This window comes from Paludibaculum fermentans (assembly GCF_015277775.1).
Classification (GTDB): domain Bacteria; phylum Acidobacteriota; class Terriglobia; order Bryobacterales; family Bryobacteraceae; genus Paludibaculum; species Paludibaculum fermentans.
Window position 1 is genome coordinate 4,610,004 of sequence record NZ_CP063849.1, and the last position, 57,671, is coordinate 4,667,674.

Sequence of the window (57,671 nt, forward strand, 5' to 3'; positions counted from 1 at the left end):
CACCGACAGGTCGAACTCGCTGGTCGGGTAGCGCCGCAGGGGCTTATACCGCCGGGGCGCAGGCCCCAGCTTGAACAGCACCGCCAGGTTCACGTCCAGGATCGCCGCCCGGCCCGCATCCATCAGCGACGGATGCAGCTCATACAGCGTGCCGACGGCCTCGCCGCGCCACTCAATCGAAGAACAGCGCGCCGGATGCTGGTTCGGCCCAGCCTCCGCCGGAGTCACGGTACAGCCCGGCATCACGCACTCCGCCAGCCGCTTCAGCTCGAACAACCCTGCCTTGCCGTCTCCCTTGCTGTACAGCGCCGCCATCAGGTGCGGCACCTCGTTCGGCAGCTCGCCCGGACCCCGCTTGTGAATCTCATTGCCGATCTCGAACAGCCGGAACTCCTCATACCGCTTCGCGTTCTCGACGATGTTCCGATGGATGCCCGGCAGCAGGCTCAGCCGCATCAGGCTCTGCTCGCTGCTGATCGGGTTGATCACCCGCAGGTGCGCGCCCGGCTCGAAATGGAACTGCCGCGCCGCATCCTCGCTCAGGAACGAGTAGTTGTACGATTCCGTAAATCCCTGCGCCGCCACCAGCTCCCGCACGGAATGGTGGAACACGCGCTCCTCATTCACCCAGGGCTGCTTCACCGGCTGCAGCGGAGCCACCGGCGGCACCGTCGCATACCCGATCATCCGGCCCACCTCTTCCAGCAGGTCGTCCTTGATTGTGATGTCCTTCGTCGCGCGCCACGTCGGCACGGTCACCGAGAACACGCCCGGAGCCGTCTCATCCACCAGGAACTCCAGCGATTCCAGAATCCCGCGCACCTCATCCGCGCCGATCGGCCGGCCCAGCTTGCGCACCAGCCACGTCATCGGCAATTCGATAGGCGGGGCCACCGCGGCAGCCTGCCAGCTATCCACCAGGCCGCCCACCAGCCGGCAGCCCGGCGCCACTTCCTGCAGCAGCGCCACCGCACGCGCCAGCGCCCGCACCGTATTCAGCGGATCCTGCGCCTTCTCAAACCGCATCGAGGCATCGGTCCGGATCTTCACCGCCGACGACGTCATGCGGATATTGGCCGCCTGGAAATTCGCGCTCTCCAGCACGATCCGTGTCGTCTTGTCGTTGATGGCGGACCCGGCTCCGCCAATCACGCCCGCCAGCGCCACGGCGCCGTTGGCATCCGCGATCACCAGGTTCGACGTGTTCAGCGTGTACGACTCGTCGTTGAGTGCTTTGAAGACTTCGCCCTCACCGGCGCGGCGCACCATGATCGTGTTGCCGTGCAGCCAGTCCGCGTCGAACGCGTGCATCGGCTGCGCCAGCTCCGCCATGATGAAGTTCGTGACGTCGACAACATTGGAGATGGGATTCAAACCCACCGCCTCCAGCCGCTGCTGCAGCCACAGCGGGGACGGCCCCACCTTGACGTTTTCGAACACCAGCGCCGAGTACCGCGGGCACAGCTCGAAGTCGCGGATATCCACGTGCCAGGCCGGCTCGCCCTGAGGGATCAGCGTCAGATCCACCGGATCCTTCAGCTTCACGCCCGAGATCGCCGCCACCTCACGCGCCATTCCGTGGTGGCCCCACAGGTCCGGACGGTGCGTCAGGCTCTTGTTGTCCACCTCGATCACGGCGTCGGGCGCGCAGCCGGGAATCGGTTCGCCCGGCTCGACGCCGGACAGCTCGAGAATCCCCGCATGGTCGCGATTGAGGTCCAGTTCGTCGCCGGACGCCAGCATGCCATCGCTTTCCACGCCGCCGATGGTGGCCTTGCGGATCTCTTTCCCGCCCGCCACCGTCACGCCCGACGGCACATACGCCGTCAGCACGCCCGGCCGGCAGTTCGGAGCGCCGCACACCACCTGCTTCTGCCCGTGCACGGGGCCCGCATCCACCAGCGCCTTCACATTGTGGCTGCCTTCGATCGGCTCCACCGACATCACCCGCGCCACGCAAACCTGCGCCAGCCAAGGAGCGTGCGCTTCCACGCCCTCACACTCCGCGGTCTTCATCGTGATGAGCTTCATCAACTTCGGCGGGTCGATCCCCAGGCCGTCAGTCAGCTCATGAATCCAGTTATAGGAGAACTTCACTTCGACGTTCCTCGCTGACTAAAACTGCTGCAGAAAGCGGAGATCTCCGCTGGCCAGGTGACGGATGTCGTCGATGCCGTAACGCATCATCACGAGCCTCGTCAGGCCGAGTCCGAAGGCGAACCCGCTCCACTCGTCCGGATCGATGCCGCCCGACCGCAGCACGTTCGGATGCACCAGCCCGCACGGCAGCAGTTCCACCCAGCCGCTCTGCTTGCACACCGGACAGCCCGGGCCGCCGCAGATCAGGCATTGGATGTCGAGCTCAAAGCCCGGCTCGACGAACGGGAAGAACCCGGGCCGCAGCCGCACTTCCACGTCTTTCTTGAAAATCGCCGTCAGCAGCGACTTCATGAAATACAGCATGTGCGCCACGCTCACGTCGCGGTCGATCATCATGCCTTCCAACTGGTAGAAGGTGTGCTCGTGGCTGGCGTCCACCTCTTCGTTGCGGAACACCCGCCCCGGAGCAATAATCCGCAGCGGCGCCCCGAACTTCTCCATCGCCCGCACCTGCACCGGCGACGTGTGTGTCCGCAGCAGCAGCGTATCCTCCAGCCAGAACGTATCCTGCGCGTCGCGCGCCGGATGCGAGGGTGGAATATTCAGCGCATCAAAGTTGTGCCAGGGCGTCTCCACCTCGGGACCATCAACGACGGCGAAGCCGAGCGAGGTGAACAACTCCTCCAGCTCTTTCTGGATCAGGGTGAGCGGATGCAGCGAGCCGGGCCGCGCGCCAGGAGCGGGCATCGTCAGGTCCAGCCACTCGCCACCCAGCCGAGCATCCAGCGCCGCGCGTTCAAAGGCCGCCTTGCGCGACTCGTAGCGCGACTCCAGGTTCTGCTTCACCGCGTTCAACAGCTTACCGACACGAGCCCGGTCCTCGGGGGCCATCTTGCCCATGTCCTTGCCGATGTTCGCCAGCGAGCCTTTGCGGCCCAGAAACTCGACGCGTGCGGTCTCCAGGGCTTCGGCATCGGCGGCCGCTTCTATCAGCGACACCGCCCGCGTTTCCAATTCAGACAGCGTGGAATCCAGCATTTGGGGTGAAACAACTATTGTAACGCGCGCATGAGATAGCGCTGTAGAGCGCGCGCCGCATCGGCCGATTCGCCCAGCAGCGGAGCCGAATCCGCCGGCCGCACCTCGACGCGCAGTTTGATTTCGCCGTTCTTTCCCTCGGTGATCCAGACTGCGACGGTCTCGGCCTTGTTGTGCGCCACCACGCGGCCCTTCCCTGCCTCGATCTCCCCGCCCTTCACGCGCTCAGCCAGATAGACCTTCACGGGAGCAATCAATCGCTCAGCCGTAACCGTGCAGGTGAACGCGGTGCTCAGCCCGTTGGCCGGCGCCGCGCACTGCCCGTACAGGCTAAGCGGCAGGCAGAAGCTGAGCAGGAGTCTTGCCGTCATCGGAAGCCAGATTCATATCCCCGCCGTGAAGCAGCAGGACGTTCATGGTGGCCTGGTCGCCATTCTGCGCGGCACTGTGCAGGGCTGTGTAACCGCCGTGCTGCCTGGCATTGGCGGGAGTCCCTGCCTCCAGCAGCATCTCGACGATCGCCGCCTGCCGGGCCGCGGCCGCCGCATGGATGGGCAGGTTTTCCATCTTATTCGTGGCTCGCGCCAGCGGATCGGCGCCGCGCGAGAGCAGGAAACCCGCCACCGCCGGTTGTCCAAAGAAGGCAGCCAGATGCAGGGGCGTCCAGCCATCCGCCGTCCGTTGGGCCAGCAGCTCCGGACCGGCATCCAGGAAGCGCACAACCTCCTCGGTCATGCCCAAGGCGCAGGCCAGGGGGAGATCCACCGCGGCGCCCGCTTCAATCAGGGCATCGGCGCAGGCTCGCTGGCGGAAGTATAAAGCGAGCATCGCGGCCGGGACGCCGCTCTCGTCGCGCTCGTCGACAGCAGCCGCGTCGGCGGCCAACACGGCCTTCAACGCCTCCAGATCTCCGCTGCGGATGGCTTCGATGGCGGTCATGTCCAGATCTCTCCCGTCCGGGAACCGCGGGCTCCTACAGCTGAGGTTCGAAAACTACGTCGGAGTGCCCGGTTTCCACAGCCAAATGGTTCAGATAGAACTTCAGCACGGCCGCCGGGTACTTGCCCTTCAGCGCGTCGAAAGCACGCTGCTGCCAGCCTTCCGTCAGATAAGTACTGACATCCGCGTCCTTGGCGAAGAACCCATCCTGGTGAGGTACCCCCAGCAGGTCCAGCGCGGCGATGATCATGTCGAGGTGCGACACCAGGATCGCTTGCGACAGGTCGGCCGCCAGGTCTTCATCCTGCTCGGACAGGCGCGCCCAGAGACGCGGCGCCGCCTTGCGCAGGTTCTCACTATTCAGCTTCACCAGCCGCGTTCGCACCTTAATGTGCTCATAGATTTGGAAGGTGCGCAGGCGGCTCATCGACACGCTGCGCAGCACGTCGGTAAAGCCGGTCTCGCCCTGCGAGAGGAACACGTCACACAACTTCGTCACAAAGAGAGATTACCATGAGGCCCCCTGCCTGCTTCAATTCGGGGCTTCCCGGCCACCCTGCGATACAATAATAAGTTTGGTCCTAGAACAATGAGCAATCTGATTGTGTTGGGCGCGCAGTGGGGCGACGAGGGCAAGGGCAAGATCGTCGACCTCTTTTCCGAGAACTTTGATGTCGTCGCTCGCTACCAGGGCGGCCATAACGCCGGCCACACCGTACAAGTGGGCGACAAGAAGTTCGTCCTCAAACTCATCCCCAGCGGTGTACTTCACCCCGGAGTCCAGGTTGTCATCGGCAATGGTGTTGTCGTTGACCCCCAGGCCCTCCTGGATGAGATGGAAATGCTGGAGAAGGCGGGCGTTGATGTCCGCGGCCAGATCCACATCTCCAACCGCGCCCACATCATCTTCCCCTTCCACCGCATGGTGGAGAAGGTGAGCGAGGGCCGCGAGGACCGTACCGCCATCGGGACCACCTCCCGCGGCATCGGCCCCTGCTATGAGGACAAGATCGGCCGCCGCGGCATCCGCATGGCCGACCTGCTCAACCCCGCTGTCTTCGACAAGCTCTACGACTTCCTGGGCGAGGACAAGGCCACCACGGCCAAGGCCTTCGGCATCGCCAACGACCTGAAAATAGAAGAGATCCGCGAAAGCTACAAGGCGATGGCGGAGCGTATCCGGCCCGTCGTCTGCGACACCGCCAAGCTGCTCAACGACGCCATTGCCGCTGGCAAGCGCGTCCTGTTCGAAGGCGCCCAGGGCACGATGCTCGACATCGACTTCGGCACCTATCCCTTCGTCACCAGCTCCAGCGCGGCCGCCGGCGGCGCCTGCACCGGCACGGGCGTCCCGCCCACCAAGATCGACGGCATCCTCGGCGTCTCCAAGGCGTACATCACCCGCGTCGGCGCCGGCCCCTTCCCGTCCGAGGACTTCGGTCCCGAAGGCGAGCGCATCCGCCAGGCCGGCCGCGAATTCGGCTCCGTCACCGGACGCCCACGCCGCTGCGGCTGGTTCGACGCGCCCCTGCTCCGCTACACCGCCATGGTGAACGGCTTCGATTCGCTCATCGTCACCAAGCTCGACGTGCTCGACGGCGTCCCCTCCATCAAGGTCTGTACCGCATACAAAGTAAACGGCGAGTTGATGGACACCATGCCGCCCGAGAACGCCCTGATGGAGAAGATCGAGCCCGTCTACGAGGAACTGCCCGGCTGGTCTCAACCCACCGCCAACGTCACCTCCTACGACGAACTGCCCAAGGAAGCCAAGGACTACATCGCGTTCCTGGAAGAGAAGAGCGGCGTCGAAGTCGGCTGCGTCTCCACGGGACCCGAGCGGAACCAGACCATCGTCCGGTCCGGCTCGAAGATGGAAAAGCTGCTGGGCTAACACGCCACCAGCCAAGTTTCGTGACAAAAACGGCCAGGAGGGCGGACGCCCTCGTCCGCAGACGGCCCCCTGGCCGGCTTCCTTTCTGCCGGTGGATGGGCAGCCAGTTACTTGACCCTGATCAGCAGGATCGGCACAACCAGCAGCGCGGAGAACAGCAGCATCAGCACGATGTTCGCCTTCTCCGCCTGTGCGCGCGCCACGCGGATCATGGTCCAGATCAGGTACAGAAACAGTCCTTCAATCACCAGTTTCGTCCACAGCAGCAGGAAGCTGATGGCGTTGAACGGCAGGCCTGATCCAGCCAGGTAATCCAGGGTGTGCCCCTGCACGGTAAACATCCCGTAAATGAATAACTGCAGGCAGGCGAACCCGATGAACACCCACCGTCCACCCCATCGGTCGGGCCGGCCCATGATGTTGAAATGACTGGGGATTCGTTCGGGCAGTGTGCTCCACTGGACAAGCGGCAGCATCAAACCAGCGAGCAGGAAGAGAAGGGCAAGCGCTTCAAGAGGCCACTGTAAACCGCCAAGCGGCACCTGGTCGAGCATGCCAATATCTTATTACTTGCGCGTGACCGTGACACTCCGCCAACCCTGATTCCCGGCAGCATCCCACACTCGCACCGTGATCGTGTTGATCCCTTTGTAGAGCGCGATCGGCCCTGCCGCGAAGCTGGCCGTGCCCACGGCATCCCCGCCGGTCCCGGCACTGCTGCTCCAACTCACCTTCACGACTCCGACGTTGTCCGACGCGATCCCGCGCACACTCACGCTGCTCGCGGTCGTGACACTCACCGGCGACGACGGCGCTGTGATCGTCACCGACGGAGCCGTCCTGTCCCCCACCGGCGTGGCCGGGGCTGGCTTCGGCGCCGGATCTGGAGTCGCGGGCGACACCGGCACCTGCGGGACAACCGGTTGAGCCGGCGGCGCAACGGGCTCCGCCGTCTGCGTCGCCGCCGCATATAGCTTCCGGATCTCCGCGACATCCGCCGGGCGCAGACCATTCACCCTCCGGTAGTAGGGATACATCACCGAGTTCGGATCGTCGTTGTGCCCCAGGCCCAACACATGCCCTAACTCATGCAGCGCAATCGAGTAGATATCGATATCCGCGCCGATCTTCCACGCCTCTGCCGCGTCGAAATGCAGATCCCCCGCAATGGGCTCCGCATTCGGCGGGGGGTAGAAACTGTGAGCCAGCAGCCCGCCGGGCCCGTCGAAGCTATACCCGTCTCCGTGACTGCCCGACAACCACTCGAATTCCACCTGCCTCCGCAACTTGGCAGTAAACGACTGCGTGAAATGCAATTGCACTACGCTCGACCACTGCCCCAGCGCGTTCAGCAATTCCCTCTGAACATCGGCGGCGGGCAACCCCTCCGGCATCCGGCCGAAATAGTAGTACAAGGATGCGGCCCCCAAGCCGGGACCATCCCAACCATCCCCATACGTAGCCACCAGATTCACCGCCACCTGCAAGCCCTCAGGCCCAAGCCCCCCATGCTCGCAGGCAACCACCCGTTCGCCCCGTTGCAGTTCGCCGGACGCAGGGAAAACCCGCGCCACCTCGTCCCACTCCGCCAGCGCTCGCAGCTCCGAAGCTAGCCCTCGCACCATCAACTGGTGGGCCGCCAGATCGGGATTCTCGATGAGTTCCAGTTCAGAGCCGAAGACAATGACCCGGGCTACCCCATCCGTGACATCCGGATGAAACTCCACAACAGCAGACTCGACTCTCGTCGACCCAAGCCACTCACTCACCTTATCCGTCCCCCGCAACGCGCCAACCTGCCGCACCGGCCAATCGCGGAAATCGAACCCATCCGGGCCGCTGACCAGCAGCGCATGATCCGGGATGTAACCCAACACCCGGAACCCGCCGGCCCGCAGCGCAGCCAGCATACCTCCCGTGGGTTCTTCCATGAATTGGACAACCTGATGCCTCCGCCCAGGCTCCATGCGCCGCACCGTCCCAGCCTCGGTCTCGACACCGGAGAATGCCGCATGGGATTTGAGCCGCAGCACAGGCTCTCCACCATCCTGGGCCTTGGTGGCGAGCGGACAACCCCCGGCGAGGAGGAGGATGGCCAGGATTGTCCGCTCGCGCTTCATCTGACTCACTCATCGGGCAGTCGCCGGTCGCACGAGAGAAAATCTGCAATCATTGTTCCCGTTCCTCGCTGGAAGCGGAAGAATTGTATTCTCACAGAACATAAGCCCTGAAAGTCCGAGATGCCTCCTCTCTAAAGAACATATCGAACCGGCAGTTCCGCGCAACCCACCAGCACGCTTCGCCAATCAAACAGCCAATCCAATCTTCGCCTCTTCTTTCGCAGCCCGCTTCTCCTTGAAGTTCTTCAGCTTCCCAGCCATCTGCCGAGCCCGCATTCAATACCTCCGTATCCTATTCATTCTCAAGGGCCTCAAGTATGATAGTCTCTACCCAGAACAAAAGCTGGGGCCACGTACGTAGTCCAGCTTTCTTCCGTGCAGAGGAACCATGCAAAAGAACCTTCGAATGCTTCTAGCCGCCGCTGTCTTCGCGGCCATCCCCACATATGCTCAGGAGGTGCGAGCCAGTCTCGCCGGCGTGGTGAGCGATCCGGTGGGCGCTCCCATCCCCGGCGTCACCGTCGTCCTCACCAGCGTGGAGCGCAACGTCTCCACCACCACTGAAACCAACGAGCAGGGCAACTACCTGTTCCCGTTTGTCGTCTCCGGCAAATACACCCTCACCATCGAACGCGCCGGCTTCAAGAAGTACTCTCGCCAGAACATCATTCTCCAGGCCCAGGACAAAGCCCGCGCCGACGTCGCCCTCGAAGTGGGCGACATGACGCAAAGCGTCAGCGTGCAGGCCGATGTCTCGCAACTTCAGACCGAGACCGCCTCGCGCAGCCAGATCGTCTCCAACCAGCTCATCGCCAACCTGCCCACCCAGGGCCGCAACCCCTTCCAGATCGCCTGGGCCATGCCCGGCGTCGTGAAGACCGGCGACTGGCGCTACCTGCGCGCCTTCGACACCGGCGGCATGTCCGGCTTCTCCATCAACGGCGGCAAAAAGGGCGATAACGAAGTCCTCATCGACGGCATCAGCAACGTGCGCGGCAACCGCAACGTCATCGGCGTGCCCTCCATGGAAGCCGTCCAGGAGTTCAAGGTCCTCACCAACACCTACGACTCGCAGTACGGCCGCACCGGCGGCGGCATCGTCACCATCGTCTCGAAGTCCGGCGGCAACGCCTTCCACGGCACCGCCTATGAGTACTTTCAGGCCGAAGAGCTCAACGCCAACCAGTCGGAACTGAACTCCGCCGGTCAGAAGAAGCCCCCGATGAACATCAATACCTTTGGCTTCCAGGCCAGTGGTCCCATCTTCATCCCGAAGGTCTTCGACGGCCGCAACAAGCTCTTCTTCCTGCTCTCCTACGAGGGACTTCGGCAGCGCTCCGCCGATCCCGGCGCCGTCACCTTCCCCCTCGATGCCTGGCGCACCGGTAACTTCTCTGGGCTGCTGAATGCCCAGAACAATGGGGTCACTATTTACGACCCCCTGACCACCGACGCGGCCGGCAACCGCACCCCCTTCGCCGGCAACATCATCCCCTCCAACCGCATCAACCCCGTCGCGGCCAATGTCCTGAAGGACTATCCTTCGCCCAACGCCCCCGGCACCGGCCCCGCGCGCATCAACAACTACATCTACCCCTCGCGCTGGGTCGCCGACATGAACGCCTGGAACGGCCGTCTCGACTACCGCCTGAACGACCGCAACACGGTCTACTTCCGCTACGGCCAGGCGCCGTTCTCCGAATACCGCGCCCTCGTCTGGAACGGCTCCAACGCCGCCGAGCCCACCGGCAACGCGCCCCTCATCCGCAACGGCCGCAACTGGGTCGCCGACTGGACCACCATCCTCTCGCCGACAATGACCTTCAACCTGCGCGGCGGCCTCGCCCGCTGGGAGACTTCCAGCGGCAACAGTTTCGGCGCTAACTACAACCCGGCCCAACTCGGCTTCGCCGCGAACCTCGTGTCGCAGCTCACCCGCTTCCAGTACCCGCGTTTCGACTTCAGCGACACCTACCAGTCCATCGGCTCCGGCAACAGCGTGTTCAACGCTTCGCCCTCCGACACCTACACCCTGCAGCCGAACCTGAACGTCGTGCACGGCAACCACACCCTGAAGTTCGGTGGAGAAGCCCGCCGCTACCACGACAACTCCAACAACCCCGGCGCCTCCAGCGGCGTGTATGGCTTCAGCCGCGCATGGACCCAGGGGAAGGCGCTGCAACCCGATGCCATTAGCGGCAACGAGATCGCCAGCTTCCTGCTGGGCGCGCCCAACACCGCCTACGTCGAACGCAACATCGACCCCGCCTACCGCAACTACTACTTCGCCACCTTCGTTCAGGACGACTGGCGCGTCAACAACCGCCTCACCCTGAACTTCGGCCTGCGCTGGGACTATGAGCAGCCCCTGGTCGAGCGCTACAACCGCATGCTCGGCGCCTTCAACTTCGCCACTCCCAGCCCCCTGGCCTCCCAGGTCTCCGGGCTCTCGCTCGTCGGTGTACCCACCTTCGCAGGAGTCGCCGGCCAGCCCCGCGGGGCCTTCGGCACGGACAAGAACAACTGGCAGCCTCGCATCGGCGCCGCTTACCGCATCGCACCCACCTGGGTCATGCGCGGCGGTTACGGCATCTACTACCTCGGCCAGAACGAACGCGGCGAGGCCCAGGGCTTCAGCCAGCGCACGGATGCCATCACCTCGACCGACGGCGGCTACAAGCCCGCCGTGGATCTCACCAATGCGTTTGCAAACCAGGCCGGCGGCCTGCTGCTCAGCCCCATCGGCGCCAGCCAGGGCGCATCCAGCTTCCTCGGCCAGTCGATGACGGTGAACTACTTCAACCGCCCGCTGCCCTATACCCACCAGTTCTCGTTCGACATCCAGCACGAACTGCCCGGCAACATGCTGGCGGAAATCGGCTATGCCGGCAACATCAGCCGCAAGCTGCCCATGAACGTCAGCAACTACAACGCCGTACCCGCCGCCTATCTTGGCCGCCGCACGGCCGCCGGTGTCATCGATACCGCCTGGTACAATACGCGCGTCGACAATCCCATGGCCGGGCGCATCCCGAACAACACCAACCTCAACGGCGCCACCATCCCCCGCCAGAACCTGCTGTTCCCCTTCCCGCAGTTCTCGGGCATCAACATCAACAACCTACCCATCGGCGGCCAGAACTACAACGGCCTGCAGACGCGCCTCACCAAGCGCTTCTCCCGCGGCCTCACCTTCGTCGCCAGCTACTCCTGGAGCAAGACCCTCGAACAGCTCACCCTGCTCAACCCGCAGGATCTGAACCTGAACGACGTCTACGCCACCCGCGTCGAAAACCGCTCCGCCCAGGAAACCGACGTCCCGCACAAATTCTCCTTCGCGGGCGTCTATGAACTGCCCTTCGGCCGCGGCCGGTCCCTCGGCAACAACATGAATAAGGTCGCCGACGCCGTACTCGGCGGCTGGCAGTTGAACTGGAACCTCACCCTGCAAAGCGGCTGGGCGCTCGACTACCCCAATGCCAAACAGGTTGTCGCCGGCGACGGGAAACCCACCGATGCGCAGAAGGCGCAGGGCTATCTCTTCAACGTCGACCTCTGGAACGATCCGGCCAACCCCGGAAAGCGCGTCGCCCAGCAGGAGCCCTTTACGCTGCGCGACTTCCCCACCCGCTTCGGCAGCGCCCGTGTCCCCGGCTACAAGAACATCGACGCCTCGGTGGCCAAGAACTTCCGCCTCACGGAATCCATCAAGCTGCAGTTCCGCGGCGAAATGGTCAACGCCACCAACACGCCCTGGTTCTCACGCCTCGCCAGCAACGGCACCAACGTGACCAACGCCAACTTCGGCAAGCTCGACATCACCCAGCGCAATCTCCCGCGCTTCGTGAAGCTCGTCCTCAACCTGAGTTGGTAGTCCAGCTCAGCACAAACGTAAAAAGGGCGGGGCCTCCATCGAGGTCCCGCCCTTTTTCTGTCCCTTCCGCTGCGCTCAGAACCCGTCCGCGCGCCATACCACCTGGCCGCCGACGATCGTCAGGATGGGCCCACCCTGGAACGTCCGGCCGCTGAACGGCGTGTTGCTCGACTTCGACAGGCTGTTCTTGACGTCATAGACCCACGGATACTCCGGATGGAACACCGTGACGTCGCCGACATAGCCCGGCTTCAGTGCGCCACGAGCCAGTTCGTTCTTCCAGCCGATCACCCGCGCCGGCTCCGACGTGTACAGCGCAATCAGCCGCGGCAGGCTGATCAGGCCGGAGTGCACCAGCACTTCCAGCGAAACGCCCAGCGCGGTCTCCAGCCCGATGATGCCGAACGGGCAGCGCTCGAATTCCTGCATCTTGTCGTCGCCCGCGTGCGGAGCATGGTCCGTCGCCAGGCAGTCGATCGCTCCGCTCACCACCCCATCCACCACGGCCTTGACGTCGTGCTCGCAGCGCAGCGGCGGCTTCATCTTGTACGCCGAGTCGTACGGCTTCATATGCCCCGTGTCGAGGGCGATATGATGCTGCGTCGCCTCCGCCGTCACCCGCAGCCCGCGCTGCTTGGCATAGGCGACCATCGCCACGGCATTCTTGGTGGAGATGTGGGCGACGTGATACCGAACACCGGTCAACTCCGCCAGGATGATGTCCCGCGCGACCATCACGTCCTCGGAAGCCGAGGGGATGCCGCGCAGGCCCAGCCGCACGCTGTCGTCGCACTCGTGCATGTCGCCGCCGGCACTGAGGTTCAGATCCTCGCAGTGCTCGATCACCGGAATGTCCAGCGCCCGCGCCGTCTCCATCGCGCGCCGGATCACCCGCGCGTTCATCACCGGCTTGCCATCGTCACTGATCGCCACGGCGCCAGCCGCGATCATCGAGCCGATCGACGCCAGTTCCTCGCCATTGCTGCCCTTCGTGATGGCGCCGATCGGGAAGACGTTGATCGCCGCCTTGCGGCGTGCGGTCTCGACGATGTACTTCGTCACCGTCACCGAGTCGTTCACCGGGTTCGTATTCGGCATGCAGCACACGGTGGTGAAACCGCCCGCGGCCGCCGCCTGCGCGCCCGTCTCTATCGTCTCGGCGTGTTCGAACCCCGGCTCGCGCAGGTGGACGTGGATGTCGATGAAGCCCGGCGCCACCACCAGGCCCGCCGCGTCGATCACCTCCGCTCCGGAAGTGCTGAGCCCCGGACCTACACCCGCAATGCGCCCGTCCTCGATCAGCACATCGGCCACCGCGTCGTGGCCGGTTTCGGGGCAGATGACCCGCCCGTTTTGGATCAGCAGTTTCACTGCAGCAGCACCCTTTCCAGAACGGCCATGCGGACGGAAACCCCGTTCTCCACCTGGTTGAGAATCATCGATTGCTGCGAGTCGGCCACCTCGGACGAGATCTCACGGCCGCGGTTCATCGGCCCGGGGTGCATCACAATTGCATCGGGCCGCGCCAGCGCCATGTGCTCCTGCCGCAGGCCGTAGAACCGGAAGTACTCGCCTGCGGGCATGGCCGGCTCGTGGATCCGTTCCAACTGCACGCGCAGCATCATGATCACGTCGGCGTCCTTCACCGCCCGCCGCAGATCGTATTCCAACGTGACGCCGCTGGCCACCCGGGCCATCTCGCGCGGCAGCAGCATGGGCGGGCCGCACAGCACCAGGTCCACGCCAAACTTGGCCAGCAGATGGATGTTCGACCGTGCCACGCGGCTGTGCGCGATGTCCCCGATGATCGCCACGCGCAGCCCTTCCAGGCGGCCGCAGCGGTCCAGGATCGTGCGCGCGTCCAGCAAAGCCTGCGTGGGATGCTCGTGCGTACCGTCACCGGCATTCACAATGGGCGTCGTCAGGTGGCGCGACAGAAAGTGCGGAGCGCCCGACGCCGCATGCCGCATCACAATCGCCGACGGCCGCATCGCCACCAGCGTGTTGATCGTGTCCACCAGGCTCTCGCCTTTGGAAACGCTCGAACCCGAAGCCGTAATGCTCAACGTATCGGCACCCAGGCGTTTGGCGGCGATCTCGAAACTCGAGCGGGTGCGCGTGGAGTTTTCGAAGAACATGTTCACCACCAGACGGCCGGTGCAGGTGTTCACTTTGGCGAACGTCTGTCCGCCATGAGGCTGGAAGGCGCGGGCGCGCTCGAGGATCTGCTCGATCTCGTCGCGCTCGATGCCCTCAATTCCGAGCAGGCCCTTCGGCATCGCCGTGCCTCCTCAATCGACCTTTTCCACCAGCAGCACTTTTTCGAGCTGGTCGATCTCCTGGAACTTCACCTCGATGATTTCGCGCGACGAGGTGGGTACCTTGCGGCCGACATACTGCGCTTCAATGGGCAGTTCGCGGTGGCCGCGATCGATCAGAACCAGCAGCTGCACACGAGCCGGGCGTCCGAGTTCAAACAGCGCGTCCAATGCGGCGCGGATGGTGCGGCCCGTATAGAGCACATCGTCCATCAGCACGACGTCTTTGCCGAGCACCGAGAAGTCGATCTTGGTGTCGCTGACCACAGGCTTCGGACCCACCGTCGACAGGTCGTCCCGGTAGAGCTTGATGTCCAGGACACCCACCGGCACCTTCACCTTCTCGAGCTCTTCGATCTTCTTTGCCAGCCGCTGCGCCATCGGGATCCCGCGCCGCCGGATGCCGATAAACGCCAGTTTTTCGAGGTCAATGGTTTTTTCCAGCACCTCATGAGCGAGCCGCACCAGGGTACGGTCGATCTCGGAGGCACTCATCAGTTGGGCTTTTTCTCGCGTTGCGCTCATCGCTGTTCAGTTTACTACTTCAGTACCTCTTCATCCTGGTCCGCATTCGCTTGACAATCTTCTCAATCTCATCCAGATCCTTGAAGGTCTTGAGCGCCAGCACGTGCCCCTGGTTCTTCTTTGTCTCCTCCTCAATCGCGCCGGTGAGCCTTCGCAGCTCTTCCAGGTCCTTGAGGTTTGCCTTGTAATCGGCCTTCAGGATCTCTTCCGATTGCAGCTTTCCGTTTGGCAGGCGCTTTGGTTCAGGATCCTCGCTGGGCGTTTGCGGGAACTGCGCCGCCAGCGAAAACGCGAACGCAAATCCGGCCAGCGGCAGCAGGCACAGGGCCAAGCCTCGCCAATTGCTAAACTTACTTCTAATGAAGGACGTTAATCTAGGCATCGTCGGCCTCGGCAATGTCGGCAGTGGGACTCTTACCATTCTGGCTGAAAACGCGGATGAGATCGCCCGCAAGCTAGGCTTTCGTTTGAATGTCACCGCGGTCTGCTCGCGCAGCGTGAAGTCGAAGAATCTGCCTGCCGGGCTCGCGCCGAAGCTGATCACCACCGACTGGCGCGAAGTTGTCTCGCATCCGGACGTCGACATTGTGGCCGAGCTCATCGGCGGCACCGGCACCGCGCGGGAAGTGGTGGAAGGCGCCATCGCCGCCGGCAAATCCGTCGTCACCGCCAATAAGGAACTGGTGGCGCTGGAAGGCGTCTCCATTTGGAAGAAAGCCGAAGCGCAGGGCGTCACCCTCGCCATGGAAGCTTCCGTGTGCGGCGGCATCCCGATCCACGCCGTGCTGCGCGAAGGCATCGCCGGCGACCACATCGAGACCCTGTTCGGCATTCTGAACGGCACCAGCAACTATATCCTCACCGAGATTGAGGAGAATGGCTCGGCGTTCAATGACGTGCTGGCGGAGGCGCAGCGCCTCGGTTACGCCGAAGCGGACCCCACAGCCGACGTCGACGGCTTCGACGCGCGCTCCAAACTCGCGCTGCTGGCGTCACTCGCGTTCGGCGTGCAGCTCACTCCGGGTGACATCCCGACGGAAGGCATCCGGCGCATCAGCCCCATCGATTTCCACTACGCCAAGCAGCTCGACTGCACCATCAAACTGCTCTGCTCCGCCCGCCGCGTGGAAGACGGCCTGTTCGTCTCCGTCCGCCCTGCCCTGCTCTCGAAGAAGACCATCATGGCCGGAGTGAAGGGTGCGTACAATGCCGTGTGGTCGCGCGGCAAGTTTGGAGCCGATACGTTCTACTACGGCCGCGGCGCGGGCCCGAATCCCACCGGCGTCGCCGTCGTCAGCGATCTGATGCGCGTCGCGCGCTCGCTGCATCCCGAACCCGCCCATCGCGTGCCGCCATTTGCCTATACGGATCTGGCCGCCGCAAAGCCGCTCGAGATCGGACGGCAGCATCGCCACTGGTACCTGCGCTTCCGCATCACCGACCAGCCGGGCATCATCCGCGACCTATCGTCGATCCTGGCCGAGCACTCCATCTCCATCGACGCCGTGCTCCAGTTGCCCGACCTCGACAAGCAAAACCTGCCGTTCGTCATCACGCTGGAGAACTCGCCCGAGTCCGCCGTCCGCGCGGCCGTCGAGAAGATGAGCAAACTGCCGTTCATGGTGGAACCGCCGCTGGCCTTACCGATCGAGAGGGGTGTTTAGTGAGAGTTCTTCTCCTGTGCCTGCTGGCGGCCGCCGCCTACGGACAAGTTGCCGACAAGGCCAACGCGCGCTACCGCACGGCGGAAGGCCGCGAAGGCATGCTCGTGACGCTGGGTGCGCCGGATCGTCCGGACCGGATCCACGCCGAAACCATCGTCAAAGTCCTGAAGATCAAACCGGGCCAGACGGTGGCGGATATCGGCACGGGAGCCGGCGCGCTGCTGAACGTGCTGGCGCCCTCGGTCGGCGAGCAGGGGAAGGTCTATGCGGAGGACATCTTCGACGACTTCCTCAGCGCTGCCAGGAAGCGCCATGCCGGCGCTAAAAACATCACTTTTGTGTTAGGAAACGAGAAGGACGTCAAGCTGCCGGAGGGCTGCTGCGACGTGGCCGTGACGGTGGACGCCTACCACCATTACGACTACCCGGCCGAGATGCTGGCCTCCATCCACAAGGCCCTGAAGCCCGGCGGCCGGTTCGCCGTGGTGGATTACTACCGGCGGCCCGGGGCCATGGGGCCGGGGGGGAATCCGATGGAGCATATTCGCATCGACAAAGATGCTGTCATTGCGGAAGTGCAGGCGCACGGATTCAAATTGCTGGAGACAACTGACACTGTGGCGGGCTCACAGTATATTGCTGTGTTTACGCGGTAGCTGGATTGCGGCGGGCTTTCATTTCGGCCGAGATCGCCAAAAGCGCATCCTGCTGTAGATGTTGTGCGGCGTAGCCTTGCAATGTCGCGTCTTCCGACTTGATGTGCGCACGGTAGAGCTTCACGAACCGCGCCACCACTTCCTTCACCTGGGCTGAGTTGTCAGGGTGGGAGTAGACGTCTTTGAGTTGCGCGTAGATCTGCTGGGCTTCGGCGTGGTCGTGTTCGAGTTCGGCGAGATAGGAACGTTCGCCTGGTTCCAGCAGGGGTTTCAGCCGTGGGAAGAGACTGACTTCTTCGTCCTCGGTGTGCAGAACTCCACTGGTGTCCAGGAAATGAAAGGCGCCTTCGAACGCCTCAAGAGCTCTATCGCGATGGGAATCCAGGCGGGCGGCGGCGCGTTCGATGGTGTCAAGACGCTCTTCGATGCGCCGGTGACAGGCTTTGAGGTGGTCTAACGGAGTATCCAACGAGGATCGCTCGGACTGCTTGGCAAAAAGGGCTTCCGCACGAATCATACTTCTATTGTCGTTCATTGCGGGGAGGCGAACCGTGACTCAAATCACACTAGGGAGTACGGTTCGAGAATCATCGACTCGGCAAAGAGATCCTGAAAGGCCGGATCGGCCGCCAATTCGACGTGGGTTGTCCGCTCCAGCAGACGATTGAGCCTTTGTTGCCGCGCACTTGGCGACAGCAGCAGCAGGCGCGCGCCGCGCAGGGCGGAATTGCCGACGGGTTCGACCGGGCAGTTTTCCGGCAGCAGTCCGATGGCCGTTGCGCTGGCCTGGCGAATATAGTTTCCGAACGCGCCCGCGAGGTAGAGTTTCTCCGGCTTCAGGGCCGAAAGCATCTTCAGACCGGCCGCCATTGCGCCTTTGGCGAGCTGAAGTTCCCGCAAATCGCCCTGTGTGAGGGTCACCTCGACGGCCAATTGGACGACCTTGCCCTGCAGCGTCACGCGACCGTTCGGCTGGACGTAACCCAATTGTCTTGAAGCAGCTACGGCGTCGACGAGACCGCTGCCGCAGATGCCGCGCGCCTGCGTTCCGCCGATGACGCGGCACTCGAAACCGTTGTCGGTGGGATGGACGCTATCGATGGCTCCGGTACCGGCTCGCATGCCGTTCGAGATGCGTCCGCCTTCGAAGGCGGGACCGGCTGCCGTGCTGGCACAAACAATCTTTCGATGGCTACCTACGACGATTTCGCCGTTGGTGCCGATGTCGAAGAGCGCGGTGACACGGCTGGACTCGTCCAGGCCGGTGGCGACGATGCCGGCGAGCAGGTCGCTGCCTACAAATCCGCCCAGATTCGGGAGGAAGACGGCGGGACCGGGCCACTCCAGTTCGACGGGGTTGAACGAGACCGCGCCGAGGGTGGGTGACTCAAACGGCACGCTGGCGAGCGGCTCGACGCTGAGGCCGCAGAACAGGTGATGCATGGCCGTATTGCCGACCAGGAGGATCTCCTCCAGCGCATCGTACTGGGCCAGACGCCAGATCATGGCCCCGAGTTCACGGCGGATGAGGGCCGTCAGCACGCCGGGATGCTGCAGGTCGTACTGGATGCGGCTCATCACGTCGGCGCCGTAGCGAGCCTGGGGGTTCAGAGCGGTTTCGACACCCAGGACCTCTCCGGTGGCGAGGTCGACCAACTGGACGACCAGCGTGGTGGTACCGAGGTCGACCACCGCGCCGAAGCCGTTGCGCGGCTCCAGGGCAACAGACTGGTCGTCGGTGAGGATGCGGGCCGTCCACTGTTCGATCTCTACGGTGACGGGCCCGCTGGATTCGGCGGTGCAGGCGAGCCGCCAGCCGGCCGCGAGGTCTTCCTCGGAGATCACCTGGCGCATCTGGTCAGTTGGGGGGACGTCGCCCTCGATGACGCGGACGCGGCAGCCGCCGCAGTTGGACTCTCCGCCGCAGGGAAACTCGACGCCAGCGGAAAAGAGGAGGTCGGCGAGGTGCTCGCCCGGCTGGAGCTGGAGTTCGAGTCTCACTGCCGTGTGCGGGCGAAGCGGGTCATCGCTTCGACGTTCGCGATGGGCGTGCCGCGCGGGACTTCGCAGCCGGCGCCGACGATGTAGTTGCGGCCGGCCTGAGCGTGGCACTCTGCCAGGTGGGCGGTGACGGATTCGGGCGTGCCGTCGCGGAGGGCGCGCACGGGGTCCATGTTGCCGAGCAGGACCTGCTCGTCCCCCATGGCGGCGCGGGCCTCATCGATGGGGGCCGGATAGTCGAGGTCGACGATGGCGGCTCCGGTTTCGCCCATGTCTTTCAGGATGCGGCGGGTGTTGCCGCAGATGTGGAGGCGCACCGGGACGCCCATGGCGCGGATGCCGGCGAGCAGCCGCTTCTCGAAGGGCAGGACGAAGTTGTGATAGAGGCGCGGGCCGAGCAGCGAGGCGGCGGCGTCGCCGACTCCTATGAGCGTGGCACCGGCATCGACCTGGGCCCGGGCGAAGTTGAGCTCCATGCGGACGGCGTAGTCGAAGAGGGCCTCGACGAAGTCCGGATCGTCGCCGAAGTCGAGCATGAGGGTATTGAGGCCGCGCAGGTCGGAGGCCATGGCGCAGGGGCCTTCCACCCACCCCTCGACGATGCGGGTGTTGCCGGTTTTCTGAGCGAGCAGTCGGACGGCGCAGACGCGGTCGTACATGCGGCCGGCTGCCGGATCGGGCAACGCGAGTCCGGACAGCACGGCCTTGTCGTGGATGAGCGCCTTGCTCTCGTTGATGGCGGGCGGCTGGTCGTCGAACCACTCGATGGCGGCGCCCAGGTCACTGGCTTCGCGGGCCGGATCGGAGATGGCGGAGACGTAGTCGAAGTCGAAACGATCGGCCACGGCGAGTTGGGCCTCGACGAGCGCCTCGTGGTTCCTGGCGTAGACGCCGTACGGGATGCCGGCGATGTCACCGGCGTACATCATGGTGATGGGCATGAGCGGCAGCGAGTCGGGCGTGCCGTTCTGGAGCCGGGCGAGAATGCGCTCTTTGCCGTTCATGGGAATTCCCGTTAAGCGGAGGCGGACTGGCGGATGTCCTCGGCGCGCACGATGGTGGGGTCGTAGCTGGCGGCGATGCGCTGGCCGGGTTGGGTGAGGAGGAAGTCGGAGCCCTTCCAGTCGCCCTGGATGAGGCGGCGGACCAGGATGAGGTTGCCGGCAAGTTTCTCGAAGGTCCAGCCGCGCTCGGCGGCTTCCCAGCGTGCTTCTTCTTCAAAGCGGGCATCGGCTTCGAGGCCGGTCTCGATGAAGGTGAGGCGCTGGTAAGTGGAGCGGTAGCGGGTGAGCTGCTCGTAGAGGTAGCGGCCGTTGTCGTCGCCGTACTTGGCGATGAGGTCGGTTTCCGAGACATCCATGCCGACGGTGTTGTGGGTGAGCTGCTGGAGGCCTTTGCCGCGTTCGAGCCAGCCGGTGGAGCGGTAGTAGGTGCCGGGGTGCTCGTCGAAGTAGCGCTGGTACTGCTCGCGGCTGCCCATGAGGAGGGCAATGCAGTCGTGGGCGCGGGGCAGCACGAGCATGGTGTCGCGGGCTTCGAGGCCGTGCAGGCCGTTGCCGCACAGGCCGTAGCCGAGCAGGATGGCGTCGTACTGGCCGGCGGGCACGGTGTCGATGCGCTTCTGCAGATCCTGGGCCATGGCCTTGCCGCCGAGGTCATGGAGGCCCTTGGGCATAAACTCGACGTCGACCTGGTGGGGCGAGCGGGCCAGTTCCGCGCACATCTCGCGGAAGAGCACTTCGCAACTGATCAGTTTGAGGCGCATGCGGCGCTCCTTGTCGCGACGAGGGCGCGAATGAAGTCGGGATTCGTGCCGCAACAGCCGCCGAGGAAGGAGGCTCCGGCTTCGATGAGTACAGGGTAGTGGCCGGCGAAGAAAGCGGCGGAGGTGGTGTAGATGACGGCCCCGGCTTTCACCTCGGGCAGGCCGGCGTTGGCCTTGATCCAGATGGGCAGCGAGCAGGCGGCCTTGAGGCGTTTGCAGACGGGGGCGAAGCGTTCGATGCCGGCGCCGCAGTTGGCGCCGACGACATCGGCTCCGGCGGCTTCGAGTTCGGCGGCGACGGTCTCCGGTGTGGAGCCCATCATGGTGCGGTCGAGGTTCCTGCCGGAATCGAAGGCAAAGGAGACAACGACGGGGAGGCCGGCCTGACGAGCTCCGGTGAGGGCGAGCTTGGCTTCCTCGAGATCGCTGAAGGTTTCGAGCAACAGGGCGTCGGCGCCGTTGGCGGCCAGGACTCGGGCCTGTTCGGCGAAGGCGCTGGTGACCTGGGCGGGGTCGAGGTCATCGGTGAGCAGCATCTTGCCTGTGGGGCCCATGGAGGCGAAGACGAGGGCCTTGCTGCCGGCGGCGCGGCGGGAGATGGAGACGCCGGCGCGGTTGAGCGGCTCGACGAGATCGGCCAGTCCGGAGTCGGCCAGGGTGATGCGGTTGGCGCGGAAGGTATTGGTGAGGATCACCTGGCTGCCGGCTTCGACGTAAGCGCGGGCGACGGATTCGACGTGTTCGGGATGCTCGAGATTCCAGGTGTCGGGCACGACGCCCAGGGGGAGTCCGAGGGTCTGGAGCTGGGTGCCCCAGGCGCCGTCGGTGATCAGCGGGCCGTTGGCGAGCCAGGCGGCGAGGCGGCTCATGCGGGTGCGCCTTCCGCGACCAGCCTGCGGGCGAGGGCCACGGCCGCATTGGCGTTGTCGCTATAGCCATCGGCGCCGATCTCTTCTGCGAACTGCTGGGTGACGGGGGCTCCGCCGACCATGACCTTGACCTGATCGCGGACGCCGGCTGCCTTGAGGGCGTCGATGGTTTTGCGCATGGAGGGCATGGTGACCGTGAGCAAGGCGGAGAGGGCGACGACGCGGACTCCTTTATTCTGGATGGCGTCGATGAACTTCTCGGGCGCGACGTCGGCGCCGAGGTCGATGACCTCAAAGCCGCCGCCTTCCAGCATGGAGGCGACAAGGTTCTTGCCGATGTCGTGGAGGTCGCCTTTGACGGTGCCGATGGCGACGCGTCCGGCGGGCTCGATGCCGCTGGCGGTGAGCAAAGGGCGAATGAGATTCAGCGAACCCTTCATGGCGCGCGCCGACAGGAGGAGCTCCGGCACGAAGTAGTCTTCGCATTCGAAGCGGCGGCCGACTTCGTCCATGGCCGGGACCATGTAGTTGGTGATCAGGTCGAGAGGAGTGACGCCTTCAGCGAGGGCCTGTTCCGTCACCGCGATGGCGGCTTTCTGATCGCCGTTGAGCACCGCGTCATAGAGCTTCTGAAGATCAGCCATGAGGAATCTCCTTGCTGCGGGCATGAGAGCCCGTAATGCGACAAGCGTATCTAAATCTCCGAAAAGCGTCAACTTTGCCTTTTTGGAGCGGATTGACGGGGAGCCAGCCAGGGGGCTGGCTGCCGACCTGGGGGTCCGCCGTCCTACGGGGTTGCGGGCTCGGGTGGTGGGCCGTGAGGCAGACCGAGGGCCAGCCGGGGGGCTGGCTGCCGACCTGGGGGTCCGCCGTCCTACGGGGTGGCGGGCTCGGGTGGTGGGCCGTGAGGCAGACCGAAGGCCAGCCGGGGGCTGGCTGCGGATCTGGGGGTCCGCCGTACTACGGGGTTGTGGTTGGCTGAACAAGAGCAGACCGCTGGGTTGCCGCTGCGGATGGGATGGCATGGCCCTAGGCGAAGAGGATGCGGTAGGTCTTGCCCTTCTCCGCCTGGATGCGGAGGCCGGCGGGTTCGGGGGTCATTCGGACGGGGCGGCCGGCGGCCGTGATTTCTCCTATGGATTGGCCGGCGGGCGGGCGCACCACTATGGATATCGATGCGGCCGGGCGAAGGGTGACTTCGGTGGCCTTGCCCGCGGCCCACTGAAGATTGACCTCGATGCCGCCTCGGGCCCGGAGGCCGCGCACGGAGCCTTGCGGCCACGCCTTCGGCAGCGCGGGCAGGAAGTGAAGGGCGCCGTCGTGGCTCTGGAGGAGCATCTCCGCGATGGCCGCGGCTCCGCCGAAGTTGCCGTCGATCTGGAAGATGAAGCCGCTGCCCGCGGGGTGGGTATCAAAGAGGTTGTGGGAGGTGCTCTTGCGCAGGAGCATGACGATGGACTCGTTGGCCTGGTCTCCGTCGTGGAGGCGCGCCCAAAAGTTGATGGCCCAGGCGCGGCTCCAGCCGGTGTAGGCTCCTCCCGCCTGGAGGCGGCGTTCGAGGGAGACGCGGGCGGCGCGGGCGAGGGCCGGCGTCTGGCGCGGAGTGATTTCGCTGCCGGGGTAGAGCGGGTACATGTGGGAAATGTGGCGCTGTCCGGGCTCGGGTTCGTCGAAGTCGAGGGCCCACTCCATGAGCTGGCCGTGCTTGCCGATCTGGTAGGGCGGGAGTTTGGCCCGGGCGGCTTGGAGTTTGGCGCGGAAATCCGGATCGAGACTGAGCGTGTTGGAGAGCTCGATGCAGCTGGTGAAGAGCTCGCGGATGAGCGCGATGTCCATGGTGCAGCCGGCGCTGGTCTGGGCGGTGCGGCCTTCGGCCGTGCGGAAGCTGTTCTCGGTGGAGAACGAAGGGCAGGTGATGAGATGGCCGGAGCCGTCGTCGTAGAGCCAGGCGAGGCAGAACTCGGCGGCGCTCTTCAGGACGGGGTAGGCGCGTTGGCGGGCGAACTGGGAGTCGCCGGTGAAGCGGAGGTGCTCCATGAGATGAGCGCAGAACCAGGGGGCGCTCATGTTCCAGTTGGCCCAGGTGGGCGAGCCCTGGCCGAAGGAGCCGACGGGCGCGGACTGCCGCCAGATGTCGACGTTGTGATGGGCCACCCAGCCGGGCAGGCCGTAGTTGACGGAGGCGGTTTTGGCGCCGTTGCGGCTGAGCTCGTCGATGAGGTCGAACAGGGGCGCGTGGAGATCAGAGAGATTGGTGGTCTCGGCGAGCCAGTAGTTCATCTGGGCGTTGATGTTGGCGGTCCAGTTGGCGCTCCAGGGCGGGCGGACTTCATAGCTCCAGATGCCCTGGAGATTGGCGGGCTGGGTGCCGGGGCGGGAGCTGGCGATGAGGAGGTAGCGGCCGTACTGGAAGTAGAGCGCGGCGAGGTGGGGATCCGGGGTGGTCTCCAGGCGGGCGAGGCGTTCGTCGGTGGGCAGGGCGGCCGCAGAGTGGCCGCCGAGGTCGAGGGCGACGCGGCGGAAGAGGCCCTGGTGGTCGGCGATGTGGTCGGCGCGGAGTTGGGCGAACGGGCGTTTGGCGGCGGCTTCGAGGACCTTGGCGCACTTGTCGGAGACGGCGGAGGCCGGCAGGTCGGGCTGTTGATCGAAGCCCCGGAAGCCGGTGGCGGCGGCGAGGAGGAGGGTGGCGGAGGAGGCTCCAGTGACGTGGAGGACGCCGTTGTCGATGGAGACCTTGCCGCCTTTCTGGATGACGCGGAGGCGGGCTTCGAAGAGCATGCCCTGGCCGGGGGTTTCGTCAAAGATGACGGGCTTGGCGGTATTGGTGACGTAGTTGGGGTCGACGTGGGCCGGGGCCTTGCCGGTCATGCGGAGGGTGTCGCGGACGGGCGCGGTGACCTTGATGGGGAGCGGGTTCTGGAAGGATGCGCGAAAGGTGAGGCCGGCGGGCTGGGTGGTGGTGAGCTGGACGACGAGGACCTGGCCGGAGTGGCTCGCGAAGACTTCGCGGGTGTACGTGACGGACTGGACTTGGTATTCGGTGCGGGCGATGGCGGTGTCGAGGTCGAGTTCGCGGCGGTAATTCGTGGGTGAGCCCGGGTGGTCGAAGTGGAGGAGGAGGTCGCCGAGGGTCTGGTAGGACTCGTTGTAGGGGCCCTGCATCTGCTTGCAGAGCTGATCGGCCTCAGGGTATTTGCCTTCGGCGACGAGTTGGCGGATGGCGGGGATGTGCTGTTTGGCGTTGGGGTTGTTGGCGTCGTGGGGGGAACCGGACCAGAGGGTGTCCTCGTTGAGCTGGAGGCGTTCCTGGGGGGCTCCGCCGAAGACCATGGCGCCCAGGCGACCGTTGCCGACGGGGAGGGCCTCGACCCAGGTTTGGGCGGGCTGGCGGTACCAGAGGGCGGACGGGGGCGCCGCGGGGGCCGGGGCCGCGGCGGCGGAGAGAGGGGCGAGGGCGGCGGCCTGGAGAAGGTGTCGGCGGGTGGGCTTCGGCAGCATGGCGATTCTCAGGGTATCAGGGGCGGGTTGGGTGGGTGAATGGGTTTGCTCGGCCGGAGTTCCGGTGAGATTGGATTCTGGGCGGGCTGGCGAGGGTTCGGTTTGATTGGTTGGGGTTGGTGGGTTTGGCTGGGGGGTTGTTGGGGTTGCAGCGGGACTCGGGCTGGGCCAGGGGGAATGCTGGAGGTGGCGGGCGTGGGGGTTGGGGGGGCTGGCGATGGTTCGGTCTGGTCGCTTTGGTTTGGTGGGTTTGGCTCGGGCGTCGTTGGGATTGCGGCGGGCCCCCGGCTCCGCCGGGGGTAAGGCTGGGGGGAGTGGGCGTTGGGGGTGGGGATTGGGGCTGCAGCTGATGCCGGGGAGGGCGAGTTGGACGGATTGAGACCGCTGGGTGAATGGGTTTGGTCGGCCAAATTCAATGGGAGATCCGATTTGCAGGGGGCTGGCGACGAGTGGGGTTGCTCGCTTTGGTCTGGTGGGTTTGGCTCGGGCATCGTTGGGGTTGCGGCGGGCCCCCGGCTCCGCCGGGGGTAAGGCTGGGGGTGGCTGGCGTTGGAGTTGGAGAGGGCTGGCGATGGTTTGGTTTGATTGCTTTGGTTTAGTGGGTTTGGCTCGGGCGTTGTTGAGGTTGCGGCGGGCCCCCGCTCCGCCGGGGAGAAGGCTGGGGGTGGCGGGCGTTGGGGTTGGAGAGGGCTGGCGGTGGTTCGGTCTGGTTACTTTGGTCTGGTGGGTTTGGCTCGGGCGTCGTTGGGATTGCGGCGGGCCCCAGCTCCGCCGGGGGTAAGGCTGGGGGTGGCTGGCGTTGGGGTTGGGGAGGGCTGGCGATGGTTCGGTCTGGTCGCTTTGGTTTGGCGGGTTTGGCTCGGGCGTCGTTGGGATTGCGGCGGGCCCCCGGCTCCGCCGGGGGTAAGGCTGGGGGGAGTGGGCGTTGGGGTTGGAGAGGGCTGGCGGTGGTTCCGTCTGGTTACTTTGGTCTGGTGGGTTTGGCTCGGGCCTTGTTGATGTTGCGGCGGGCCCCCGGCTCCGCCGGGGGTAAGGCTGGGGGTGGCTGGCGTTGGGGTTGGGGATTGAGGCCGCGGGTGGGGCCGTGGAGGGAGAGCTGCACGGATTGAGACTGCTGGGTGAATGGGTTTGGTCGGCCAAAAGTTCGATGGGTTGGGTTTGGGCTAGTTCGGCTTCGAGCTCTTTTGGGGCGGCGCTTAGGGCCTGTTCGACGCGGCGGAGACGGACCTGGATCCAGCCGGCGTAGCGGCTTAGCGCCTGGATGTAGCCGCTTTGGCGGAGAACCCACTCCGTGGCGAGCTTCTCGTCGCCGCGGCCGTAGTCGAGCCCGGCATCGAAAAGGCCCTGCTCGCGTTTCTCGTGGAGGATGCGATGGCCGTCGAGCATCCACCACTCGTAGTGAAGGGCGCGGCGCGCGGGATCGACGATGGCTTGGGTTTTCCCTTCGGCCCGGCTCCGGAAGAAGGCTTCGATGTGGGGCGGCATGCGGTGGACGCGGGCATAGGCCCGGGTGCGGCAGCCATTGGCGGAGACGATGGCTTTGCCGGCGACCGTGCGCGGACCGGTGGATTTGCGGGCATTGGCCCGGTTGGCGGCGAGGCGCTTCTCTGAGATGTTCGACTGGGGCATGGACGGGTCCTTCTCTGGTTTTGGAGTCTGGTTCGGGTCGCCGGTCAGGGTTTGATTCGCCACTTGATCCGGCACTTCCGCAGCGCTCGATTGAGCGCTTGCGTCCGGGACGGAAGCGGGGCGCGCGATGGTTCCTTTGGGCCGGCTAGTTGGGGTGGAGACGCTGGATCAGGCGGAGTTCGGCCGCGAGGGCGCGATGGCGGCGCCAGTAGCGTTCCTCGAGTTTGAGGGCTTCCTGGAGGGACTTGCGTTGGGCGGGATCCATGGTGAGCCAGGCTTGCAGGGCGTGGACTCCGGGGCTGGCTTTGGGGACGAGCTCATTGGTGTGGTCCCACTGGCGCTGGATCTGGAGGGTCAGGGCGTTGGCTTCAAAGGAGGCGTAGCGTTCGGCGCGCCAGATGCATTCGGCGATGCGGTCGGCGAGGATGTGCTGATAGATGGTGGCCGGTTTGTACTGTTCGTGGACGGCGGCACGAAGCTTTTTATAGTACTCCTTGCGTTCGCAGAAAGTGAGCGCTCCGGTGGCTTTGGGGCCGGTGAGGATGCCATCCTCGGCGACCTTGGTGTGGTGGGTGAGGAGGTCGACGTCCGGGAAGGCGCAGTCGGCTGGTTCGGAGATGTGCATGTGAAATTTCCTCTATACCCATTCTTAGGGGCGGTGGACCAAGGATTTAGGAGAAGAATATCTGCAACTTGTTGATTACAGGGAGCCAAATTTTTCTTGAAATAGTGTCATGAGAGAACCTTCATGTGGGGAAACGGGGTGGTTCTGTGGGGCGGGGCGACGGGACGGGTTGGGACGGGGTGGATTGGGGCCTCTGGGGGAGGGGGACGTTCCCGCCCTGGCAACAGTGTGGGTGAGTTGGTGTTGCGGATGTGTTCGTTTGTGCCAGGGAGGAACGTCCCCGTGGGGCGTATTCGGTGGATGGGGCTGGAGCTGGTCCTTTTGGTCCGGGGTCACGGTACACTCCTAGAAATAGCAAAGCGTCCGCATTTGTACTGTTTGAGACCGGCGGACTACTTCACCTGCTCCCAGAGGGTTGGATGGCATGAGCCCGGCTGACATTGATGCGCAAGTTGAACGGATTCTGGCGAGCCCATTGTTCTCACAATCGGCGCGGCTGATCCGTTTCCTGCGGTTCGTGGTGGGGGCCACACAAGCGGGCCGGGCGGATGATTTGAAGGAATACACGTTGGGCGTGGAGGTCTTCGATCGCGGCAAGGACTTTGATCCGCGCGTTGACAACATCGTCCGGATCCAGGCAGCGAAGCTGAGGTCGAAGCTGGTGGAATACTATGCGGGCGAGGGGGCCCAGGATCAGATCCTCATCGGGATCCCCAAAGGGAGCTATGTCCCGCAGATCCGCCTGCAGTCCACCGCCGGGCGCAAAGCCGCGTCGGCGACAGACGGGCGATCGCGCATAGCGGTGCTGCCGTTCGTGAACATGAGCGCTGACGTGGAGAACGAGTATTTCAGCGACGGCTTGACGGAGGAGCTGATCAACCGCCTGGCCTGCGTCCCGGAACTGCAGGTGGTGGCGCGGACCTCGGCGTTCCGCTTTAAAGGGCTAAACGAAGACTTGCGCGAGGTGGGCGCCAAGCTGAACGTGACGACGGTGCTGGAAGGCAGTGTCCGGAAGGCCGGCAACCAACTGCGAGTGACGGCGCAGCTCATCGACGTAAATACCGGCTTCCATCTCTTTTCGAAGACTTACCAGCGCGAGTATAAAGATGTCTTCGACCTGCAGGACGAACTGGCGCAGGCGGTGGCGGCTGAAGTGGCTCCGCAGGGGGGACGGCCGGGACCGGCGAGCCAGGAGACACGGACCGAGAACCTGAACGCCTACAGTGCGTATTTGCGGGGCATGTTCGCGTTGGGCAGCCGGTTTGTGGATCTGCGCCAGTGCCTGGATTGCTTTCGGGAGGCGCTGTCGAGCGCGCCTGAGTATGCGGCCGCGTGGGCCGGGCTGTCGCACGGGTATCTGCTGCTGGCCTGGTTCTATCGTGCCGAGGAGAGCGCGGCCGTGCCCTTGTCGAGGGAGGCGGCGGCGAAGGCGCTGGCGCTGGATCCGGATTCGGCGATGGGCCTGAGTTCGCTGGCCTCAGTGGAGTGCGCCAGCGACTGGCAATGGGCGTCCGCGGAGGCGAAATTCACACGGGCGATTGAGCGGCAACCGACGCTTTCCATCGCCTACATCGCGTATGCCTTCTGGTGCCTGCTGCCCCAGCTTCGGCTGGGGGAAGCGCAGGCCGTGATCCAGCGGGGCCTGGCGGTGGATCCCTTCAATCCGCTGATGCAGGCGATTGCGGTCTATATCCACGGGCGGGCGCGCCATTTTGAAGAGGCGGAACGGCAGGGTGTCCTGGCGATGAACATTGCGCCCGGCTATGCCCCGATTCCAGCCTGCATCGGCTGCGCCCAGGAGTGGGCGGGGCAACTTGCACCGGCAATCGCAGCCTACCGTGAGGCATGCAAGCTGTCGCTGAATGCCGGGTTCCCGCTATCCTGCCTGGGCCACGCGCTGGCGGCGGCGGGAGAGACAACGGAAGCGCTGCGGGTGCTGGACGAGTTGTTGCAGGCGGAGCAGCAATCCCCCGCCGATATCGGCCGGGTGCTGCTGGGGCTGGGACGGGAAGACGAGGCGCTGAATTGGTTGGAGATGGCCGCGGAGCGGAGATCGGTGTATCTGCTGCGCGTACCGGGCGACCCGCGATTCGACAGGCTCTTGGCGCATCCGCGTTACCAGGCGGTGCTGCGCCGGATGGGGTTGCCGATTAGGGCAATGGCTTCGGCCGCGGGCCGGACCGATCGCCGTTGAGGACCTCCGGCCGGAGTCGCGCTTCCGGCAACCGGCAGGCAGGCGTCCCCTGCAGCTTCACGACGGACAGTCAGGGAGACGGGCGGCCACGGTGTGATTTGGAACCGGGGCGACCGCGGCGGGTGATTGCGCGATGGCGGCCGGGAGCTGGGCAAACGACCTGCGGCTGAGGCCGGAAAGCTCCATGGCGATGCGGCGGCGCACGAAGGGCAATCTGTTGATGAAGGACAGAAGGCCATTGCGCAGGGCGAGTTTCGCCGCGCCGCGCAGGGTGGCGAGCGTGGTGAGACGGCCGGCCAGAGCCAGGACGCGGCTTGCCGCCGGGCGGCGCATTTTCCGGTAGGTGTCGAGGATCGCGGAGCCATCCGCCGCGCGGACGGCCCTGGCGAGCAGTTGGCCGAGAACGACGGCATCCACCAGACCGGTGTTCATGCCCTGGCCGCCCGCGGGGCTGTGGACATGGGCGGCGTCACCCATGACGAGCAGGCGGCCGTTCCGGTAGTCGTTGGCCACGCGGTGGTGCAGGCGGAAGCGCGAGCTCCAGAGGACCTCTTTCACCTTGTCTGTGCCGGCCGCGGGTCCGCGTGAGTCGAGCAGAGCCTGGATGTCGTCCACTCCGGGTTGCTCCGGCGCCTGGTGGACGGTGGCCACTACGCGGAAGATGCCATTGGGCAGCGGCGCCACGACGACGAGGCCCAAGGGGGAGAAGAAGAGGGAGACTTCGTTAGCGAGCGCCCAATCCATGCGTACGTCGGCGAGGACGAAGGACTCCTCGTAGGTCCCGCCTTCGAAGCCGATGCCGGCGGCGGCGCGCACGATGCTGTGCATGCCATCGGCTCCGACCACATATTGGGCACGAAGGGAGGCGGGTCCGGAGGGGGTGGCCAGAGTGACCGAGACGCCGGCGGGATCCTGGGTGACGGCGGTGGCGGTGACTCCGCGGAAGATGTGTCCGCCCAGGGCGGTGAGGCGGTCGCTGAGCACCTTTTCGGTGAGGTCCTGGGGGAGCATGAGCAGGTAGTGGTAAGGGGTGGGGAGCGGATTGAACTGGAGTTTCAGGAGGACTCCCTGGCGATTGCGGATGCAGAAGTTGCTGAGCGGTATGCCGAGTTGCACCAATTGCCGTGAAACTCCGAGGGATTCCAGCATTTCGAGGGTATGGGCGTGGATTACGCCAGCTCGGGAGGTGTTGAGGCCCTGCTGTAATTTGTCGATGATGACGTGCTTCACTCCGGCCTGTTGCAGGGCAATGGCGAGGGCCATGCCGGTTGGGCCGGCGCCGACGATGAGGACTTCGGTGGCGGCCGGGAGGCATTCCGGCTGATGGAGCTGAGGGTGTTCTCCTGCGATCGGCGGAGGAGTGGATGGGGTCGACGATGGATGCAGCATGGTTTGGGGTCTCCTTGGTCAGGATGCGGTGGATGGGGGGTGGAAGGGGAGTAGCTTACCGTTCGAGACGTTGGTTGGAAGTGCAGGGGGGAGGTGGAGGCGGTTGCCGAGATTCCCTACTGATCTAAGAGGTGATCTGGATGGCGTTGGAGTGGCTGGCGGCTGGGGTGGGGTAGGGGGTGGTGGCGGGTGTTAAGTGGAGGGGGCCGTTTTGGTCACCACTGAGGCTTCCTGTAGGGAATGGGGGGATGGGCGGTCTGGGACGGAGGGGGTTGGGGACTTTCGGGGAGGGGGACGTTCACGCCCTGGCAACAGGGGGAGAGAGTTGAGATTGGAGCGGTGTTCGTTTGTGCCAGGGATGAACGTCCCCATGGGGGTGTGGCGTGCGTTGGGGTCTGGGACGGAGTGAGTTGGGGCCTCTGTGCTGGATAGTCCCGAGTGGTGAAAAGGCCAGTCAGCGACTGGCCAATGGGGGGCAGTGCGTGGCGGGGCTATTGTACGACTGTGTTCTCGTCGTGGATTGCGCCAGTCTCCGCTGGTTTGCAGATCTGGCCTATCGTCAACCCTTGGTTTACAAATTGCGAATAACATAAACTTGCAGCGAGTTTAAAAAAGCAGTAACTTGTAAACCATGGGTGGTCAAAACCAGGGAAAGTTAAACTGGCTACAGCACAACCTCCCGGACGGGTTGGTGGTCGATGCCGGCTGGCTGGAACGGCACGGGGTCTCACGCCAGCTCCGGCACAAGTACATCCTGAACCGCTGGCTGGTCGCCTTAGGCCGGGGGGTGTATCGAAGGCCGGACTTGTCAGAAGAAGCCGAACCGATCGCATGGCAACAGTTGGTGATCTCCCTGAATGTTCTGCTGCAGGTTCCTGTGTCGGCCGGCGGCAGGACCGCGCTCGAGTTGCAGGGCTTCCAGCGCTATGTCGCGGCCCAGGGTGCGCGCGAAGCGCATGTGTTTAGCAACGCGGCGCTGCCGGGCTGGGTGTCGAAGGTGCCGGTTGATGCGCGCCTGGTGTTCCACCGGGCGACGAAGCTCTTCCGGAATGGCTCGATCCCGCCCTACAGCGCTCTCACCGGTGCGACCGCGCCCGCGGCGAGCGCCGGCGTGACGCAGTTGGTTTTGGGGCACTCGAAATGGCCGCTGACGGTCTCGACACCCGAGCGCGCCATCCTGGAACTGCTGGATGAGGTGCCGAAGCGCGAGACCTTTCATCAGGCAGATGTACTGATCGAGGGACTGCGTAATCTGAGTCCGCGGCGGCTGCAGGGGTTGCTGGTTGATTGCCGGAGCGTCCAGGTGAAGCGCCTATTCTTCTGGTTTGCGGAACGGCACAGGCATTCCTGGCTGGCGAAGCTGGATCGAACGGCTGTCGACCTTGGGCGGGGGAAGCGGATGGTGGTGCGCGAAGGAAGGTTGGATTCGAAGTATGGCATTACTGTGCCGGAGGAGTTGAGTGGGGGTCTCTGAAGGGTATCGCCGACAGGCGGCGTTGCTGGTGCGAGCCATGCCGCTGGTGGCCGAGGAAGCGTCATTCGCGCTGAAGGGCCGCGAAAAGCAACGCCATCTCTGCCGAACTTGCGCAGAGGGTGGTCTTCCTCAATAGATAACGGTGGGACGGGTCAATTCCACGGCACCCATCCCAACAGACCCGGGGTGCAATCATTACGTCGCGATTGGCGTTACTGCGCAACACTGCCGAGTGGGAACAATCGATTCTTGAACTCGCTGTACTTCAGCACGCTCATCTCACTGCCAATGATCTCGGCCACGGACGTTAGTGCTTCGCACTGGCCTGCATCGTTCGTCACGAACTGCTCACAGTAAGGGAGATAAACAGCTGAAAACATGTCCAATCGTCCAGCCTTACCTAGCGATTTCTGCCTCTCATCGCGAATACAGCGATCATACTGGCTGAAGCAAAGGGCGACTAGAAGCGCCTTGAAAGGGGGGCACCGCTCACTGAAGCCCTGGACTTCTGTGCGACTGAGACGAGTACCTGCCCCGCGCTCGAAGAGATCAACGGCAAGCTCAATGTGCGCGCCGTCCTCGGCCAGTAGCCTCTCAGTGACTTTCTCAAGGGATGGTCTTTCTCCAGAGCACTCCACAAAAAGAGCCTGAAACGCAGGCTTTGCATTCGAGAAGATTACTCGGAAATCCCTCTCCCATTGGCGCAGGCTCTCGCGAGTCTGCTGGCTAATCTCGTGAATGATCTCCTGTCGGACGATCTCACCTTCCGCTTCAGGAAATCGGACGTTGACGCTCATCCACTCGTAAGCATCCCGATTCGCCAAGTATGCTCTCGTGTGCTCCTCGATGATTCCATGAAAGGGCAGAACACACATCCCAGACTTCAGCAACCGCTCGACAATACCAAGCAGCTGGATTCGGCGGGCTTCATCGGGGCTTGCAGCAATCTCAGAGATTGAGGTTTCAGTTACGCCGACGAAGTAAGCGGAACGAACTCCTTGCACCAGGACCGTCCACTCTGAGTCATCGGCCAAGGCATTGATGGCGCTCGTATCTAGAATTAGTTTGCTCATGCTCTATCCTACGCGGCTCTTTTCCAGAATAGATCGACCAAGATCGAATCAGGTCCAATTCGAGGGCTGAGATGTCTACGGACAATTAGGCGTGGGCTTAGTTTCGATCTTTTCCGAAGACTAACCTCAAGCTACATCCAAGGAACAAAGACAATCCGACCTGCCGCCAGTCTCGTAAATCAGCTCCGGCATCGCCTCCTCCCAAATCCGCTCAGCACACTTGTCAAACGAGCGGCTTCTTTGGGGACGTGATTGGTTCGGGTCATCTAGCGAGCGCAATGAGTCGGAATCGCAAACCGATCGGATTCTCCTATCTGCGATGTGCAGCTACTTTATCTCTCGTCGAGGAAAATGTCCGAACGCCCACACGGCGCAATTGACCGAGGCTTAGCGTTCTTCCTCCATCAAGTAATTGCAGTGCCCGAAAGAGGCCATTGACTTCAATTTGCAGATGTTTATCAAGAAGCTGATATTCGTCTCGCGAGTGACAAAAGGCATATGCCTGACACCAGCCACAAACAGTCTGATCAAGTGCATTCAAAGCTACTGCCAATGTCTTGCGACTCCCGCGCTGTCTACATATTTCCCCAATTGCTTCCTTGACAGTGGCTACAGATTTACGCGCTGGATAAATCCGTCCGCCTTCGAAGCGCACGCCAAGAAATACGAATCCTTGAATATACTTGAATATTCTAGTTTTCGCCTTTTCTGCCAATGGTGGACTGAGAGGATGGAGTTTCAGGTGTAGACGTCCCTCCAAGATATCTACACAGCGTCCGTAGGCGGCCTCCGCTTCCGCTTTGGATTTGCACATCACTATGAAATCGTCCACATACCGAATAAGCTTGAACCCACTCTTCTCCATCTCCAAGTCAAATTCACGCAGGTACAAATTTGCCAGCATCGGCGAGAGCGCCGATCCCTGCGGTATGCCGACATGCGCGGGCGGCAAAAGCTCTCGGTCTTTAGTACTCATCCGATCGAGATTGCCAACCATTGGCGTCGATGAGTCTTCGATCAGTCCAAGCAGGCTTCTGCACCTGTAGTGCCGCAAGTACTGACGGAACAATATAGATCGGTCAATGTTATCGAAGAATTTGCTTAAATCCGCTTCCAGAACCCATGTATGCCCACTGTTGTACAAAGCGCTTATGCGACTGATTGCGCCCTTGACGCTACGGCCTTCGATGGATCCGAAGCTGCATGCAGGGTCTGGCACTTTGCCCTTGAGAACGAGTTGAACTGCTTTGGCCACAACTCGGTCTCTAATTGCAAATACCTTAAGTGCGCGCTTGGAGCCATCAGGTTTTGGGATGAAGACGGCCTTCACGGGCGCAAATCGGTAAGCTCTGCGTGCGAGTTGTGAAGATATGTTCTTTAGGTGCGTGTCTAGATTCGACTCGAAGCTTGACATCGACTCTTCTAGGATGTCTTTGGACTGCTTATTCTCTTTGCGAAGCGCGTCCCAGGCTTTTTTGAGAAAATCGGGCCGGGCAATGGTATCGACAGCCGAAATCAAAGTGCCAGATACCTCTGTCGCCCGTAGAAGATGAAAGATCCGGGCGACACATTCGCTTGCGCTAACAAGGTATCGCTTGCAGCACCGCCGACATGGTTATCGCGATATGCGACCCCATCTTCAGAGCCCGCTTGGCTGTTTCCAGCGTCTGCGCCCCCAAAGACCGACGGCAGTGCTCCAGTGGCGGTTTCGAGGTGGACCGAGACATTAACCGAGGCGACAAAGTCGACCCCCGTAGAAATCTTCGCCATACCAAGAAATCTCCATTCTAAGTATACAACAAAGCCCAAGCAAAAAGCAAGGACTAAATTGCATATTGCCTGCCTAAGGCCCCGAAATAGGGGCCACTCCCTCCACCGGATCGCCAGATTATCTCTGTGCAACGCATCTTCATTGACCTCGTTGCTTTGACCCGCGGTCTGACACGGCGACCATTCCTGGAAGCCACCGACCTCGAAAGTATCGCTTGCAGCACCGCCGACATGGTTATCGCGATATGCGACCCCATCTTCAGAGCCCGCTTGGCTGTTTCCAGCGTCTGCGCCCCCAAAGACCGACGGCAGTGGTAGCCTCTACTTCCTATACAGAGCACCATTCAGTGCACTGCACAAGGTGGAGAACATTAGTAGAAGTATACCGCCTCAGCGCGGAAAGTAAACAGGGAATTTCTCCTCCGCAGGGCTTCTGTCACGCCGTCGAGAAGGCGTGCCATCGCGAGGATCGGCTCATCCGGGATCTCACCCACAGGCGCGGCGATTTCAATCGTAATCACCGGCGACAGAGTCGCAATTACCAGAGACCTTAGCCGTGGGCGCTCCTGTCTAGCCTTCGATCTTGATGCTTCATATATGTGTCCAGACACTGCATGCGGCCCAAACAAGAAAGTAGCTTCTTGGTCGGGCTATAGGATATGATTCGCGGCGGCACACTACGCGCCTTCAACTCGCATCACCGGATCGGAAGCCCCCTAGAATCAATCTCTAGCGTTGATCGCCTCTCAACCAATGAGAGACGCCACCAGTGCCAACGAGATTGACCATCCCCAGCAGTCGGTTTGGCCAAGCGCGGTGTCGAGAATGCCTAGCCCTGGACTTCGAAGACTCACCCGCGCCCCGGGAGTTGACGCCTTAGGCCAGAATTGCGAGCCCTGAAATCCACTCCCGATAGGAAATTGCTCCTCCGCTGGGTGAGGTGTAGATAGGCTGCGCGTTGGCCGGATGGACAGTAGCCCACGACGATAGAACAACTCCACTGCAGTTGGCGAACCAAAGCGCCGATCTGAGATCGAGGCTCCACATGGCAAGATCGGCAGCGGAAGTGAAATTCAGCAGGATGCTTGGCGAACTTGGTGAACGAACTATAGCGTTCGCGATACTTAAGGACATGGGGGTAAGTGCCCCAGAGAGCCTTAATGACCGCAGAGCCAACTATCCGTTCGCCGACTTCATCGGACGGAAGAGCGGGCGCTTTGTTGCCGTTGCGGTACGTACCCGCGTCAACTGGCAGAAACCACGGCCCGGGCGCACCCCCTTGCTGAACGGAAGCTTCAATGGCGCTGGTGAACCAGAGATTGACAAGGCGCGCGCGAAACTTCGACAGGACTTTTCGATTGTAAATGGGGACATCCTGTTCCTTTGGCTTGCAATCGCTGTTGACCTAGACGATACCTATGAGGCCTACTGGGGAACCCGAGAGGAAATGAGCGGCATCGGTGGCTCAGAGACGCTGTTGAGGATTCCCATGAAACTTAGGAACCGATACAGCTATGCCGCATCGGGAAGGAGAATTGCCTGGAGAGCCGAATGCGCTATTCCTTGGCACGAATATCCTGGGAACTGGACCTTTCAGGCAAGGAAGCGGTGGGAGGAGTTGGCGCACATACCTAATCGGGACGATCGAATCCTTCGAGCAATCCGCGACTCGAATCCGACAGATGCCAGAACATCGACGGCAACTCGTGCCGATGCTATCCGTTCTACCACCCTTTCCTCTGTTCCGATTCACTCTGCCGCAACCGCTGTGACAAAACCTTCGGAATTCCTGAACCCCACGCGTAGAAAGATGGCAGCATTGCTACGCGAGAATCACCCCGTCCCAATTTGCATCGCGGTACTTGATTCGCTGGTCCAGACCGACTCTTGGACGGACATGCGGGCACTGAAAGGGCTTATGTCGTTACGATCGAATACACAGGGCCGCCCGTGGTCGCACAAATCTTACTCCGACCCTGCTAATGCACTGGAGGACAATCGATTCTTGGAGTCCAGGCGGGAGGGCAGATCAGTCTTACGACGCGTGACAGCGGAAGGACGAAGTTTTCACGACCAGAGGCCAAGTGCCGTTTTGTCGGCAGTCAAGGCCAATGCCTGCCAAGTCGAGCCGCAAAGTTGCCAGCGTTCTCATGAATACTCCCGGTTTGATCGCAAGTCGGAACCTGAATCTACTTGCGCCTACCTAGCCGGCGAGGACTCGCAGTCCAACGCGTGAACCGTTGCGCCAGGTAGGCTGGATGAACATGCCGCTCCAACTTGTGCACATCGGTGAAGACCTTATCGCAAACATGCTTCGCGAGATTTCGAAGCAGGGGCGGCTCACGGATGTCACCTGCGCCATCTCTGGCCGGACATTTGCCGATGACGTTTGCGCCGGTGGGTTGAGCGAGGCTGAGGATTTCCTGGCAGAGAAGGCTTCGGTTTGTGTCCAGACGGATCAAGGCGACTATGCCTGCGACGGAGCGCAAAAGATCGATGTATTGTGCGTGGGCGGCCAGCACGGAATCGCCATCGAGGCGAAACTGGGTGAGAGCCTGATGCTGGGCGATCAGTTCCGGAAGAGGTTCTGCGCACCTTGCGAAGCCTCTCTTCACCAGAATCGACGCCTACGCGGCAGCATGATCGCTGTCCTGGAGCGCTCCTTTCATGACGATGTTCCGAAGTGCTCAAAGATTATGTGTCGCGTCGGGGACAGAACCGTCACCCTCGGTCTGGGGTGGTGGCTGGTTGTGCGCCGTTCGGTTCTGGCTCTGTGGATGAAGCGACAGGATGTTCCTGTGTCGCCACAATTCGCGCGGGTTGTGGAGTTCGAGAGCCTGATGGCGCTGTATGGGCGCGACCGGTTCGATGCGCTGGTCCGGGAAGTGGTGGGGGAGAAGAGTTTCGCCAGGGAATGGAGACTTGGGGCAGGTTAGTGCTGCGACAGTGCTGAAAGGCTTCGCCTAGCAACTCGTGTCATCGAGGTTACGGGTGTTCAAATGTTGCCACTCCGTTGAAGGCGCGCTGGTAGCCCGTCACTGGCGTTCCGGGACTGCGGAGCGGACGGGCTACCACTTCTTTCGCAGCCGCGATGATCATACTTGACTCCGCTGGCGACGCTTCCGCAGCCGAGGCCCACTCCTTGCCAGTCGTGGTTCGCAGCGCGGCGGGGACCACTCCCTCAAGGTCGTGGTTCGTAGCGGCTTGCTCCGCTTCGGCTATATCGAGGTGCGTGGGTGAAGACGCGCGGATTGTGGCAGTGCCTGGTTCGCTCGTTGGTTGGAGGCTATCAGTTGCTCCCCCGCTCCTGTTAGTCGCGGCTCTGATCGCGGCTTGCTGCGCTTTGGCGGGCCGACCGGGCCGGGTGCGACCTGTTTGAAGTTCTCCGATTTATCTCGATCGCTTCAGCACTCGCAGGGCCGGGAGGTGTTCCTCCAGCCGTGGTGCGTCTAGGGTTCCCGTGCAGGCGCTTGTGTACAATTCTCCCGATTCCGGGTCGGTTTGGGCGTAGACCAGGTAGAGTTCTCCGGACAGGAATGAGAAAGTGCAGCCGGCGTACGTGGCTGCTACGGTGAGGCGTTCCTGGTGTGGACCTCGAAAGGATTCCTGGATCCGGAAATTCACATGGCGGTTGCCGAGGAAGCGTTGCGCGCGATGAAGACAGCGATGTCGTCCGTCCAACTGCGCTCCACGACTCCCAGGAAGACACGGCTGGACCGGAGGTAGGTTTCTTGCACGGAACGACCATCGCCAGAACACATGCAGGCGCTCGCTGGTACGGCCAGCAGGAGTGAATGCGCGCAGAGGAGGAGCAGACGGGCCGGGTGCGTCATCGGGTTGACCTTTCGGGCGGGCTGGGCGGGACTTTGATTCGGGCTTCCATGGTTCCGCTGGAGATGGCTCGCCGCACGCTGAAATTGACACCGGGGCGGCTGTGTTGGTTTCTGCTGGCCCGCGTGGAGTGCGGGGCTCGGCACGCTGGGGACGGGACTGGGTGCATTGCGGAGGTATTCGGATGGGTCGAGAGGCTACCGGGTTGCGGCGGGCCCCCGGCTTCGCCGAGGGTAATGCTGGGGGAGGCGGCTCGGGTTGATCGGGGGCCTTGGCTCGGTCGGGGCTCGTTCGTTCGATTGCGATGGTATTCGGATGGGGCGAGAGGATACTGAGTTGCGGCGGGCCCCCGGCTTCGCCGGGGGTAATGCTGGGGGAGGCGACTGGGGTGGATTGGAGGGCTGGCTCGGTGGGGTCCTCGTTCGATGGATTGCGGTGGTATTCGGATCGGTCGGGAGGCTACCAGGTTGCGGCGGGCCCCCGGCTTCGCCAATGGCTTCGCCGGGGGTAATGCTGGGGGAGGCGGCTCGGGTTGATTGGGGGGCTTGGCTCGGTGCGGGCTCGTTCGTTCGATTGTGATGGTATTTGAGTTTGTCGGGATGCTGCTGGGTTGCGGCGGGCCCCCGGCTTCGCCAATGGCTCCGCCGGGGGTAATGGTGGGGGAGCCGGATTGGATGGGTTGGGGACTGTGTGGGGCGGGTGTTCCGCCCGCGGGGCGTTTCGGCCGGTTGGCCGGAGGGGGCGGGTGCGTTCTGTAAACAGTGCGGCGGACGCCAGTTCTCAATTGACAGGCTGCCTTCCAGCCTCTAAATTATACCTAGCTAGTTATGCCAAAGAGCCGGAACGATAAACTGCAGGGCACCCTGACGCTGCTGGTGCTGCGCACGCTCGCATCGCGCGGGGCGTTGCATGGATATGGTTTGTGCGAGCACATCCACACGGTCTCGGATGAGCTGCTGCAGGTGGAGGAGGGTTCGCTGTATCCCGCTCTGCACCGGATGGAGCAAGACGGGTGGATCACAGCGGAGTGGCTGGTGACCAACAAGGGCCGGAGCGCCAAGTTCTACTCGATTACCGCTCGCGGGCAGCAACAACTCGCCGATGAAGAGGCCACCTGGGATCGATTGACGCGCGGGGTTGGGCGCGTGCTGCGGTACTCGTGAATCTGGAGGCCTGGAGATGCCCTGGTACCGGCGTTGGCGCAATGTGTTTCGGGCGGAACGGCTCGATGACGAGTTGGAACGAGAGCTGCAGTATCACCTGGCCGAGACGGTCGGCCGGCTGACGGAGGCTGGTTGGCCCGAGCGTGAAGCGATGCGTGAGGCGCGGCGGCGACTGGGCAATTACACCCTGCAGAAGGAGAGGACCCGGGCTATGAATGTGGCCGGATGGCTGGATGAAACGCGCGCCGATGTGGTGTTCGGCTTGCGGCAGTTGAGGCGGAATCCCGGATTTGCGGCGGTGGCGATTCTCTCGCTGGCGCTGGGGATTGGGGCGAATACGGCGATTTTCCAACTGGTGAATGCGATCCGGTTGAAGACGCTGCCGGTGCAGCAACCGGAGCAACTGGTGACGATTGGATTCCAGGAGGGGGCGACGCGCGCGGGGTGGTGGCCGACTCGCGACGCGGTGATGACCCATACGGTGTGGTCAGAGATCCGAGGCCGGCAACAGGCGTTTTCCGAACTGCTGGGGTGGAGCGCGGCCCGGTTCAACCTGGCCGACGGCGGCGAACCGCGCATGGCGGAAGGGCTCTTTGTGAGCGGCAACTTCTTCCGCCTGTTGGGCGTGGACGCGATGCTGGGGCGTACGTTCACGGCTGAGGACGACAGCGCGGCCTGCCCGGCGGGGGCGGTGGTGAGCTATGCGTTCTGGCAGCGGGAACTGGGCGGTGACGCGGGCGTGCTGGGCCGGAGTGTGCGGCTGGACGGACATGCGGTGCCGGTGATTGGCGTGACGCCGCCGGCGTTCTTCGGCGTGGAGGTGGGCCGGCGGTATGACGTGGCCGTGCCGCTGTGTGAGGACCGGGTGATGTCGGAGGATGGACGGGGGCGCGCTCCGGATTTGGCCGCCTGGTGGATGTCGGCGATGGGCCGGTTGAAGCCGGGCTGGACGGTGCAGAAGGCCGATGCGCACCTGCGCGCACTCTCTGCAGAGGTGATGCGGGCGTCGCTGCCGACGGGCTACCAGGCTGAACTGGCGAAGCGCTTCCTGGCGAATCGACTGACGGCGGTGGCGGCGGAGAAGGGCACGTCGGGACTGCGGGCCGAGTATGAACGCCCGTTGTGGCTGCTGATGGCGGCAACGGGGCTGGTGTTGTTGATTGCCTGCGCGAACCTGGCGAACCTGCTGCTGGCGCGGGCGACGGTGCGGGCGCAGGAGATCGCGGTGCGGCTGGCGATTGGGGCTTCGCGGTGGAGGCTGATCCGGCAACTGCTGGCGGAGAGCCTGCTGCTGGCCGTGTCGGGCGCGGTGCTGGGTGCCGGGCTGGCGTTGGGGCTGAGCCGCGGGCTGATTAGTTTCCTGAGCACAGCGGGCAATCCGGTGTTTGTGGATGTGGCGCTGGACTGGCAGGTGCTGTCGTTTGCGGCGATGCTGTCGCTGATCACGTGTGTGCTGTTTGGGCTGCTGCCGGCGTGGCGGGGGACGCGCCTGGCTCCGGCGTCGGCGATGCGCGGCGGAGGGGCTCGGGGGGCGACGGCGGGCCGGGAGCAGTTCGCGCTGCGCCGGGCACTGCTGGCGGCCCAGGTGGCGTTGTCGCTGGTGCTGCTGGTGGGGGCGCTGCTGTTTGTGCGAAGCCTGCACAATCTGATGACGGTCGATACGGGCTTCCAGTCGCAGGGGATCCTGGCGGTTTTCGTGGATTACAACCGGGCGCACTATCCGCTGGAGCGGCGGGCGTCGATTGCGAAGGAGTTGTCGAACCGGCTGGCGGGCGTGCCGGGGGTGCTGTCGGCGGCGCACGTGGACATGATTCCGTTGGGTGGAGGCACCTGGGACAACCTGGTGGGTGTCCAGAATGCGGCGGTGGCGGGGGGCGGGCGTACGGCCTTTTTCAACCGGGTGAGTCCGGGGTATTTCCGAACGCTGGGCACGCGGCTGGCGGCGGGCCGGGATTTCAACGAGCAAGACACGCTGACGGCGCCGAAGGTGGCGATTGTGAACGAGGTCTTCGCGAAGCGGCTGTTTGGCGGCGCGAATCCGGTGGGGCGGACCTTCCACATGGCCGCGGGTGCGGGTCAGGCGGAACCGGTGTTCGAGATCGTGGGGCTCGCGGCGAACACCAAGTACGAGTCGTTGAAAGAGGAGTTCCGGCCGATTGCGTACTTTCCGATCGCGCAGAATGCGCGGCCCGGCGGCAACGCCACGTTCCTGTTGCGGGTGACGGGGCCGGTGGGGCGCGTGATGGGCGCGGCGCAGGCGGCGGTGGTGTCGATGAATGCGGCGATGGGCGTCGAATGCCGGCCGCTGTCGAGGCAGTTGGAGGAGTCGCTGCTGCGCGAAAAGCTGCTGGCGATGCTTTCAGGGGCCTTCGGGTTCCTGGCGGCGCTGCTGGCGACGCTGGGCTTGTACGGAGTGATCGCCTACATGGTGGCCCGGCGGCGGAACGAGATCGGGGTGCGGATGGCGCTGGGCGCAAACCGGGTCCAGGTGATCCGGCTGGTGCTGCGAGAGGCGTTTGTGCTGCTGGGCATCGGGCTACCGATTGGACTTGTGCTTTCCATGTGGGCCGGGAAGGCGGCGGCCTCGTTGTTGTACGGGCTGCCGGCCCAGGATTATGTGTCGCTGGCGGCGGCGAGCCTGCTGCTGGGATTGATCGCATTTGTTGCGAGTTATGTGCCGGCGAGAAGGGCGGCGGCGCTGGATCCGGTGAGTACGTTGCGCGGGGAGTGAGCATGGGGGCGGGTCCGGGCCGGCTGCGGGCCCCAAGGCTGCCGGTCGGCGCGATATCCTTTACTCAGGATTAGAGGGACCTGGACGCATGAAACTCAACTGGATGATTGCTACTTTTGCGGCCGTACTGATGAGCACTGCCGCTTATTCCGCGGAAATCCCGCAGGTGGGCCAGCCGGCTCCGGAGTTTTCGCTGCCTTCCCAGGAAGGCTCGAACGTCGCGCTGAAGGCGCTGCGCGGGAAATGGGTGGTGTTGTATTTCTACCCTAAGGACATGACTCAGGGGTGCACCATCGAGGCGCACAACTTCCAACGGGATCTCGCCAAATACGAAGAGAAGAATGCCGCGATTCTCGGCGTCAGCGTCGATTCCGTCGATAGCCACAAGGAGTTCTGCACGAAGGAGAGCTTGACGTTCAAGTTGTTGGCGGATTCGGGCAAGAAGGTCACTGAGGAGTATGGCTCGCTGAACCAGCGCGGGATGGCGTCGCGGAACACCTTTCTCATCGATCCGAAGGGCAAGATCGCCAAGGTTTGGACGGGGGTGAGCCCGGCGAAGCATAGCGAAGAGGTTTTGGCGGCCCTGGGGGAGATGAAGTAGACGCGGGGGACGGGCTCGCCGGATTGTTGACGAGTCCAGTGTTTTCTTGATTTGTTGGAGGCCGGGGAGCACGCGCTTCCCGGCTTGTTTGCTTGTTGGCTGGGGAGTTTGGGTGGCTCCCCCTCTCCTTGCAGTGGCGGCTCTGAGCGCGGGGGAGGACGGGGTTGCCTCGGTTGCTCGTTGGGTTGCGGAGCTGCGTTGGGGTATCCGCTCACTCACGTTCGCGGCTCCGTTTGGGTGCGGCTCGGTTGCGGGTGCGGGGCGGTTGGCGAACTGGGATATCTTTGGGAGCAGAGGATATTCGCATGCCAAATGGATGGTGGGCGGCGCTGCTGCTGGTGGCTCCGCTGCTGGCGCAGACGCCCGTGAAGACCGGGCTGACGTTCGGCGAGTTCTACCTGCACGACCCGTTCATTCTCGCCCACAAAGCGACCCAGACCTACTACCTGTACTGCGGCGCGGGCGCCCGGCAGTTGGGCGGTCAACGGGCCGGCGTCGTCACCTATAAGAGCAAAGACATGCTGCACTGGGACGGCCCCTTCAAGGTCTTCGAAGTGCCCGACGGGCTGTGGGCCGATCCGGCCGAGGGCGTTTGGGCTCCGGAGGTCCATCTGTACAAGGGCAAGTACTACCTGATGGCCACGCTGCACAACAGCAAGAAGCTGCTGCCTTATGCCGATGAGGAGAAGCTGCCCATCTATAACGGCAAGCCGGCGAAGCCGCACCTGCGCGGGACACAGATCTTCGTGGCGGACTCGCCGGAAGGCCCGTTCGCGCCGCTGGGCAACAGCCCGGCTCCTCCGGCGGAACTGATGACGCTGGATGGCACGCTGTATGTCGAGGGCGGAGTGCCGTACATGGTCTACGCACACGAGTGGATCCAGGTGCTGGACGGGACGATGGAAGCCGTGCCGCTGAAGAAGGACCTGTCGGCGCAGGCGGGGGCTCCGTTTCTACTGTTCCAGGCGTCGGAGGCTCCGTGGGTGAGCGAGCAGGCGAAGAAGGCGGAGAAGCCGCGGAACTATGTCACCGATGGCCCGTGCCTGTACAAGACCAAGAAAGGCAAGCTGCTGATGCTGTGGTCGAGCTACCGGGACGGACTGTATGTGGAGACGGTGGCGTATTCCACCAGCGGCAAGCTGCGCGGACCCTGGAAGCAGGGTGAGGTGCTGGTGGGCAACGACAGCGGGCACGGCATGCTGTTCGAGTCATTCGACGGGAAGCTGATGCTGGTGCTGCACCAGCCGTTCCGGCAGGCCCGGGGGAAGCTGTTCGAGATGGAAGATACCGGCGCCACGGTGCGAATCGTCAAACAGATCGTGCGGTGATCGGGGCGCGCGCCAGACAGAGCCGGGCTAAATGGGGATCGTCTGCATCGCGCCTGGCGGCCGGGCCGGCTTGCGGATTCCGGCGAAGTCGAGCATGAGGTCGGAGCGGGCAAGGACTTCGCGCACTCGGGTCCCGAAGCTGCCGAAGACGGTGACTTCAGCGGCATTGAAGCCGATGGCGTCGATGCCCTGCTGCCGGGCGAACCAGATGGCGCGCTGGTTGTGGAACTCCTGGGAGACGACCGTGAGGCGGGTCTGGCCGTAGATCCAGCGGGCGCGGAGGATGGATTCGCGGGTGGAGAAGCCGGCGTCGTCGCGATAGATGCGGTCGGCCGGGACTCCGGCGCGAATGAGGCTGTCGCGCATGTCGGCGGGCTCATCGTAGGCGGGCCCGTGTTTGTCGCCGCTCACCAGGAGATAGCTCACCTTGCCGGCGCGGTAGAGCTGGGCGGCGGCCTGGATTCGGTGGGTGAAGAAGGCGTTGGTGCGGCCGTCGGGGAGTTTGCGGGAGCAGCCCAGAACCAGGCCGACACTGCGCGGCGGAACGGCTTCGGCGGTGTTGTAAGTGCGGCCCGCGGCGTTGCGATTCACCATCCACCAGGCGGAGACGGCCCACACGAGGGCGATGGCCGCGAAGGTGAGAGCCAACCGGGGGAGGCGGCGTTTCCCGCGGATCCCAGAGAGGGCCCGGAGTGGGCGGAACATGGAACCAGTGTACGAGGAGGCGGGGGCAGGCGGCTCGGGCAAAGGGGCGGAGCAAGATGTTAGGTTGACCTCGGAGGGTGATTATGAACGATGCACTGAAGGAAAAGGCGCTGCGGTTCCAGGCCCTGCACGAGGGGCCGGGCGCGTTTGTGATTCCGAATCCGTGGGATGCCGGCTCGGCCCGGCTGCTGGCGGGCCTGGGCTTCCCTGCCCTGGCTACTTCGAGCGCGGCCTGCGCCGTGGGGCTGGGCCGGCGGGATGGCGGCATCACGCGCGATGAGGCGCTGGCGCATGCGGCGTCGATTGCGGCTGCGACAGACCTGCCGGTTTCGGCGGACCTGGAGAACGGGTTTGGCGACGCTCCGGAGGAGGTGGCGGAGACGATCCGGCGGGCGGCCGAGGCGGGCGTAGTGGGCTGCACGATTGAAGACACGACGAAGCGGGCGGAGGCTCCGTTGTATGAGTTTTCGCTGGCGGTGGAGCGGATTGCGGCGGCGGCCGAGGCGGCCCGCAGCCTGGGTTTTCCCTTCGTCCTGACGGCCCGGACGCACAACCTGTTGTTCGCGGAGCCGAGGCTGGAAGAGACGCTGCGACGTCTGCAGGCGTTTGAAGCGGCCGGGGCGGAGGTGTTGTTTGCTCCGGGGCTGCCGGACCTGGCGGCGGTGCGGACGGTGTGTTCATCGCTATCAAAGCCCTTCAACTTCATGGTGGGCATTCCCGGAAAGTCGTTCTCCGCCGAGGAGCTGGCGGCGGCGGGGGTGCGGCGCATCAGCCTGGCGACTTCGCTGTGGCGGGCGGCGATGTCGGCGTTGATCGAGACGGCGCGCGGGGTGCGAGCCACGGGAGAGTTCGGGTTTGTCGATAAGGTGGCGAGTACGGGCGAGATCTGCCGGATTATGGGGATTTGAGGCGCCGGGGCGGGCCTTCTTGTAGAGGACGCCCGGGCGCATCGCCTAAACTTGACAGATGGAACCTACCCTGGCCGAGAACCCGCTGCCAGCCTTTGTGAGTGCGCGGCCGCGCCTGTTCGGCATCGCCTACCGCATGCTGGGCAGCGCGGCGGAGGCGGAGGACATCGTGCAGGACGTGTGGCTGCGGTGGCAGTCGTGCGACCGCAGCGCGGTGCTGGACGCGGGCGCTTACCTGGCGACGATGACGACGCGGATGGCGATCAACCTGGCGCAGTCGGCGCGGTCGAGGCGGGAGAAGTACGTGGGGCCTTGGCTGCCTGAGCCAGTCGATACGAGCGCGGATCCTGGCTTGGGCGCCGAACGCGGGCAGGCCCTGGAACTGGCGGTGCTGGTGCTGCTGGAGAAGCTGTCTCCGGTGGAGCGGGCGGCGTATGTGCTGCGCGAGGCGTTCGATTACCCATACCGGCAGATTGCGGAGATCCTGCGGCTGAGTGAAGAGAATACGCGGCAATTGGTGACGCGGGCGCGGAAGCATATTGCAGACGGGCGGCGGGTGCCGGTGGCTCCGGCGGAGCAGCGGCGATTGCTGGACGCGTTTCTGGCGGCCGCGCAGAAGGGCGACCTGGCGGCGCTGGAAGGGCTGCTGGCGGCGGATGTGGTGTCCTATTCCGATGGCGGCGGCGTGGTGAGAGCGGCAGGCGTGCCGGTAATGGGACGCACGGCGGTGGCGAAGTTCATTGCAGCGTTCTCGGGGCATTACTGGAAGGGCGTCACGCTGGAGTGGATCGAGGCGAATGGACAGGCGTGCGTACTGCTGTGCCGGGATGGAGCGGCGGTGGCCCTGGCGACGGTGGATGCTTCGGCGGAAGGGATCGAACAGGTGCTGTGGGTGATGCGGCCCAGCAAGTTGAGCGGGGTGGTGCGAGGGGACGCTCGGCCCCAGGCTGGTTGAGCCGGGGAGGAACGTCCCCGGTCGATCAGGCCGCAGTGACCGTCTGGCGGAGCCAATCCTCGAAGTGCGTCGCGCCCAGTTGGGCGGAGGCGTCGAGGGGGACGATCCCGGTTTCGCTGATTCCAGCTCCGAAGTAGCCGGCCTTGGGGTCGACAACGATCTCGCGCGCGTCGTGGCGGGCGTTCAGGTCCATCCCGATCGCCGCTTCGAAGGTGTAACGATCGGGGCCGGCGATTTCGAGGGTTCCGTTGAGGGGGGCGGCTTCGGCGACACGGGCGAGGGTTGCGGTGACATCGTCAGCCGCGATGGGTTGGATTAGAGCCGCCGGAACCACGACCTTCCCGTCGACGGTGGAATAGTCCGCGATGCCCTTCACAAACTCGAAGAACTGCGTGGCCTGCACGATGGAGTAGGGGATGGAGGAGTCGCGGATGAGTTGCTCCTGCGCAATCTTCGCGCGGAAGTAGGGCACCTGCGAGCTACGGTGGATGCCGACGATGGAGAGGGCGATGTGGTGTCCGACTCCAGCAACCGCCTCATAGGCAAGAAGGTTCCGCGTGCTGGTGGTGAAGAAGTCCAGGACAGCCTTTTCCTCGTAGGAAGGGGCGTTGGTGACGTCGACCACGACGGAGGCACCCTGAAGCGCCTCGGCCAGGCCTTCTCCAGTGAGGGCGTTGACGCCGGTGCGGGGCGAGGCGGGCGTAACCTCGTGGCCGGCTGCGCGCAAGAGGGCGACGAGCCTGGTGCCGATGAGCCCGCCGCCTCCGACGACTACGATCTTCTTTGACATGGTGAAACTCCTTGTTCCGTCTGTTGTGTGAGCTGCTTCTCCAGCAAAGACCGGATAGCGGGGCGAGTTGTGACAGGAATCTTCGGGGAGCAGGCAGCAGGCGATCAGGTGGCGGGTTGTTCGGCGGCAGCGCCCCGTCGTTCGCGCCGGTAGCGGGCCGGCGGCAAGCCGAACTCCCGTTTGAACGCACGATTGAAGGCGGCCTCCGATTCGTACCCAACCTCGGACGCGATTTCCGCCACGCCCTTCGGCGTGCGCTCCAGCGAGCGAGCCGCCAGTTGCAGGCGCCAGCGGGTGAGGTAGGTCATGGGCGGTTCGGAGAGATAGCGCGTGAAGCGCTCGACCAGGGCGGAGCGGGAGATGCCCACTTCGCGGGCGAGATCGGCGAGGGTCCAGGGATGATGGGCCCGGCGGTGCATGAGACCGAGGCTGCGGCCGACCACAGGGTCGCGAGCGCCGGAGAGCCAGCCCGTCTGCTCCTGCGGCAGGCTGGCAATGTAGCGGCGCAGGATGTCGACAAACAGTGCCTCTGAGAGCTTGGCCAGCATCGCTTCGCTGCCCACCCGGCCGGAGGATGCTTCCTCGACAAGCTGCAGGATGGAGTTTTCAAGCCATTGCCCGGAGGCGCCGGTGCGGACATTCACTTTCAGGATCGGCGGGAGGCTACTGAGGATGGGGCGGCTGAGTTGCGGGTCGCAGCCCATGAAGCCGCAGACAAGCCGGGTGCGTGAGCCGCCTCCGCCGGCCTGCAGCCGGGTGAGGTCGCGCGCCTGCACTTTGCGCTGAACCTCGGCGGTTTCGCGGGTCTCGAAGGATTCCGGCTCACTGGTAAGGACGTGAGGGTGGCCGTGGGGGAAGACCACGACATCGCCGGGCACGAGGGGGAGAGTGGAGCCGTCCATGTGGGCAAACGCTCCACCTTCCAGGACAAGGTGGTAGATGACGAGATGCGGGGATCCCGGCGACAGCATGGCCGTGAGGTGCTGGGAGGCCGGAGTGTTGACGCCCCAGGGCGCGGAGAACTCCGCATTGAAATAGAATGCGCCGTTCAGCTTGACCCCGCTCAGGATATCCGAAAAAGCGTCCATGATCCCCTCTGGACTCTCTGCAAATTTACGCGGATGACCGGCAAATCAATTAGTAGGTTGCGGATTCCCGAGCAAAAACTGGCGACGCCGGAGCATGGTTGAATCCGCCTCGGACCTGCACAATTGTATCCAGGCGCACCGAGACCGGGCAACTTTCCATATGCAGAGGTGATCAGTATCGACTGAGGTCCGAGGCAATCGCTTTGCCTGGAAATGCCCGCGCCGGCGAGCGCATTGAATAGTCCCAACTTCCGCGAAATGGAATAAACGGGAAAGGCCACGGCTTTTCACCTGTTTCCATTTGCGGAGAGGTTCCCGCGGGGCGTGCCCCCCGGGTCCTCAAGGCGGCCTGCCGCCCATGGCCGCAGGCGCATCCGGTGGCGCCCTGGTGGGGGTTCTACCCACAACACCGTTTTCATCTCCAGAGGGCGAAGGCCCCGGACCGCGAATATGCGGCCCGCGGCCGACGCACCCCTGGCCACCAGCAGCAGGCCCAACGTTCGGAGGAGCGTTGGCTTCATTACACACGGAGGAGAGGAGATCGATGTCTAGAGCAATTTGGATTCACGGTGCGCTGATGATACTCAGCGCGGCAACAGTCACGGTGATGGCCCAGGATGCAACGAAAGCGGGCCAGTGGAAGACCTGGGTGATCTCGTCGGGCAACGATCATGGAGTGCCCGCGCCGCCGGAGGCCGCGGAAACGCGCGGTGAACTGGACTGGCTGCGCGAGGTCTCGAAGGAATCGGACGCCCGGATTGTGGAGCAGATCCGGTTTTGGGATTCGGGTCCGGCGTCATACCGCTGGATGGACCTGATCACGAAGCGGCAGAGCGCGGCGCAGCCTGTGGGGCGGTCGATGGTGCATGCGTATACGTATGTTTCGTTGGCCATCTACGATGCGACGGTGGCGGCGTGGAATGCGAAATACGCCTACAATCGCGCCCGGCCTTCGCACGTGGATCCGGCAATCCTTCCCAGGGTCCCCGTGCCGCAGAGCCCCTCGTACCCTTCCGACTACGCGGCCACGGCAGCGGCGGCGTCCGCGGTGCTGGCGTATCTGGTGCCCTCCGAGGCGGTCTATTTCCAGGGCCTGGCCGAAGAGGCGGGCAAATCGCGTTTGTACGCGGGCGTGGAATACCCGTCGGACTATCTGGCCGGTTGGGAACTGGGGATGCGGGTGGCGGAACAGGTGATAGCCAAGATTCGCGCCGACGGGTCCGACATGGTGTGGTCGGGCACGGTGCCCACGGGCGCATGCCTGTGGACTGGCACGAATCCCGGCAACATCGCGGCCATGAACTGGAAGCCGCTGCTGCTCAGTTCGCCTGCTGAGTTTCGCCCTCAGCCGCCACCGGCGTGTACGTCCCCGGAAGTACAGGCGGACCTGGCGGCCGTGAAGAACTTTCCGCGCGCCTTGACCACCGCAAACCTCAACACCAACGCCCGCGCTCTCTATTGGCAGACTCCGGAGGGCGTCTTCCCCTGGGCGTTCGTCCAACTGAACCGGTGGGTTCTGGAGGACAAACTCGAGTTGAATCCGCCGGCGGCGGCGCGGGCCTACGCACTGTTGGGCGCGGTGGGGTTCGATGCGTTCATCGCCAGCCAGGACGGCAAATTCGCCTACTGGTACTTGCGCCCGGCGCAGTTGGATCCATCACTGGCTCCACTGTTCCCGGCGCCAAACTTCCCTTCTTATCCGTCGAACCATTCCACGTTCTCGACGGCGCGTTCCGAGGTGCTGGCGTATCTGTTCCCTGACCGGTCTGGCATGATCCGCGCAATGGGCAAAGAGGCGGGTGATTCCCGCATCTGGGCCGGAATCCATTTCGAGATGGACAATCAGGCCGGCGTGACACTCGGCAGGAACATCGCCCACAAATTCATTGCCTGGGCCGAGAACGACGGTTCCCAGCAGTAATCGACTTCAGATCAAAAGGAAACAAACAATATGCACACTACCGCTACACAACCTCAGAACACTCCCGAATTTGAGGCTTTGAAAGCTCGCTTGAAGACCACCTGGATGACCGGGAACTATGACGTCTTCTCGCGCTTCATGCAGAAGGGCGCGGAGGACTTCTTCAGCCGTCTGCGAGTGGCGCCCGGTTCGCGCCTGCTGGACGTCGGCTGCGGATCGGGCCAGTTGGCGCTGATCGCGGCCAGGGCCGGCGCGCAGGTGACCGGCTGCGACATCGCGACGAACTGGCTGGAACAGGCCAGTTTGCGCGCCATGGCCGAAGACCTGGATGCCGTCTTCGAGGAGGGCGATGCCGAGGCTCTGCCATACCGCGATGGGCAGTTCGACGTCGTGGTGAGCCTCATCGGCGCCATGTTCGCGCCCAGGCCGGAGCGAGTCGCGGCCGAACTCACCCGCGTGTGCTGGCCTGGCGGGCTGATCGCGATGGCCAATTGGACGCCCGGCGGCTTCATCGGCCAGATGTTCAAGACCATTGCGCGGCACATCGCCCCGTCCGGCATGCCTTCGCCAGTCCTGTGGGGCGACGAGGCAATCGTTCACGAACGGCTGCGGGACGGCATCTCCGACGTGCAATGCGCGCGCCGCATGTATCGCTTCGAGTATCCGTTCCCGCCCGCCCAGGTGGTGGAGTTCTTCCGGGAGAACTACGGGCCGATGACACGGGCGTTTGCTTCCCTGGACGTGGAGGGGCAGCGGATACTCCGGAATGAGCTGGTTCAACTCTGGTCGGCGCATAACAACACCAAAAGCGGTGGCACGAGTGTCGATGCTGAGTATCTGGAGGTCATTGCCACCCGAGCCTGATGATCGGGCTGCCTGAACAGGCAGGGCGGGCGTTGCGGGCCCGATTGCGTGGTTCAGTCGGGGGATCCGCCTGGGCCGGCAACGGGTCCGCAACGGAGATGGAGAGCAAACGGGCGCCACCGCCGGATTTTGCAAATTCCCGCAACAGTGAGATGATTTAGGACGGTGAGCGCTGAAATGCGCAGGTGGGCAAGCGGGCCGGACCCGTTGCCCCTGCGACAGCCGGGATCGCATAGCCTTGCGATTTTCCTGGCGGTGTCGAGCTTCCTGCTTCCCTCTTTTTCCGAAGTCACGGCCGCACAGACGTTGCCCAGGTCGCTGCCGGTCGCGATCTCCGCGCCGGACACACCGCCTGGCGCTTTGGCCCAGATTCGCCTCACGCTACGCGCGCCCCGCGCGATCGCCAGCGGCCATCTTGCGCTGGACCTGGATCCGGCTGTATTCGGGCCCGCCGTGGCGGCCGATGTGTTCAGCGCGAATGGGGACCAGATGGGCCTGGCCCGGTTGAACGGGCGTCACGTGGAGGTCTACTTCCGTTCGGCCATGGGCGGAATTGGGCGGATCCCCGGAATGCCCGTGCTTACGATCGTGGCTCCGGTGCTGGATGGCACCCCAACCGGTACGCGCGGCTCGATCGCGGTGAGCTTTGCCGGGAGGCCGTGGAAGGATGTCCAGGGCTATCAGTATTTGCCGCAGGCCGAGGCTGGCGAAATCAAGGTCGGGGGGCATCTGTTGATCGAGGCTGTGAGCCCAGGGGGAGGAGTGCTGCCCGCGGGTTCGAAGGTTCGGATCGACGGGCAGGGCTTCACTGCACAAACGAAAATTGAGATCGAGGGAGTAGCGGTGCGGGCCGCCTCCTTCGATGGAGTCCATGCGATGGCCGTGACGCTGGAGGCTCCGGCTGAACTGACAGGGAAACGGGTGGTTGCGCGGAATCCTGACGGGATGTGGGCGGACTTCTATCCGGCGCTCCGCGGCGTGGGCAGTCCGGCTTTTCAGGGTGCCGCATTTCAGCCCGTATTTCCTTCGCAGCCCGCGTGGGCGGCTGACGGATGGCCGATGGTGCAAAACGCATCCGCTGGGCCGATTGATGTGACCTATCTGGCGCGCATCGGTGCAGGTCCGTATCTGCAGTACCCGACCGCGACCGGCAGGCTCGAACCGGGCGAGATCGCAGGCGGTCCGCCGGTATCCCTGGCCAATCGCGTATCGTCCTCCTCAGCCCTGTCGATCTCGGCTTCGAAACCGGTGAGGATGGTGATGTTCCGGACGCCGGGCCAGGATGAGGACGCAGCCCCGGGAGAGCTGATTCCTGTGACCGCCGGGACCATTGCCCCGGCCCTGACCGAAACCTGGACGGAGGGAAAGCCGGTTTGCTCGGAGGACATCTCTGTGGGCGCGACGGAGGATCCGGCTTGTGTGGTGTGGCTGACCGGCTCGACCCGGACCAGTTCGCTGGCTTTGAATCTGCGGGCCTCGGCCTTGTCGATTCCGGTCACGGCATCGACGTCGACAACGGACGGAGTGCCATGGCTTTCCGTCTCGCCGGAACACGCTACCGTCTGCGGCGGCTCCTCCGATTGCCAGGGGACCACATTCAGTGTGAGGGTGAACCCGTCGGGGCTGGCGGTGGGCGAGTATCGCGGCAGCCTCGTGTTTGCGTCCAGCAACGCGATGTGCCCGCCGCGTGTGGTGCCGCTGGTCCTGCGTGTCGCGGAGAGCATCATCTCAGTAAAGCCGGCCGGCGGCTTGTCATTCATCTCCAAAGCGGACGGCAGCGTTGCGGCTCCCATCGAATTGAAGGTGAGCAGCACGGGGGCGCAGGCGCGGATCTCCGCCAGCATACTGAAGGAGCAGACGCACGGTGCGTGGCTGTCCATCACGCCGGAAGAGGCGACGACCCCCGCGACGTTCACTGTCACCGCTGATGCCACCGCGCTCACCGGCGATGTCTACACATCGGTGAACTACATCCGGTTTGCGGGGCCGGCGAACAGCGTGACCAAGCTGGTGAGCCTGTATCGGCCGGTTCAGACGCCTCCTCCGGCGATCAGCACCGGCGCGGGCAACAATCCGATCCTGCTTTGGGCGCAGTCCGGCAGCCACACACCGTCCACGCGGTTTCTGAGCGGAGGGCTGTATCCCGCCGATGAGGCCACGGTCACGACCGAAGGTGGCGGCGACTGGCTCACCGCGACGTTTACGAAAGACTCCAGCGGCGCCCCTGGTGTCCTGATTGCCGCGAACGCAGGAAACCTGCCCGCGGGCGTCTATCGAGGGAACATCACCCTGTCTTCGACAACCCACCCGGAGTACATGCCGGCCCAGGCCGCTGTGACGTTGGTGACCTGGAAGGACTCGCTGCCGTTGACGGTCTCGCCGGAGAGTCTCAGGTTGTCCATCCCGAGCGGAGGCTCCACCGGGAGCTCGTGTAGCCAGGACTACAGAGTTCGGGTCAGCAGTGATGGTCTGCCGGTCGGCTCCACCGGCATGGCCGCCACTACGGACGGCCATGCATGGCTGAAAGCAATGAAATGGTCGGAGGGGGCTGTATGCATCGTGGTGGACGCCCGGGAACTGCAGCCGGGCGAATACGAGGGCAGCATTCTGATCACCGCCACGGCGGATTCGCAGAGCTCGATTACTGTGCCGGTATCGCTGAGCGTCACCGAGGCTGCCTTGCCTGTATCGAACGGAGGTCCGCCCTTTGGATTCACGATGGTCCACGGCGCATCGCAGACCGTTCAGCCGGTTGCGCCGGGCGAGGTCATCACTGTCCGTGGTGTGAATCTAGGACCAGCCGGCGGCACGGCTGTGGGCATCGATGTCGAGGGTAGGCAGTTGACTGAAGCGGGCGGCGCGCGGCTTTACTTTGACGGCGTGGCCGCACCGCTGCTTTTCGTGTCACCGGGGGAAGTGCAGGCGGTGGCGCCTTATGAGGTCGAGGGCCGGCTGTTTAGTGAGATTGTGGTGGAGTTCCAAGGCGCGCGCAGCCTGCTCGGCGGAGTGCCGGTCGTGACGGCAGCGCCCGGCATCTACACGGCCGATGGCTCCGGACAGGGGCAGGCGGAGGTTCTGAATGAGGACGGCTCCGGGAATAGCGCTGAGAACCCGGCCGATCGAGGGACGGCTCTCTCCTTCGTGGCCACAGGGTTGGGACAGACGGCGCCCGCAGGCATGACAGGCGGGACCACCGAGGATGAGCGGAAGCGGCCGCTGCTAAGTATGGCGGTCACGCTGGGCGGAATCGAGGCAGTGGTCGTGGAGGCGAGCCCGGTGGTGGGGCAGGTGGAGGGCGTGTTTCGGGTGAAGATTCGCTTGCCGGAGGAGGTGCCGTCGGGGCCGGCTGTGCCCATGGTACTGCGAGTGGGCGGAACCTCAAGCGCCCCGGGCATAACGATAGCGGTGAAGTAGTGGCAGTTGGCAGGGGGGCGAGACGGCGCCAGGGCAGGAGCGTTTCCCCGGCCGCGGTGTCCAAGCATAGTAGGCACGAGTGCATGCGTCAGATGAATTGCCATCCGTCCAGGCGTTGGAACCGGCTCCCCTTGAGTCTTCTGTTATTGCTCTTCGCCGCGCAGCATCCGGCTTCGGCCTGTTTCTGTTTTCCCCGCCCCCTCTGCAGCGAATTGTCGGCATCAGGCGGGCAGCGGGCGATTTTCGTCGGTACCGTCTCTGAGATCTACCCGGAGGTGGAAGGCGCGAAGGATGCGGGCCTTGCCGAGGGCGGTGGAATGACGCTCCGGCAGGCAAAGACCCTGCTTCAGGAGCGCTGGCGGGGCGTTCTGTCCGCGAAGGAAATTGTTCAGATTCAGCGCGCCCGTTCGATCAATGAATTGCTGCTTTGGAACGCCCGCATTACCCTGGCGACCCGCCGCGTGCGGTTCCGAGTGGCCGAGTGGCTGCAGGGCGGACGCGGACGCTCCTTTGAACTCTTCACTGACATATCGAGCTGCGGCTATCGGTTTGCGAGCGGCGGGACTTATCTGGTGGTCGCCACACTGGAAGCCGAATCGGGCCGATGGCAGACTGGGGCCTGCATGAGGAACGCTCCGGCCGATACCAGGCTGGCGCGAGAGGACTTGAAGGCTCTGCGAGCCGCGCGAGACGGGCGCCCACTGTTGCCTCGTGTTTATGGTGAGGTTCTGGATTGGCGCGAAGGCTCGGCTGGATTCAAGTCTGCATCTGGCCCGCCCCACGCGGTGTTGCGCTTGACCGGGCCGGCCTCAAGAAGCGAAACAGCCTCTGACGATCAAGGCTGGTTCAGCTTTGATGATCTCCCACGAGGCACGTACCGGCTGGAACTCCTGCGACCACCGCTAGGCGGCGGGGGCACGACCATTGACTTGAGTCGCACAGGATGTTCCGAAGCATCCGTGCTTCTGGAAAAGGGAAGCGAACGTGGCACCTACACGGTTCTCGTCTCGCCAGCCGGTGAACAGCCACCGCCCAGTGCGATCCCATTGGAGGAACCCCAAGTGGAACTCCCGCCAAACATTCCCTTGCAACTGCCGGATGCGCTGCGGCAGGGATTGTTTGCGCCGGAGCATGACCTGCTCCACAGGGCGCCCTCGTACACACCGCCACTGCAACTCTAACCCGTGGCCGCGTGTTCCGCAGGTATGTCCACGGGCATGTTTTCGAGGCCCGCCAGTGGATCGGGCCACGGCAACTGCATGCCGAAGGCTCGAGCATAGGCGACGGCCTGGCCCATGTGTTCATGGGTGTGCACCAGCGCCCGCAGGAGCAGGCGGCGGCGCGTAGTCTCCTCTTCCACGAAACTCCGTGATTCCTCCAGGGTCTCGGCGCTGGCGTCTGTCATGGAAAGCTGGACGGCCTCCAGTGAGCGCCGCAGGAAATCGATGACGGCTGGCTGGCCGGTGAGGGTACGTTCCATGGCCAGATTCTTGCGGACCATGGCCAGGCGTTGTACTGGGCTGTCCGGCTCCAACTCGCCATACAACTCAAGGCTGTCGGGGGTTCGGACTCCGGAAAGGTGGAGCAGGCAGAAATTGGCAACGGCGATGTGAACCAGGACGGCGGAGAAGCTACGGGTGCCCGGAGCCGGGCAGCCGGTCAAAGTTGCTGGGCGAAAGCCGGCAAGCAGTGCCTGGCGGGAGAAAGGGAACGCATGATCAAACTCCATTATCTTCTGCGCAAGGCGATGGGCAAAAGCTTACGTGGCGCAGTGCGGCCGAGATCATAGGCGTGAGGCCCGGACACTGCGGCGCACCTGGATGAATTTTGTCGAACGGGCGAACCAAAGTGCGTCTATTGCTGCCGCAACGCCATGACTGGATCCAGCCGCGCTGCGCGTCGCCCCGGAAACCACGCCGCCACCAACGCAACAATCAACAGAAGAATCGCTACGCCG

45 protein-coding genes (2 of these 45 cut by a window edge) are annotated in these 57,671 nt (G+C 63.9%); 18 read left to right on the top strand and 27 right to left on the bottom strand.

The window, feature by feature from the left end; translation table 11 throughout:
- The 5 genes in view from pheT to IRI77_RS18075 are tightly spaced (at most 34 nt apart) and all read right to left on the bottom strand, a layout consistent with a single transcriptional unit that may run on beyond the window.
- On the bottom strand, positions 1-2,097 hold the 5' portion of the coding sequence (pheT, locus tag IRI77_RS18055) for a phenylalanine--tRNA ligase subunit beta (protein ID WP_194453423.1). It extends 246 nt beyond the left edge of the window; the window shows 2,097 of its 2,343 coding nt (coding positions 1-2,097); its start codon is at positions 2,095-2,097; its stop codon lies off the left edge, out of view.
- 18 nt (positions 2,098-2,115) lie between these two features.
- A complete protein-coding gene (gene pheS, locus IRI77_RS18060; protein WP_194453424.1) occupies positions 2,116-3,138 on the bottom strand; it encodes a phenylalanine--tRNA ligase subunit alpha in 1,023 nt (340 codons plus the stop codon).
- 14 nt (positions 3,139-3,152) lie between these two features.
- Entirely contained in the window at positions 3,153-3,509 is a 357-nt protein-coding gene (locus IRI77_RS18065; RefSeq protein WP_194453425.1) for a hypothetical protein, read from the bottom strand.
- On the bottom strand, positions 3,469-4,077 hold the full coding sequence (locus IRI77_RS18070; RefSeq protein WP_194453426.1) for an ankyrin repeat domain-containing protein: 609 nt from the start codon (positions 4,075-4,077) through the stop codon (positions 3,469-3,471). The genes IRI77_RS18065 and IRI77_RS18070 overlap by 41 nt, the downstream gene beginning before the upstream one ends.
- A 34-nt stretch (positions 4,078-4,111) precedes the next feature.
- Positions 4,112-4,576, bottom strand: coding sequence for a hypothetical protein (locus IRI77_RS18075; RefSeq protein WP_194453427.1), 465 nt, complete (start codon positions 4,574-4,576; stop codon positions 4,112-4,114).
- Positions 4,577-4,666: 90 nt separating this feature from the next.
- On the opposite strand from IRI77_RS18075, the gene IRI77_RS18080 reads away from it, so the two are divergent.
- Positions 4,667-5,971, top strand: a complete 1,305-nt coding sequence (locus IRI77_RS18080) for an adenylosuccinate synthase (protein ID WP_194453428.1) — start codon at positions 4,667-4,669, stop codon at positions 5,969-5,971.
- Positions 5,972-6,078: 107 nt separating this feature from the next.
- Here the strand turns inward: IRI77_RS18080 and IRI77_RS18085 are convergent, their stop codons facing one another.
- Positions 6,079-6,525 (bottom strand): DUF1648 domain-containing protein, encoded by a 447-nt coding sequence (locus IRI77_RS18085; protein ID WP_194453429.1) that lies wholly within the window; start codon positions 6,523-6,525, stop codon positions 6,079-6,081.
- 12 nt (positions 6,526-6,537) lie between these two features.
- Entirely contained in the window at positions 6,538-8,091 is a 1,554-nt protein-coding gene (locus IRI77_RS18090; RefSeq protein WP_194453430.1) for a matrixin family metalloprotease, read from the bottom strand.
- Positions 8,092-8,497: 406 nt separating this feature from the next.
- Between IRI77_RS18090 and IRI77_RS18095 the strand changes: the two genes are divergently transcribed.
- The gene (locus tag IRI77_RS18095) at positions 8,498-11,965 is read left to right on the top strand and encodes a TonB-dependent receptor (RefSeq protein ID WP_194453431.1); all 3,468 of its coding nucleotides are present in this window, start codon (positions 8,498-8,500) and stop codon (positions 11,963-11,965) included.
- A gap of 75 nt (positions 11,966-12,040) precedes the next feature.
- Here the strand turns inward: IRI77_RS18095 and IRI77_RS18100 are convergent, their stop codons facing one another.
- Genes IRI77_RS18100 through IRI77_RS18115 form a run of 4 tightly spaced genes read right to left on the bottom strand, consistent with a single transcriptional unit; the run spans position 12,041 to position 15,139 of the window.
- Positions 12,041-13,336 carry a dihydroorotase gene (locus IRI77_RS18100; RefSeq protein ID WP_194453432.1) on the bottom strand — a complete coding sequence of 432 codons (1,296 nt, stop codon included), beginning with the start codon at positions 13,334-13,336 and terminating at the stop codon, positions 12,041-12,043.
- On the bottom strand, positions 13,333-14,244 hold the full coding sequence (locus IRI77_RS18105; protein ID WP_194453433.1) for an aspartate carbamoyltransferase catalytic subunit: 912 nt from the start codon (positions 14,242-14,244) through the stop codon (positions 13,333-13,335). The genes IRI77_RS18100 and IRI77_RS18105 overlap by 4 nt, the downstream gene beginning before the upstream one ends.
- 12 nt (positions 14,245-14,256) lie before the next feature.
- On the bottom strand, positions 14,257-14,808 hold the full coding sequence (pyrR, locus tag IRI77_RS18110) for a bifunctional pyr operon transcriptional regulator/uracil phosphoribosyltransferase PyrR (protein WP_194453434.1): 552 nt from the start codon (positions 14,806-14,808) through the stop codon (positions 14,257-14,259).
- A 19-nt stretch (positions 14,809-14,827) separates the two neighbouring features.
- Complete coding sequence (locus IRI77_RS18115) at positions 14,828-15,139, bottom strand: hypothetical protein (protein ID WP_194453435.1); 312 nt, start codon at positions 15,137-15,139, stop codon at positions 14,828-14,830.
- Positions 15,140-15,167: 28 nt separating this feature from the next.
- On the opposite strand from IRI77_RS18115, the gene IRI77_RS18120 reads away from it, so the two are divergent.
- Both IRI77_RS18120 and IRI77_RS18125 read left to right on the top strand, forming a co-directional pair.
- Complete coding sequence (locus IRI77_RS18120; protein WP_194453436.1) at positions 15,168-16,472, top strand: homoserine dehydrogenase; 1,305 nt, start codon at positions 15,168-15,170, stop codon at positions 16,470-16,472.
- Positions 16,472-17,128, top strand: coding sequence for a methyltransferase domain-containing protein (locus tag IRI77_RS18125; RefSeq protein WP_194453437.1), 657 nt, complete (start codon positions 16,472-16,474; stop codon positions 17,126-17,128). Before IRI77_RS18120 ends, IRI77_RS18125 begins: the two co-directional genes overlap by 1 nt.
- Here IRI77_RS18125 and IRI77_RS18130 read toward each other — a convergent pair.
- From IRI77_RS18130 to IRI77_RS18160, 7 genes are all read right to left on the bottom strand, one after another.
- The gene (locus IRI77_RS18130; protein ID WP_194453438.1) at positions 17,118-17,645 is read right to left on the bottom strand and encodes a hemerythrin domain-containing protein; all 528 of its coding nucleotides are present in this window, start codon (positions 17,643-17,645) and stop codon (positions 17,118-17,120) included. The genes IRI77_RS18125 and IRI77_RS18130 overlap by 11 nt on opposite strands.
- A gap of 44 nt (positions 17,646-17,689) precedes the next feature.
- On the bottom strand, positions 17,690-19,129 hold the full coding sequence (locus IRI77_RS18135) for an ASKHA domain-containing protein (protein WP_194453439.1): 1,440 nt from the start codon (positions 19,127-19,129) through the stop codon (positions 17,690-17,692).
- The gene (locus tag IRI77_RS18140; RefSeq protein WP_194453440.1) at positions 19,126-20,133 is read right to left on the bottom strand and encodes a uroporphyrinogen decarboxylase family protein; all 1,008 of its coding nucleotides are present in this window, start codon (positions 20,131-20,133) and stop codon (positions 19,126-19,128) included. Before IRI77_RS18140 ends, IRI77_RS18135 begins: the two co-directional genes overlap by 4 nt.
- Positions 20,134-20,144: 11 nt before the next feature.
- On the bottom strand, positions 20,145-20,894 hold the full coding sequence (locus tag IRI77_RS18145; protein WP_194453441.1) for a DUF1638 domain-containing protein: 750 nt from the start codon (positions 20,892-20,894) through the stop codon (positions 20,145-20,147).
- On the bottom strand, positions 20,879-21,763 hold the full coding sequence (locus IRI77_RS18150) for a homocysteine S-methyltransferase family protein (RefSeq protein ID WP_194453442.1): 885 nt from the start codon (positions 21,761-21,763) through the stop codon (positions 20,879-20,881). Before IRI77_RS18150 ends, IRI77_RS18145 begins: the two co-directional genes overlap by 16 nt.
- On the bottom strand, positions 21,760-22,407 hold the full coding sequence (locus IRI77_RS18155; protein WP_194453443.1) for a cobalamin B12-binding domain-containing protein: 648 nt from the start codon (positions 22,405-22,407) through the stop codon (positions 21,760-21,762). The genes IRI77_RS18150 and IRI77_RS18155 overlap by 4 nt, the downstream gene beginning before the upstream one ends.
- A 385-nt stretch (positions 22,408-22,792) precedes the next feature.
- Positions 22,793-25,261 (bottom strand): glycoside hydrolase family 95 protein, encoded by a 2,469-nt coding sequence (locus IRI77_RS18160; RefSeq protein WP_194453444.1) that lies wholly within the window; start codon positions 25,259-25,261, stop codon positions 22,793-22,795.
- A gap of 1,272 nt (positions 25,262-26,533) precedes the next feature.
- Between IRI77_RS18160 and IRI77_RS18165 the strand changes: the two genes are divergently transcribed.
- Positions 26,534-26,872 (top strand): hypothetical protein, encoded by a 339-nt coding sequence (locus tag IRI77_RS18165; protein WP_194453445.1) that lies wholly within the window; start codon positions 26,534-26,536, stop codon positions 26,870-26,872.
- A gap of 163 nt (positions 26,873-27,035) precedes the next feature.
- Here IRI77_RS18165 and IRI77_RS18170 read toward each other — a convergent pair whose 3' ends face one another.
- Entirely contained in the window at positions 27,036-27,515 is a 480-nt protein-coding gene (locus IRI77_RS18170) for a hypothetical protein (RefSeq protein WP_194453446.1), read from the bottom strand.
- A 424-nt stretch (positions 27,516-27,939) separates the two neighbouring features.
- On the opposite strand from IRI77_RS18170, the gene IRI77_RS18175 reads away from it, so the two are divergent.
- A complete protein-coding gene (locus IRI77_RS18175; RefSeq protein ID WP_194453447.1) occupies positions 27,940-29,709 on the top strand; it encodes a hypothetical protein in 1,770 nt (589 codons plus the stop codon).
- Positions 29,710-29,766: 57 nt separating this feature from the next.
- Here IRI77_RS18175 and IRI77_RS18180 read toward each other — a convergent pair whose 3' ends face one another.
- On the bottom strand, positions 29,767-31,098 hold the full coding sequence (locus tag IRI77_RS18180; protein WP_194453448.1) for an FAD-dependent monooxygenase: 1,332 nt from the start codon (positions 31,096-31,098) through the stop codon (positions 29,767-29,769).
- A 631-nt stretch (positions 31,099-31,729) separates the two neighbouring features.
- Here IRI77_RS18180 and IRI77_RS18185 point away from each other — a divergent pair.
- The gene (locus IRI77_RS18185; protein ID WP_194453449.1) at positions 31,730-32,572 is read left to right on the top strand and encodes a type IV toxin-antitoxin system AbiEi family antitoxin domain-containing protein; all 843 of its coding nucleotides are present in this window, start codon (positions 31,730-31,732) and stop codon (positions 32,570-32,572) included.
- Between the two features lie 212 nt (positions 32,573-32,784).
- On the opposite strand, the gene IRI77_RS18190 is transcribed toward IRI77_RS18185, so the two are convergent.
- Positions 32,785-33,645, bottom strand: coding sequence for a hypothetical protein (locus tag IRI77_RS18190; protein WP_194453450.1), 861 nt, complete (start codon positions 33,643-33,645; stop codon positions 32,785-32,787).
- Between the two features lie 310 nt (positions 33,646-33,955).
- The gene (locus IRI77_RS18195; RefSeq protein WP_194453451.1) at positions 33,956-35,164 is read right to left on the bottom strand and encodes a reverse transcriptase domain-containing protein; all 1,209 of its coding nucleotides are present in this window, start codon (positions 35,162-35,164) and stop codon (positions 33,956-33,958) included.
- Between the two features lie 2,560 nt (positions 35,165-37,724).
- Between IRI77_RS18195 and IRI77_RS18200 the strand changes: the two genes are divergently transcribed.
- The 5 genes from IRI77_RS18200 (at position 37,725) to IRI77_RS18220 (ending at position 45,069) form a co-directional block, all read left to right on the top strand.
- Positions 37,725-38,351: a hypothetical protein gene (locus IRI77_RS18200; protein WP_194453452.1), complete on the top strand. Its 627-nt coding sequence runs from the start codon at positions 37,725-37,727 to the stop codon at positions 38,349-38,351.
- 1,722 nt (positions 38,352-40,073) lie between these two features.
- Positions 40,074-40,409: a PadR family transcriptional regulator gene (locus IRI77_RS18205; RefSeq protein ID WP_194453453.1), complete on the top strand. Its 336-nt coding sequence runs from the start codon at positions 40,074-40,076 to the stop codon at positions 40,407-40,409.
- A gap of 16 nt (positions 40,410-40,425) precedes the next feature.
- Positions 40,426-43,140, top strand: a complete 2,715-nt coding sequence (locus IRI77_RS18210) for an ABC transporter permease (protein WP_228486799.1) — start codon at positions 40,426-40,428, stop codon at positions 43,138-43,140.
- Positions 43,141-43,228: 88 nt separating this feature from the next.
- Complete coding sequence (locus tag IRI77_RS18215) at positions 43,229-43,741, top strand: peroxiredoxin (protein WP_228486800.1); 513 nt, start codon at positions 43,229-43,231, stop codon at positions 43,739-43,741.
- A gap of 305 nt (positions 43,742-44,046) precedes the next feature.
- Positions 44,047-45,069 (top strand): glycoside hydrolase family 43 protein, encoded by a 1,023-nt coding sequence (locus IRI77_RS18220; RefSeq protein WP_194453454.1) that lies wholly within the window; start codon positions 44,047-44,049, stop codon positions 45,067-45,069.
- Between the two features lie 27 nt (positions 45,070-45,096).
- On the opposite strand, the gene IRI77_RS18225 is transcribed toward IRI77_RS18220, so the two are convergent.
- A complete protein-coding gene (locus IRI77_RS18225; RefSeq protein WP_194453455.1) occupies positions 45,097-45,717 on the bottom strand; it encodes a SanA/YdcF family protein in 621 nt (206 codons plus the stop codon).
- Positions 45,718-45,857: 140 nt separating this feature from the next.
- Here IRI77_RS18225 and IRI77_RS18230 point away from each other — a divergent pair, with 140 nt between their 5' ends.
- Positions 45,858-46,682 (top strand): isocitrate lyase/PEP mutase family protein, encoded by an 825-nt coding sequence (locus IRI77_RS18230; protein ID WP_194453456.1) that lies wholly within the window; start codon positions 45,858-45,860, stop codon positions 46,680-46,682.
- A 58-nt stretch (positions 46,683-46,740) separates the two neighbouring features.
- Positions 46,741-47,637, top strand: a complete 897-nt coding sequence (locus tag IRI77_RS18235; RefSeq protein WP_194453457.1) for an RNA polymerase sigma-70 factor — start codon at positions 46,741-46,743, stop codon at positions 47,635-47,637.
- A 25-nt stretch (positions 47,638-47,662) separates the two neighbouring features.
- Here the strand turns inward: IRI77_RS18235 and IRI77_RS18240 are convergent, their stop codons facing one another.
- Both IRI77_RS18240 and IRI77_RS18245 read right to left on the bottom strand, forming a co-directional pair.
- Positions 47,663-48,427, bottom strand: coding sequence for an SDR family oxidoreductase (locus IRI77_RS18240; RefSeq protein ID WP_194453458.1), 765 nt, complete (start codon positions 48,425-48,427; stop codon positions 47,663-47,665).
- A gap of 104 nt (positions 48,428-48,531) precedes the next feature.
- Positions 48,532-49,515 (bottom strand): AraC family transcriptional regulator, encoded by a 984-nt coding sequence (locus tag IRI77_RS18245; RefSeq protein WP_194453459.1) that lies wholly within the window; start codon positions 49,513-49,515, stop codon positions 48,532-48,534.
- A gap of 544 nt (positions 49,516-50,059) precedes the next feature.
- Between IRI77_RS18245 and IRI77_RS18250 the strand changes: the two genes are divergently transcribed.
- The 4 genes from IRI77_RS18250 to IRI77_RS18265 all read left to right on the top strand — a co-directional run bounded on the left by IRI77_RS18250 (position 50,060) and on the right by IRI77_RS18265 (position 56,895).
- Positions 50,060-51,436: a phosphatase PAP2 family protein gene (locus IRI77_RS18250; RefSeq protein ID WP_228486801.1), complete on the top strand. Its 1,377-nt coding sequence runs from the start codon at positions 50,060-50,062 to the stop codon at positions 51,434-51,436.
- 90 nt (positions 51,437-51,526) lie between these two features.
- Positions 51,527-52,300: a class I SAM-dependent methyltransferase gene (locus IRI77_RS18255; protein ID WP_228486802.1), complete on the top strand. Its 774-nt coding sequence runs from the start codon at positions 51,527-51,529 to the stop codon at positions 52,298-52,300.
- Positions 52,301-52,477: 177 nt separating this feature from the next.
- Positions 52,478-55,714: a hypothetical protein gene (locus IRI77_RS18260; protein WP_194453461.1), complete on the top strand. Its 3,237-nt coding sequence runs from the start codon at positions 52,478-52,480 to the stop codon at positions 55,712-55,714.
- A 131-nt stretch (positions 55,715-55,845) separates the two neighbouring features.
- Positions 55,846-56,895 carry a hypothetical protein gene (locus tag IRI77_RS18265; protein ID WP_194453462.1) on the top strand — a complete coding sequence of 350 codons (1,050 nt, stop codon included), beginning with the start codon at positions 55,846-55,848 and terminating at the stop codon, positions 56,893-56,895.
- Here the strand turns inward: IRI77_RS18265 and IRI77_RS18270 are convergent.
- The gene (locus tag IRI77_RS18270; protein ID WP_194453463.1) at positions 56,892-57,443 is read right to left on the bottom strand and encodes a DinB family protein; all 552 of its coding nucleotides are present in this window, start codon (positions 57,441-57,443) and stop codon (positions 56,892-56,894) included. The two genes, IRI77_RS18265 and IRI77_RS18270, sit on opposite strands and share 4 nt — an antisense overlap.
- Positions 57,444-57,568: 125 nt before the next feature.
- Positions 57,569-57,671, bottom strand: the 3' portion of a protein-coding gene (locus tag IRI77_RS18275) for an ABC transporter permease (RefSeq protein ID WP_194453464.1). The gene runs 2,471 nt beyond the window's last position; 103 of the gene's 2,574 nt are visible here — the last part of the coding sequence; the start codon falls outside the window, past its right edge; the stop codon is at positions 57,569-57,571.

Bases quoted from the DNA above. Each gene is read 5' to 3' on its own strand.
- pheS (WP_194453424.1), bottom strand. From the start codon at position 3,138: ATGCTGGATTCCACGCTGTCTGAATTGGAAACGCGGGCGGTGTCGCTG.
- IRI77_RS18065 (WP_194453425.1), bottom strand. From the start codon at position 3,509: ATGACGGCAAGACTCCTGCTCAGCTTCTGCCTGCCGCTTAGCCTGTAC.
- IRI77_RS18070 (WP_194453426.1), bottom strand. From the start codon at position 4,077: ATGACCGCCATCGAAGCCATCCGCAGCGGAGATCTGGAGGCGTTGAAG.
- IRI77_RS18080 (WP_194453428.1), top strand. From the start codon at position 4,667: ATGAGCAATCTGATTGTGTTGGGCGCGCAGTGGGGCGACGAGGGCAAG.
- IRI77_RS18085 (WP_194453429.1), bottom strand. From the start codon at position 6,525: ATGCTCGACCAGGTGCCGCTTGGCGGTTTACAGTGGCCTCTTGAAGCG.
- IRI77_RS18090 (WP_194453430.1), bottom strand. From the start codon at position 8,091: ATGAAGCGCGAGCGGACAATCCTGGCCATCCTCCTCCTCGCCGGGGGT.
- IRI77_RS18095 (WP_194453431.1), top strand. From the start codon at position 8,498: ATGCTTCTAGCCGCCGCTGTCTTCGCGGCCATCCCCACATATGCTCAG.
- IRI77_RS18105 (WP_194453433.1), bottom strand. From the start codon at position 14,244: ATGCCGAAGGGCCTGCTCGGAATTGAGGGCATCGAGCGCGACGAGATC.
- pyrR (WP_194453434.1), bottom strand. From the start codon at position 14,808: ATGAGCGCAACGCGAGAAAAAGCCCAACTGATGAGTGCCTCCGAGATC.
- IRI77_RS18120 (WP_194453436.1), top strand. From the start codon at position 15,168: ATGAAGGACGTTAATCTAGGCATCGTCGGCCTCGGCAATGTCGGCAGT.
- IRI77_RS18130 (WP_194453438.1), bottom strand. From the start codon at position 17,645: ATGATTCGTGCGGAAGCCCTTTTTGCCAAGCAGTCCGAGCGATCCTCG.
- IRI77_RS18140 (WP_194453440.1), bottom strand. From the start codon at position 20,133: ATGAACGGCAAAGAGCGCATTCTCGCCCGGCTCCAGAACGGCACGCCC.
- IRI77_RS18145 (WP_194453441.1), bottom strand. From the start codon at position 20,894: ATGCGCCTCAAACTGATCAGTTGCGAAGTGCTCTTCCGCGAGATGTGC.
- IRI77_RS18150 (WP_194453442.1), bottom strand. From the start codon at position 21,763: ATGAGCCGCCTCGCCGCCTGGCTCGCCAACGGCCCGCTGATCACCGAC.
- IRI77_RS18155 (WP_194453443.1), bottom strand. From the start codon at position 22,407: ATGGCTGATCTTCAGAAGCTCTATGACGCGGTGCTCAACGGCGATCAG.
- IRI77_RS18160 (WP_194453444.1), bottom strand. From the start codon at position 25,261: ATGCTGCCGAAGCCCACCCGCCGACACCTTCTCCAGGCCGCCGCCCTC.
- IRI77_RS18170 (WP_194453446.1), bottom strand. From the start codon at position 27,515: ATGCACATCTCCGAACCAGCCGACTGCGCCTTCCCGGACGTCGACCTC.
- IRI77_RS18175 (WP_194453447.1), top strand. From the start codon at position 27,940: ATGAGCCCGGCTGACATTGATGCGCAAGTTGAACGGATTCTGGCGAGC.
- IRI77_RS18180 (WP_194453448.1), bottom strand. From the start codon at position 31,098: ATGCTGCATCCATCGTCGACCCCATCCACTCCTCCGCCGATCGCAGGA.
- IRI77_RS18185 (WP_194453449.1), top strand. From the start codon at position 31,730: ATGGGTGGTCAAAACCAGGGAAAGTTAAACTGGCTACAGCACAACCTC.
- IRI77_RS18190 (WP_194453450.1), bottom strand. From the start codon at position 33,645: ATGAGCAAACTAATTCTAGATACGAGCGCCATCAATGCCTTGGCCGAT.
- IRI77_RS18200 (WP_194453452.1), top strand. From the start codon at position 37,725: ATGCTTCGCGAGATTTCGAAGCAGGGGCGGCTCACGGATGTCACCTGC.
- IRI77_RS18205 (WP_194453453.1), top strand. From the start codon at position 40,074: ATGCCAAAGAGCCGGAACGATAAACTGCAGGGCACCCTGACGCTGCTG.
- IRI77_RS18210 (WP_228486799.1), top strand. From the start codon at position 40,426: ATGCCCTGGTACCGGCGTTGGCGCAATGTGTTTCGGGCGGAACGGCTC.
- IRI77_RS18215 (WP_228486800.1), top strand. From the start codon at position 43,229: ATGAAACTCAACTGGATGATTGCTACTTTTGCGGCCGTACTGATGAGC.
- IRI77_RS18220 (WP_194453454.1), top strand. From the start codon at position 44,047: ATGCCAAATGGATGGTGGGCGGCGCTGCTGCTGGTGGCTCCGCTGCTG.
- IRI77_RS18230 (WP_194453456.1), top strand. From the start codon at position 45,858: ATGAACGATGCACTGAAGGAAAAGGCGCTGCGGTTCCAGGCCCTGCAC.
- IRI77_RS18235 (WP_194453457.1), top strand. From the start codon at position 46,741: ATGGAACCTACCCTGGCCGAGAACCCGCTGCCAGCCTTTGTGAGTGCG.
- IRI77_RS18240 (WP_194453458.1), bottom strand. From the start codon at position 48,427: ATGTCAAAGAAGATCGTAGTCGTCGGAGGCGGCGGGCTCATCGGCACC.
- IRI77_RS18245 (WP_194453459.1), bottom strand. From the start codon at position 49,515: ATGGACGCTTTTTCGGATATCCTGAGCGGGGTCAAGCTGAACGGCGCA.
- IRI77_RS18250 (WP_228486801.1), top strand. From the start codon at position 50,060: ATGTCTAGAGCAATTTGGATTCACGGTGCGCTGATGATACTCAGCGCG.
- IRI77_RS18260 (WP_194453461.1), top strand. From the start codon at position 52,478: ATGCGCAGGTGGGCAAGCGGGCCGGACCCGTTGCCCCTGCGACAGCCG.
- IRI77_RS18270 (WP_194453463.1), bottom strand. From the start codon at position 57,443: ATGGAGTTTGATCATGCGTTCCCTTTCTCCCGCCAGGCACTGCTTGCC.